At 54.1% G+C, this 57,671-nt stretch carries 51 protein-coding genes and 1 riboswitch (2 of these 52 cut by a window edge); of the genes, 37 read left to right on the plus strand and 14 right to left on the minus strand.

What is annotated here, in order from left to right; genetic code table 11:
• Positions 1 to 106, plus strand: partial view of an aspartyl-phosphate phosphatase Spo0E family protein gene (locus tag H7F31_RS04605; RefSeq protein WP_087569978.1) — the 3' portion only. It extends 92 nt beyond the left edge of the window; only the last 106 of its 198 coding nucleotides appear in the window; the start codon falls outside the window, past its left edge; its stop codon occupies positions 104 to 106.
• Between the two features lie 7 nt (positions 107 to 113).
• Here H7F31_RS04605 and tadA read toward each other — a convergent pair whose 3' ends face one another.
• On the minus strand, positions 114 to 578 hold the full coding sequence (gene tadA / locus H7F31_RS04610; RefSeq protein ID WP_187103220.1) for a tRNA adenosine(34) deaminase TadA: 465 nt from the start codon (positions 576 to 578) through the stop codon (positions 114 to 116).
• 262 nt (positions 579 to 840) lie between these two features.
• Here tadA and H7F31_RS04615 point away from each other — a divergent pair, with 262 nt between their 5' ends.
• From H7F31_RS04615 to rluF, 3 genes are read left to right on the plus strand one after another with little or no spacing between them, the layout of a single operon-like run.
• Positions 841 to 2,670 carry a PAS domain S-box protein gene (locus H7F31_RS04615; RefSeq protein ID WP_261800299.1) on the plus strand — a complete coding sequence of 610 codons (1,830 nt, stop codon included), beginning with the start codon at positions 841 to 843 and terminating at the stop codon, positions 2,668 to 2,670.
• A 39-nt stretch (positions 2,671 to 2,709) separates the two neighbouring features.
• The gene (locus H7F31_RS04620) at positions 2,710 to 3,384 is read left to right on the plus strand and encodes a Rossmann-fold NAD(P)-binding domain-containing protein (protein ID WP_187103221.1); all 675 of its coding nucleotides are present in this window, start codon (positions 2,710 to 2,712) and stop codon (positions 3,382 to 3,384) included.
• A gap of 41 nt (positions 3,385 to 3,425) precedes the next feature.
• Positions 3,426 to 4,127: a 23S rRNA pseudouridine(2604) synthase RluF gene (rluF, locus tag H7F31_RS04625; protein ID WP_187103222.1), complete on the plus strand. Its 702-nt coding sequence runs from the start codon at positions 3,426 to 3,428 to the stop codon at positions 4,125 to 4,127.
• Between the two features lie 130 nt (positions 4,128 to 4,257).
• Here rluF and H7F31_RS04630 read toward each other — a convergent pair whose 3' ends face one another.
• Together H7F31_RS04630 and motA are read right to left on the minus strand one after the other, a co-directional pair.
• Positions 4,258 to 5,109, minus strand: a complete 852-nt coding sequence (locus H7F31_RS04630; protein WP_187103223.1) for a flagellar motor protein MotB — start codon at positions 5,107 to 5,109, stop codon at positions 4,258 to 4,260.
• On the minus strand, positions 5,093 to 5,893 hold the full coding sequence (gene motA, locus H7F31_RS04635; protein WP_187103224.1) for a flagellar motor stator protein MotA: 801 nt from the start codon (positions 5,891 to 5,893) through the stop codon (positions 5,093 to 5,095). Before motA ends, H7F31_RS04630 begins: the two co-directional genes overlap by 17 nt.
• Positions 5,894 to 6,236: 343 nt before the next feature.
• Between motA and H7F31_RS04640 the strand changes: the two genes are divergently transcribed.
• Complete coding sequence (locus H7F31_RS04640) at positions 6,237 to 6,530, plus strand: hypothetical protein (RefSeq protein ID WP_187103225.1); 294 nt, start codon at positions 6,237 to 6,239, stop codon at positions 6,528 to 6,530.
• An 88-nt stretch (positions 6,531 to 6,618) separates the two neighbouring features.
• On the plus strand, positions 6,619 to 7,857 hold the full coding sequence (locus tag H7F31_RS04645) for an EAL domain-containing protein (RefSeq protein WP_187103226.1): 1,239 nt from the start codon (positions 6,619 to 6,621) through the stop codon (positions 7,855 to 7,857).
• A 36-nt stretch (positions 7,858 to 7,893) separates the two neighbouring features.
• On the opposite strand, the gene H7F31_RS04650 is transcribed toward H7F31_RS04645, so the two are convergent.
• Positions 7,894 to 8,430 carry a GNAT family N-acetyltransferase gene (locus H7F31_RS04650; RefSeq protein ID WP_261800300.1) on the minus strand — a complete coding sequence of 179 codons (537 nt, stop codon included), beginning with the start codon at positions 8,428 to 8,430 and terminating at the stop codon, positions 7,894 to 7,896.
• Between the two features lie 59 nt (positions 8,431 to 8,489).
• On the opposite strand from H7F31_RS04650, the gene H7F31_RS04655 reads away from it, so the two are divergent.
• Complete coding sequence (locus H7F31_RS04655; protein ID WP_187103227.1) at positions 8,490 to 9,788, plus strand: MFS transporter; 1,299 nt, start codon at positions 8,490 to 8,492, stop codon at positions 9,786 to 9,788.
• 184 nt (positions 9,789 to 9,972) lie between these two features.
• Here the strand turns inward: H7F31_RS04655 and H7F31_RS04660 are convergent, their stop codons facing one another.
• The gene (locus H7F31_RS04660; RefSeq protein WP_187103228.1) at positions 9,973 to 10,455 is read right to left on the minus strand and encodes a C40 family peptidase; all 483 of its coding nucleotides are present in this window, start codon (positions 10,453 to 10,455) and stop codon (positions 9,973 to 9,975) included.
• 4 nt (positions 10,456 to 10,459) lie between these two features.
• A riboswitch (cyclic di-AMP (ydaO/yuaA leader) is annotated at positions 10,460 to 10,611 on the minus strand.
• Between the two features lie 611 nt (positions 10,612 to 11,222).
• Here H7F31_RS04660 and H7F31_RS04665 point away from each other — a divergent pair.
• The 5 genes from H7F31_RS04665 (at position 11,223) to hisC (ending at position 16,672) form a co-directional block, all read left to right on the plus strand.
• The gene (locus tag H7F31_RS04665; protein ID WP_087569968.1) at positions 11,223 to 12,887 is read left to right on the plus strand and encodes a glutamine--tRNA ligase/YqeY domain fusion protein; all 1,665 of its coding nucleotides are present in this window, start codon (positions 11,223 to 11,225) and stop codon (positions 12,885 to 12,887) included.
• A gap of 839 nt (positions 12,888 to 13,726) precedes the next feature.
• Positions 13,727 to 14,479, plus strand: a complete 753-nt coding sequence (locus H7F31_RS04670) for a molybdenum cofactor guanylyltransferase (RefSeq protein ID WP_261800476.1) — start codon at positions 13,727 to 13,729, stop codon at positions 14,477 to 14,479.
• Positions 14,480 to 14,582: 103 nt separating this feature from the next.
• Positions 14,583 to 15,101, plus strand: coding sequence for a GNAT family N-acetyltransferase (locus H7F31_RS04675; RefSeq protein ID WP_187103230.1), 519 nt, complete (start codon positions 14,583 to 14,585; stop codon positions 15,099 to 15,101).
• Between the two features lie 51 nt (positions 15,102 to 15,152).
• Complete coding sequence (locus H7F31_RS04680) at positions 15,153 to 15,617, plus strand: VanZ family protein (protein WP_187103231.1); 465 nt, start codon at positions 15,153 to 15,155, stop codon at positions 15,615 to 15,617.
• Positions 15,614 to 16,672: a histidinol-phosphate transaminase gene (gene hisC, locus H7F31_RS04685; protein ID WP_187103232.1), complete on the plus strand. Its 1,059-nt coding sequence runs from the start codon at positions 15,614 to 15,616 to the stop codon at positions 16,670 to 16,672. The genes H7F31_RS04680 and hisC overlap by 4 nt, the downstream gene beginning before the upstream one ends.
• 1,272 nt (positions 16,673 to 17,944) lie before the next feature.
• On the opposite strand, the gene H7F31_RS04690 is transcribed toward hisC, so the two are convergent.
• Both H7F31_RS04690 and H7F31_RS04695 read right to left on the minus strand, forming a co-directional pair.
• Complete coding sequence (locus tag H7F31_RS04690) at positions 17,945 to 19,177, minus strand: nitrate/nitrite transporter (protein ID WP_187103233.1); 1,233 nt, start codon at positions 19,175 to 19,177, stop codon at positions 17,945 to 17,947.
• A gap of 241 nt (positions 19,178 to 19,418) precedes the next feature.
• Entirely contained in the window at positions 19,419 to 19,991 is a 573-nt protein-coding gene (locus tag H7F31_RS04695) for an ANTAR domain-containing response regulator (RefSeq protein ID WP_261800301.1), read from the minus strand.
• 480 nt (positions 19,992 to 20,471) lie between these two features.
• On the opposite strand from H7F31_RS04695, the gene nirB reads away from it, so the two are divergent.
• Genes nirB through H7F31_RS04710 form a run of 3 tightly spaced genes read left to right on the plus strand, consistent with a single transcriptional unit; the run spans position 20,472 to position 24,338 of the window.
• A complete protein-coding gene (nirB, locus tag H7F31_RS04700) occupies positions 20,472 to 22,922 on the plus strand; it encodes a nitrite reductase large subunit NirB (RefSeq protein ID WP_187103234.1) in 2,451 nt (816 codons plus the stop codon).
• A 25-nt stretch (positions 22,923 to 22,947) separates the two neighbouring features.
• Positions 22,948 to 23,280, plus strand: a complete 333-nt coding sequence (nirD, locus tag H7F31_RS04705) for a nitrite reductase small subunit NirD (protein WP_187103235.1) — start codon at positions 22,948 to 22,950, stop codon at positions 23,278 to 23,280.
• A gap of 29 nt (positions 23,281 to 23,309) precedes the next feature.
• Positions 23,310 to 24,338, plus strand: a complete 1,029-nt coding sequence (locus H7F31_RS04710; RefSeq protein ID WP_187103236.1) for a uroporphyrinogen-III synthase — start codon at positions 23,310 to 23,312, stop codon at positions 24,336 to 24,338.
• Between the two features lie 746 nt (positions 24,339 to 25,084).
• On the opposite strand, the gene H7F31_RS04715 is transcribed toward H7F31_RS04710, so the two are convergent.
• The 3 genes from H7F31_RS04715 to H7F31_RS04725 form a co-directional block, all read right to left on the minus strand.
• A complete protein-coding gene (locus tag H7F31_RS04715) occupies positions 25,085 to 26,281 on the minus strand; it encodes an acyltransferase (RefSeq protein ID WP_187103237.1) in 1,197 nt (398 codons plus the stop codon).
• Positions 26,282 to 26,715: 434 nt separating this feature from the next.
• Positions 26,716 to 28,470 (minus strand): cache domain-containing sensor histidine kinase, encoded by a 1,755-nt coding sequence (locus tag H7F31_RS04720; RefSeq protein WP_187103238.1) that lies wholly within the window; start codon positions 28,468 to 28,470, stop codon positions 26,716 to 26,718.
• Positions 28,467 to 29,219, minus strand: a complete 753-nt coding sequence (locus H7F31_RS04725) for a response regulator transcription factor (RefSeq protein WP_187103239.1) — start codon at positions 29,217 to 29,219, stop codon at positions 28,467 to 28,469. Before H7F31_RS04725 ends, H7F31_RS04720 begins: the two co-directional genes overlap by 4 nt.
• Before the next feature lie 258 nt (positions 29,220 to 29,477).
• On the opposite strand from H7F31_RS04725, the gene H7F31_RS04730 reads away from it, so the two are divergent.
• The 4 genes from H7F31_RS04730 to H7F31_RS04745 are packed head-to-tail and all read left to right on the plus strand — an operon-like array spanning position 29,478 to position 33,969.
• The gene (locus H7F31_RS04730) at positions 29,478 to 30,806 is read left to right on the plus strand and encodes an ABC transporter substrate-binding protein (protein ID WP_261800302.1); all 1,329 of its coding nucleotides are present in this window, start codon (positions 29,478 to 29,480) and stop codon (positions 30,804 to 30,806) included.
• A gap of 22 nt (positions 30,807 to 30,828) precedes the next feature.
• Positions 30,829 to 31,725, plus strand: a complete 897-nt coding sequence (locus tag H7F31_RS04735) for a carbohydrate ABC transporter permease (RefSeq protein ID WP_187103240.1) — start codon at positions 30,829 to 30,831, stop codon at positions 31,723 to 31,725.
• Positions 31,722 to 32,564, plus strand: a complete 843-nt coding sequence (locus H7F31_RS04740; protein ID WP_187103241.1) for a carbohydrate ABC transporter permease — start codon at positions 31,722 to 31,724, stop codon at positions 32,562 to 32,564. Before H7F31_RS04735 ends, H7F31_RS04740 begins: the two co-directional genes overlap by 4 nt.
• 13 nt (positions 32,565 to 32,577) lie before the next feature.
• Positions 32,578 to 33,969, plus strand: a complete 1,392-nt coding sequence (locus tag H7F31_RS04745) for a family 4 glycosyl hydrolase (RefSeq protein WP_187103242.1) — start codon at positions 32,578 to 32,580, stop codon at positions 33,967 to 33,969.
• 142 nt (positions 33,970 to 34,111) lie between these two features.
• On the opposite strand, the gene H7F31_RS04750 is transcribed toward H7F31_RS04745, so the two are convergent.
• A complete protein-coding gene (locus H7F31_RS04750) occupies positions 34,112 to 34,321 on the minus strand; it encodes a hypothetical protein (RefSeq protein WP_187103243.1) in 210 nt (69 codons plus the stop codon).
• Between the two features lie 268 nt (positions 34,322 to 34,589).
• Between H7F31_RS04750 and H7F31_RS04755 the strand changes: the two genes are divergently transcribed.
• From H7F31_RS04755 to H7F31_RS04785, 7 genes are all read left to right on the plus strand, one after another.
• The gene (locus H7F31_RS04755) at positions 34,590 to 35,009 is read left to right on the plus strand and encodes an RrF2 family transcriptional regulator (RefSeq protein WP_087569953.1); all 420 of its coding nucleotides are present in this window, start codon (positions 34,590 to 34,592) and stop codon (positions 35,007 to 35,009) included.
• 74 nt (positions 35,010 to 35,083) lie between these two features.
• Positions 35,084 to 35,395 carry a thioredoxin gene (gene trxA / locus H7F31_RS04760; RefSeq protein ID WP_087569952.1) on the plus strand — a complete coding sequence of 104 codons (312 nt, stop codon included), beginning with the start codon at positions 35,084 to 35,086 and terminating at the stop codon, positions 35,393 to 35,395.
• A gap of 191 nt (positions 35,396 to 35,586) precedes the next feature.
• Positions 35,587 to 37,644: a glycosyl hydrolase gene (locus H7F31_RS04765; protein ID WP_187103244.1), complete on the plus strand. Its 2,058-nt coding sequence runs from the start codon at positions 35,587 to 35,589 to the stop codon at positions 37,642 to 37,644.
• A 179-nt stretch (positions 37,645 to 37,823) separates the two neighbouring features.
• A complete protein-coding gene (locus H7F31_RS04770; RefSeq protein ID WP_187103245.1) occupies positions 37,824 to 40,220 on the plus strand; it encodes an S-layer homology domain-containing protein in 2,397 nt (798 codons plus the stop codon).
• A gap of 736 nt (positions 40,221 to 40,956) precedes the next feature.
• On the plus strand, positions 40,957 to 42,300 hold the full coding sequence (locus H7F31_RS04775) for an ABC transporter substrate-binding protein (protein ID WP_187103246.1): 1,344 nt from the start codon (positions 40,957 to 40,959) through the stop codon (positions 42,298 to 42,300).
• Positions 42,301 to 42,424: 124 nt separating this feature from the next.
• Positions 42,425 to 43,282: a carbohydrate ABC transporter permease gene (locus tag H7F31_RS04780; protein ID WP_087569946.1), complete on the plus strand. Its 858-nt coding sequence runs from the start codon at positions 42,425 to 42,427 to the stop codon at positions 43,280 to 43,282.
• A 23-nt stretch (positions 43,283 to 43,305) separates the two neighbouring features.
• Positions 43,306 to 44,184, plus strand: a complete 879-nt coding sequence (locus H7F31_RS04785; RefSeq protein WP_187103247.1) for a carbohydrate ABC transporter permease — start codon at positions 43,306 to 43,308, stop codon at positions 44,182 to 44,184.
• Positions 44,185 to 44,408: 224 nt separating this feature from the next.
• On the opposite strand, the gene H7F31_RS04790 is transcribed toward H7F31_RS04785, so the two are convergent.
• Positions 44,409 to 44,552: a hypothetical protein gene (locus H7F31_RS04790; RefSeq protein WP_179215721.1), complete on the minus strand. Its 144-nt coding sequence runs from the start codon at positions 44,550 to 44,552 to the stop codon at positions 44,409 to 44,411.
• A 676-nt stretch (positions 44,553 to 45,228) separates the two neighbouring features.
• Between H7F31_RS04790 and ychF the strand changes: the two genes are divergently transcribed.
• The 7 genes from ychF to H7F31_RS04825 all read left to right on the plus strand — a co-directional run bounded on the left by ychF (position 45,229) and on the right by H7F31_RS04825 (position 53,798).
• Positions 45,229 to 46,329 (plus strand): redox-regulated ATPase YchF, encoded by a 1,101-nt coding sequence (gene ychF, locus H7F31_RS04795; protein WP_187103248.1) that lies wholly within the window; start codon positions 45,229 to 45,231, stop codon positions 46,327 to 46,329.
• 187 nt (positions 46,330 to 46,516) lie between these two features.
• Positions 46,517 to 47,590 (plus strand): GNAT family N-acetyltransferase, encoded by a 1,074-nt coding sequence (locus H7F31_RS04800; RefSeq protein WP_187103249.1) that lies wholly within the window; start codon positions 46,517 to 46,519, stop codon positions 47,588 to 47,590.
• Between the two features lie 120 nt (positions 47,591 to 47,710).
• Positions 47,711 to 47,818: a hypothetical protein gene (locus H7F31_RS34130; protein WP_261800303.1), complete on the plus strand. Its 108-nt coding sequence runs from the start codon at positions 47,711 to 47,713 to the stop codon at positions 47,816 to 47,818.
• A gap of 487 nt (positions 47,819 to 48,305) precedes the next feature.
• Positions 48,306 to 49,382, plus strand: coding sequence for a peptide chain release factor 1 (prfA, locus tag H7F31_RS04810; RefSeq protein ID WP_108993210.1), 1,077 nt, complete (start codon positions 48,306 to 48,308; stop codon positions 49,380 to 49,382).
• A gap of 565 nt (positions 49,383 to 49,947) precedes the next feature.
• Positions 49,948 to 50,985 carry a N5-glutamine methyltransferase family protein gene (locus H7F31_RS04815; RefSeq protein ID WP_261800304.1) on the plus strand — a complete coding sequence of 346 codons (1,038 nt, stop codon included), beginning with the start codon at positions 49,948 to 49,950 and terminating at the stop codon, positions 50,983 to 50,985.
• A 1,364-nt stretch (positions 50,986 to 52,349) separates the two neighbouring features.
• On the plus strand, positions 52,350 to 52,892 hold the full coding sequence (locus H7F31_RS04820) for an AAA family ATPase (RefSeq protein ID WP_187103250.1): 543 nt from the start codon (positions 52,350 to 52,352) through the stop codon (positions 52,890 to 52,892).
• 390 nt (positions 52,893 to 53,282) lie between these two features.
• Positions 53,283 to 53,798 carry a GyrI-like domain-containing protein gene (locus H7F31_RS04825; protein ID WP_187103251.1) on the plus strand — a complete coding sequence of 172 codons (516 nt, stop codon included), beginning with the start codon at positions 53,283 to 53,285 and terminating at the stop codon, positions 53,796 to 53,798.
• 228 nt (positions 53,799 to 54,026) lie between these two features.
• On the opposite strand, the gene H7F31_RS04830 is transcribed toward H7F31_RS04825, so the two are convergent.
• Positions 54,027 to 54,467, minus strand: coding sequence for a carboxymuconolactone decarboxylase family protein (locus H7F31_RS04830; RefSeq protein WP_187103252.1), 441 nt, complete (start codon positions 54,465 to 54,467; stop codon positions 54,027 to 54,029).
• Between the two features lie 53 nt (positions 54,468 to 54,520).
• On the minus strand, positions 54,521 to 55,483 hold the full coding sequence (locus H7F31_RS04835; protein WP_187105212.1) for a sigma-70 family RNA polymerase sigma factor: 963 nt from the start codon (positions 55,481 to 55,483) through the stop codon (positions 54,521 to 54,523).
• 276 nt (positions 55,484 to 55,759) lie between these two features.
• Between H7F31_RS04835 and spoIIR the strand changes: the two genes are divergently transcribed.
• From spoIIR to H7F31_RS04850, 4 genes are all read left to right on the plus strand, one after another.
• Positions 55,760 to 56,413: a stage II sporulation protein R gene (gene spoIIR, locus H7F31_RS04840; RefSeq protein ID WP_261800305.1), complete on the plus strand. Its 654-nt coding sequence runs from the start codon at positions 55,760 to 55,762 to the stop codon at positions 56,411 to 56,413.
• The gene (locus H7F31_RS34550; RefSeq protein WP_397373879.1) at positions 56,365 to 56,544 is read left to right on the plus strand and encodes a hypothetical protein; all 180 of its coding nucleotides are present in this window, start codon (positions 56,365 to 56,367) and stop codon (positions 56,542 to 56,544) included. The genes spoIIR and H7F31_RS34550 overlap by 49 nt, the downstream gene beginning before the upstream one ends.
• Positions 56,545 to 56,751: 207 nt before the next feature.
• Positions 56,752 to 56,931 carry a hypothetical protein gene (locus H7F31_RS04845; protein ID WP_187103254.1) on the plus strand — a complete coding sequence of 60 codons (180 nt, stop codon included), beginning with the start codon at positions 56,752 to 56,754 and terminating at the stop codon, positions 56,929 to 56,931.
• Between the two features lie 699 nt (positions 56,932 to 57,630).
• Positions 57,631 to 57,671, plus strand: the 5' portion of a protein-coding gene (locus H7F31_RS04850) for an L-threonylcarbamoyladenylate synthase (RefSeq protein WP_187105213.1). 1,105 nt of this gene lie beyond the right edge of the window; 41 of the gene's 1,146 nt are visible here — the first part of the coding sequence; it begins with the start codon at positions 57,631 to 57,633; its stop codon lies off the right edge, out of view.

The raw sequence follows: 57,671 nt of genomic DNA on the forward strand, positions 1-57,671 counted from the left end.
GGTCCTTGCTATTAGCGAGGAAGCCGATCAGCTTATCGTCGCACTGCAGTATCTGCAGCGCGAAGAGGCCCAGCATTCGTCCGATCTAAGAGATATAAGAAAATAGATGCTTCTCAACGATTTCGTAACCTACGGAAAAACCGGGTAAGCAGCAAAGCGCATTCCGCTTGCAGGACGCCGCTTGTGAGCTCCGTTTCGTGATTGAAACGGGGCTCTTGTAGTAGGTTCATAAGCGTTCCGGCGCAGCCGGCCTTGGGATCGACCGTGCCGTAGACGACACGCTTTACGCGGGACTGGACAAGCGCTCCGGCGCACATGGGGCAAGGCTCCAGCGTGACATAGAGCGTGCAGTCTAGCAGCCGCCAGGCGCCAATGCGTTCGCATGCGTCGCGAATGGCGACCATCTCCGCATGGGCGGTCGGGTCATGCTTCGTCTCCCGGAGATTATGGCCGCGTCCAATGATTTCATTATCGCGAACGATGACCGCGCCGATGGGCACCTCTCCGATGGCTTCCGCCTTTTCGGCTTCGGCGATCGCTTCCATCATCCATTCACGATCCTCTTGCTCTCTTCTCATAGTCAGTCTCCTATTCCTGCGGGAATGATCGTATATCCAACGAACAAATATTCCGGTGTTAACAGGCAGTGGATAATTTTGTGGATAACTGAAAAATTATCAACAAAGTTGTGCACATTCCATCCACGATTGTGCATAACTATTGTGGGCAGTGTTAACGTAATGTGTATATCTGCTAAATTAGCAGGTTCAAAAAGTTCGGTTTCCAGTACCGCTTTTTATGTAAGTCTCCCGGATCATCTTGCGAAGGGTGGGTCACGCCTTGTCGATCAAGTCCAAGTTGACGGTGGCAATCTCGTTCATGTTGGTGTCCGTCGTCATTCTGTACCATCTGGTCAGCGAATATACCATGGTAAAAGGCTTCGAGCAATTAATGAGTGCGTCCATACGCCAATCTTCCGAACAGGCCAGCCTGGCCGTCAGAGATTACGAGAACCGCGGCAAGCCGCAAAATACAGCCGGCATCGATCGTTTGATTCAGCCGGATGGGATATTTCTCCGGATCCTCGAAATCAATCCTTTCATTAAGGAAATCACGGTGTTCGGCAACGATTCCGGTCAGGTCAACTACGGTACGTATACATATATTGATGCTAACAACGATCCGTTCATCGCGCAAGCTCGCCGGGACGAATCCTTACAATATACCACGTTCGATCACAACGGAGAATCTTATTATCGCAGCTTCCTGGCCAGCCCCGACGCGCGCGGGCTTGTGGTCAGCGTTGTCTACGACAAGTCCAGCATCGAGAGCATGCTTGGCTTGAAGAGGCATCATGCGCTTGTCTACACAGGCATATTCCTGCTATGTACGATGATATTGACCTATATTTTGATCGGCTTCATGATTCGCCCCCTCAAGGACATATTATGGAAGGTCAATGAAGTGTCGTCCGTCCGATTTCACAAGCCGATCCAGATCAAACGCAAGGATGAGTTCGGTCTGCTTGCGCTCAAGATTAATGCCATGTCGCAAAATCTCAGTATCTATATGGATAAGCTTCGAAAGGCTTTCGAAGAGAATCGGCGAATGAAAGAACATCTGGAGTCGTTCATTAATCATTCCAATGATGCTATTCATCTCATGGATCTGGAAGGCAAGGTGATTCAGATCAATCGGGCCTTCGAGCAGTTGTTCGGATATGAAGAGTCCGAAGTGCTCGGCATGAGGTTCCCGACCGTGCCGGACACTCACCGCATGGAGAAGCGCCAGATGATCGGCTTGCTCCTGACCGGCAAGAAGCTGCCGGCCCAAGAGACTGTACGCATGACGAAGTCGGGCGAGATCATTCCCGTCAGCGTCATGGTATCGCCGATCCGCGACTCGGACGGGACGATCCGCGCCTTCGCAAGCATCTGCCGGGATATGCGCAGCCGGAACCGGATGGAGGAGCTGCTTAGACGGTCGGAGAAGCTGACGACGGTCGGTCAGCTGGCTGCCGGAGTCGCTCACGAAATTCGTAACCCGCTAACTACGCTGCGGGGCTTCCTGCAACTGCAGCAGCAGAGCCAGAAGCTGTCTCTAAGCCATGTAAATCTGATGCTGTCGGAGCTGGACCGAATTAATCTGATCGTCGGAGAGTTCCTTATACTGGCGAAGCCGCAAGCCACGAAGTTCGTGACGAAGGATATACGCAACGTCCTCAATGATGTGCTCGTATTTCTGGATAGCGAAGCTCATCTTCATAATATCGTTTTCCGGACCGTCATTACCGAAGAGGAGTGCCGAATCTCGTGCGAGGAGAATCAGCTCAAGCAAGTTTTTATCAATCTGCTAAAAAACGCGATTGAAGCTATGCCGGGGGGAGGCTCCGTCCATATCTCTATCCAGCGCAAGGGCGACCGAATCGCAATATCGATAACGGATGAAGGGGTAGGCATTCCGGAGGAGATGATCTCGAAGATCGGCGATCCGTTTTTCACGGCGAAGGAGACGGGCACGGGGCTTGGCATTATGGTGAGCCAGCGCATCATTACCAGCCATCAAGGTACGATGGATATTCAGAGTCAGGTGAATGTTGGAACCTCCGTAAAGGTGACGCTGCCGGCACTGAAGAAAGAGCCCCAAGAAGATCTTCCTGCTGCGCAGTAAGAGAGGCTTCTCGAGAGAGAGAAAAGGAGAGGGTCGGCAATGGGAAGAAGGGCCATTATAGCAGGGGCAACCGGCCTGGTTGGGGGAGAGCTGGTAAAGCTTCTGCTGGGGATGAGGGAATATGAGGCGATTACCGTGCTGGTGCGCAGACGCATAAATGTTGCGCATCCCAGACTAACGCAGCTCGTGATCGACTACGAGAAGCTTGGAGAACTGCCGCCCGAGTTGTTTGCGGAAACCGACGTCTATTGCGCACTCGGCACAACCATGAAGAAGGCGGGTTCCAAGGAGAGCTTTGAGCGGGTGGATTATCATTATCCCATGGAGTTGGGGAAGCTCGCAAAGCGGGCTGGGGCAGCGAGTTACCTGCTCGTATCCTCGACGGGAGCAGACGCGAACTCCAAGTTTTTCTACACCAGGGTCAAAGGCAGATTGGAGCGGGATCTTCAGTCGCTGTCGCTGCGCTCGCTGCATCTCTTCCGCCCGTCGCTTATTCTGGGCGATAGAGGAGAGTTCCGGTTCGGGGAGAGCGTTGCAGCGAAATTATCGGCATGGATGCCGTTATTGTTCGCGGGCCCATTAGGCAAGTACAAGCCCGTACATGCGGAGGCAATCGCTGGAGCCATGGCGGCCGCAGCGCTGACGAAAGGGACGTTCGAAAGGATCATTCCCTCTAACCGGATAGGATCGATGGCGTCTTTGTTGCGCAAATAAGAAAGTTAGTGTAGCATACGCTACAGCGAGGTGAGGCAGCAGTGAGAATCAATAAATTTATAAGCGAGACCGGCTTCTGCTCCCGCCGGGAGGCGGATAAGCTGGTGGAGTCGGGCAAGGTAACGATTAATGGCGTGACCGCCGTTCTCGGGAGCCAGGCAGAGCAGGGCGACGATGTTCGGGTTAACGGCAGGCAAATTGGCGAGCAGCGCCGCCACGTCTATATCGCGCTTAATAAGCCGGTCGGTATTACAAGCACGTCAGAGAGCCATATTAAAGGTAATATCGTCGATTTCGTGGGACATTCCGAACGGATCTTCCCGATCGGGAGGCTCGATAAGGATTCGGAAGGACTTATTTTGCTTACGAACGACGGCGATGTGGTTAATCCCATTCTACGTTCGGAAGGGAAACACGAGAAAGAATATATCGTGACGGTGGACAGGCCCATTACGGAAGCTTTCGTCAAGGGGATGTCTACAGGGGTTAAAGTGCTGGGGAGTCTGACGTTGCCCTGCAAAGTGACGCGCGTCGCGGAGCGTACATTCCGTATCGTGCTGACGGAAGGACGCAATCGGCAAATTCGGCGCATGTGCGAGGCACTCGGTTTCCATGTCCGCAGACTAAAGAGAGTGCGGATTATGAACATTCATCTCGGCGAGTTGGCCGTAGGCAAGTGGCGCGACCTGACCGAAGATGAGCGCAGGGAGCTGTTTGATCTGCTGCAATATGAGACGCGGTAAGGTGAAACGGCTGACTCCGTCCTCTGGCGGGGCAGCGCGTTTCAAAAAAAGAAGCTTTCGTCTCCGCATGTCGGCGAAGATGAAAGCTTCTTTGTGTTCGGATAAGCTCCTGGGCTCTGTACGATTAGTCTCACTGTGAGGCGTTGTCGCTCACGGACAGGTTTTGTGTATTCTGCGTATTGACATAGGTGTGCAGAATGGAGACTTCGACGCGGCGATTCTTCGCTTTATTCGCGACCGAGTTGTTCTCTGCCACAGGATGGTTTTCACCATATCCGGTGGCGCTGAACCGTTTTTCATCGAGCGCTTTGTTCTCCAGCATAACATCCAGGAAGCGGACCGCGCGCATGACGCTCAGATCCCAGTTAGAGCGGAATTGCGAATTGTGGATCGGCGTATCGTCCGTATGGCCGGCAACGATCACATCGTAATTCGGATATTGCGTAAGCATGGTCGCTATCGCCCCGGCAAGCTCCCTGGATTCGGGCTTGACAGTAGCTTGTGCCGGCGCGAATAAGGCGTTGTCGCTGATGATGATGAGCAGCTGAGACATGTTCATCTTCGTCTCCAGATCGGAGGTGAGGCCGTTCTTGTCGATATAGGCGTCGATCTTCTTTTTAAGATCCTCCAGCTCCGCCTGCTCCTTCTTAATCAACTCTTCGAGGCTGGACTCGGACTGCTGCTCTTGTTGCTGCTGGCTCTCCGTTTTCTTGTCGTTATCCTTGTCGCCGCCCTGATTTTTTTTGGTCGTATCTTCGCCTTCTTTTACGATCGTGGGAAGGTCCAGAACGCCGCTGCCGTTGCTGAGCGCAATGCTAAACGCTTGAGACATCTCTTCGAACTTCTTTACATCAACGGAATTCATCGAATAGAGAACGATAAAGAGCGCAAGCAGCAAGGTGAGCAAGTCGGCATAAGGGATAAGCCAAGATTCATCTACGTGCTCCTCGTGATCGTCATGCTTCCTATGCTTTCTGCTCAACGGCCCCTTCCTCCTTCTCTTTCATCTTCAGCCGCTCCGTAGGAGTGAGGAATACGGAAAGCTTCTGGTGAATGGCGATCGTGGATACGCCGGACTGAATGGACAACAGTCCCTCCAGCATCATCAGTCTGATCTGGATCTCTTGCTTGGAGATCCGCTTAAGTCTATTGGCAATGGGATGCCACAGGACATAACCTGTAAAGATACCGAGCAGGGTTGCGATGAACGCGCCTGCGATGGCATGCGCAAGCTTGTCCATATCGCTCATCTCGGACAGGGCGGCGACGAGGCCGACGACCGCGCCGAGTACCCCGAGCGTTGGAGCGTAAGTGCCTGCCTGCGTGAAGATCAAAGCGCCAGCCTTATGGCGGTCCTCTGTGGCGGCGATATCCTCCAGGAGAACGTCGCGGACAAGATCCTGGTCATTGCCGTCAATAATCATGCGCATGCCGTTACGAAGAAATGTGTCCTCGATCTCGTCGACGCGAGCCTCAAGCGCTAGCAAACCTTCGCGGCGGGTGATGGATGCCCACTCCATGAAACGGCTGATCAATTCCTCGCGGGAGGTGAGCTTTTGCTCGGCGAATACGATCTTGAACAGTTTGCCGACTTTTTTGAGTTCGGACATTGGGAAGGCGACCATGACGGAGGCAACGGTGCCGAGAATAATAATCATAAAGGCTGCAGGATTCATAAGCGACGATAAGTGCGCGCCCTTAACCACCATCCCGCCCAGCACTGCGATTAGACCTAACACAAGACCGATAATTGTTGAGTTCTTCATCATACACCCCGTCCAGTATGTTCTATATTTGAGCCGTCTACTTCTATTTATATCGTCAAAAGGGTATTCTGAAATTATAGAGGTTGTTCAAAAAGTCCGCTTTCCATTACGAAGTACTCCCTGAGGCCTACTCGACATCGAATATTGAATGCAGCAGAACCTAAGCATATGCTTTCGAAGTATGTTTCCTCCGGAAACATTGCGGTTGCTCACGTAGCTCTGCTACGCTCCGCTACTCAGTTTCTAGCTGCTTCAATCTTCTCGGTACTGAAAACCGAACTTTTTGAACACGTACTTAATTGTAATACGTTTCAAACCATAATTTTAAGGAGATGTGTGAACGATGGGTGTACGGCACGCGCGCGAATATGCGGTTATATTGAAGGAATTAACTCAAGCGGTGGGGGATATCGAGGGCAGCTACTCCTTCTTCGAGATGGAGCCGGAAGAGTGGGCGGCGCTGCCGACATCTGATCGGCATGAGGTTATGGAAGCGTTGGCGGACGACGTCTTCTTCGGACTTGGCGAAGAACCCGTCATCAAGGTTGGACAGGGTGAGATTGTGTACAACAACAAGCATCATATTATAGAAGTGATGCAAGGAGATAATGTCATTCACATTATTCGCCTCATCTAATCTTTACAACGTTACAGCTCTCCATTAGAATAAAAGCAAATCACAATGGCATGATAGCTAACATGTACATTACATTGGAGAGAGCGACATGACTGGTTCTCATTCGGCGGGCTCGTTGCCGCCAAGTCTTCGACTGGACGGGGAAACGTTAGCAGCCTACTATCAACCTATTATTGCGCTCGATACGAGAAGGATTGAAGGCTACGAGGTGCTCGGGAGAGCCGTTGGCGAAAAGGGCCCGAGGAGTCTGGGGCCCTTCTTCGGCGATGATGCTATCCCGATGGAGGATCATCTTCTTGTTGACCGGCTGCTGAGAGAGCAGGCGATAGCCAAGCATGCATGCCAAGAAAATCCCCCGCTGCTTTTTCTGAACCTTAAGCCAGCCTGGATTTACCGGCAAGGAGAGAATGGCGAGCTGTATACGTTGGATCTGATCGCCAAGCATCATGCCGATCCGGCTCGTATCGTGATCGAAATAACGGAGGAAAGTTTCCATGGCTCCATGGATGTGTTGCGGGAGGTGGTCGACCGTTATCGCGCGGCCGGCTGTCTGATCGCTATCGATGATGTCGGGAGCGGCTTTAGCAGCGCCGATCGTATCGCCCAGATTCAACCCAACCTGCTCAAGATCGATATGCATATCGTCAAACGAAGCGGGACGCACAATGGCTACTATGGGGTGCTTCGTTCGTTCTCCGAGCTTGCCGAGCAGATTGGCGCCTCTTTGCTGTTCGAGGGTGTGGAGACGAGAGAGGATCTGGAGCGCGCCATCCAATCCGGAGCCAGGTACGTACAAGGTTTCTTGTTCGCGCGGGCGGGAGCCGACTTTATCGGTCCGGCAAGCTTTGCCGCCGTCATCGAGAACGAGCTGGAACGCAATCTTAGGCAGCTCGCTCATACCGAGAGGTGGTGGCAGCAGCAGGCAGAACGTCTGGCGGAGCACCTGCAGGCGATTATGCTTGGAGCGGTACTGCCGGAGAAGGCCGACGACTGGCTGGAGTTGCTTATCCCGCATTTAAAATCCTCTTGCACCAAGGTATACCTATGCAACGAGGAAGGCATTCAGCTGTCCGCGAATTTCAGCAGGGGGGAAGACGGAGTCTGGAAGCGGGAAGAAGAGTACCGGTATGCGAATTGGAGTTGGAGGCCGTATTTTGTCCCGAACCTGGTTCAACTGGGTGAGAGCCGAAGGGCGATAGTATCCCGCTCGTATACGGATCTGGATTCCAGAGCATGGATTCGTTCGGTCTCGGTGCTCGTCCGTCCCGGTCTGATCCTGTTTGCAGACAGCAAGGATGAGGTTAGTCCGTGGGAAGCCTCTTCATGAGGTGGCCGTCAGATCTTGGAAGCTGCAAACACGCGCTTAACGAGGCGCTTCGTACACCATGCAGTGGAACCACTCAGGCTCCCCGCCGCTGAAAGACGGGCGAAGATAGGTGTCGGTAATGCTGAAGCCGGCTTTCTCATAGGCGCGGATGGCCCGGACATTCCACACAAGCACTTCGAGGTCGATCTCGTTGCCCGGACATCGACGAAGAGCTTCCGCTGCCATGAGACCGACAACCGAAGAGCCCAACCCTTGGCCGCACAGGTCGGGATACAGTCCGAGGCCAAGTCTGGTCACGCTGCCCATGGGGAAGAATTGGGCATAGCCAATCAACCTTTGCCGTTCGTCGAGAATGGCTCCATATTGCTCTGCTCGCAGGACGGGATCACCGAATTCGATTCCGTCCTGTTGCATTTGATCCCAGGACGGCCAGTTGAAGCGCTCGTATGGTTCTTCGTACCTCCACGTACATAGCTGTTCCGCGTGGGAGACTTCCAGTGGTCCGATAGTCAGCGCCGATAGATTTGGTTTATAATAACTAAGGTTAGGTTCATGCTCTGCAGAATTCATCATAATTTGATTATATCAGATAGGCGCCGCGGCGCGTGTATGTAGTAAGGAGAATCGGCAACGTGAAGAAGCTGCTATGGATCGGATGTTTATCTTATCTCGTTATTGGTATCGCCCACGTGGTGGGAGGCTCGGTATTAGAACAGTTGATTGCCTATTATGGCGTCTCTTACAAGGATGGCGGCCAGTGGATAATGAATCAATTTCTGGGGTTTATGGTCGGCGTTCTGCTAGCCCCTACTCTGACGGCGGGCATAGGGAAACGCGGCGCCGTATTGCTGGCCATGGGTTTGCTCACCCTTAGCGAAGCGGCGTACAGCTTGCTGCTGCCTTGGGGATGGATGCTCGCCATCGCTCCCATCGCGGGGGTCGGCTTCGGGATGACGGAGGCAATCGTAGGGGCGGTCATCATCGACCTGGTAAAGGGAAAGGCGTCGGCCATGAGCCGTCTCGAAACGTTCTTTGGAATCGGGGCGCTCATCATTCCGGTGACTGTGGCCTACCTTATTCAAGAGCACATCTGGCAGCTGTCATTCCCGATTCTGTCCGCCATGGCGGGGATTACCTTTGTTTTATGGTTGACGATGTCCTTCGGTGAGCTGGACAGTCAGCTTGGGCTGGCGGCAAGGCCGGCAACGTCAGGTGCAAGGGAACGTGCAGCTTCGAGCCATGCTGATGCCAAGGCGGAAACAAATGTGGGTGCCGACGGCGGGGGTTCGCCGGAAGACGCAACCATGTCCAAACCTTCGGGAGGAGTCTTGCTAGGATATTCGGGTCGACTGTTGCCTTTCCTGATTCTCTGCGCGCTGTTCTTCCTGATGTACGTGGGGATGGAGATGAGTTTCTCCAACTACCTTCCGTCCATACTCATCACCCGTACGGAGATGGGAGAAGCTGGCGCGGCTGCTTCGCTTAGCTTGTTCTGGGGAACGATCGTACTGGGCAGGCTGTTCGCGGGAGTGATTGCGGAGAAGGTCGGCTATGGAAGGTACCTGACGATTTCTACCCTGGGGGCCGCGATCGTATTCCTGCTAATGACGATTACGACCAGCTTGAACGGGATGCTGCTATTGATTGCGCTTGGCGGACTGTTTTTCTCCGGCGTGTTCGGCATCGCATTGGTGTACGCCAACAGCTTGCTGCCGGGTATGACGGAGCGGACGACAAGTCTAATGGTAGCGTTTGGAGGTATCGGCGGCGCCTTGTTTCCGAGAATGACGGGTTGGCTGATGGATCGCTTCGAAGTGGAATATACGATTTTTTATCTTGCCGTACTGGTTGTCATCATGTTCGTCCTGCTTGGAGTGATCCTTCATCAAGGTCGTAGATTGGCGGGTCATATGGAGCGTCTGAGGTCGTAAGCGGCGGATTCTACACTGAGAAAACCAAACGGCTGTCGCCAAGGCGAAACGGCTACGCCGTCCTTTGGCGGCGGGGCGCGTTTCGTTCCGAGAATTATAGAGAAAGTACGACGAAATCATATACTTTCCTATAATTCCAAAAAGAACAGCCTCCCCGTTGCCGGGGAGGCTGTTGCCTTGTCCATTATTTAGCTGCGACTGCGAACGTCTCGAATTGCTTGGCGTCCATGACGCTGCGCGCCGTTACAAAGCGGGACTTATAATAGGAGCTGTTAAGATCGTCGATGATAACGCCGCGGCTTGTAGAAGCGTGGGCAAATTTGCCGTCGCCTACGTAGATGCCTACGTGCGTGATTCCGCCGTTTACCTTGCCGCTTGTGTCGAAGAAGACAAGATCGCCTGGCTGCAGATCAGCCTTAGCGACTTTGGTTCCGACCGTAGCTTGGTCTACCGATCTACGAGGAAGATCAATGTCCATCTTCTTGAAGATGTAGCTGGTAAATCCGGAGCAGTCAAAACCCTTTGTGGTGGATCCGCCGTAAGAATAAGGCGAGCCGATCGTACCCTCGATAATGTTGTCCATCTCCGAGCTTGCGAAAGCGCTTCCTGCTTGGAAAGCTAGCAGAAGCACAAGCCCTAGTAATACAGAGCTAATCTTCTTCTTCAACTTGTGGTTCTCCTTCCGGTGCCGACGAGGTTAGCTGTGGGGTTCGGTTGAAGGTTCCCTATGACTTCTCAGGCGCTGTAGAACACCAGACGTCGAAGTCAATTCACCCAAAGTGGTTCCCCCGTTTCCCGATTGGGAATTAGGCAATGTCATCCAAAGTTATTTTCTAAGGATTATAATAATGGCAAAATGTAGATTCGTGTTGAATATGAGAAGATATTAATATTAGATTTATAAATAATCCGTTTCAAATTCAAAAACCATGGGTAGAAGGCGCTTCCAAAGCGTGTAATTTAGCTAAATTTTGTGTATCATAAGGAGATACAATGAATCGGCTGTCGTTATTGAAAGCGGCGAGGCGCGATAAGGCGAAGGGTGTTGTCCCGTGTCGGACAATCCTTTATAAGTTCGAGTTCAAAAAGTTCGGTTTTCAGCACATGAGCTTATGCTTCCGATGCTGCGTTTTTTCAAAAACGCTGTAGAAGATTGAATGAAAGTAGAAACTGAGGAGCGGAGCGTAGTGGAAGCTACGTGAGCACCTACAATGTTTCCGGAGGAAACATACTTCGAAAGCATATGCTTAGTTTTCGCTTGCATTCAAGATTCGATATCGAGTAGGCTTCATGGCATACTTCGTGATCAAAAGCGGACTTTTTGAACGTCCTCTATAAGCAACGTTAGAATCGACGTGAAGGCCTGGGGAATGCGAGACAGTCCCCGGATGGGCGCACGAGTGGAAAAGGGGTAGGTCGCTAGTGGAAAACACAATGGAGAACAAGTCGTCATCCTCCAATTTCATCAAAAATATTGTCGTGGAAGATTTAAAGAGTGGCCGCGTGCAAGAAGTCGTTACGCGCTTCCCGCCGGAGCCGAACGGCTATCTGCATATCGGACATGCGAAGTCGATCTGTCTGAACTTCGAGCTCGCGGATGAGTTCAAAGGAAAGACGAATCTGCGCTTCGATGATACGAATCCCGTCAAGGAGGACACGGAGTACGTTGAGGCCATCCAGGAGGACGTGCGCTGGCTGGGCTTCGATTGGGATGAGCTGCGGTTCGCTTCGGATTACTTCGAAGAGTTATATAATCGAGCGGTGCTTCTTATTAAGAAGGGGAAGGCCTACGTCTGCGATTTGACGGCGGACGAGATGCGCGAGATGAGAGGGACGCTTACGGAGCCGGGCAAGGAAAGTCCCGGCCGGAATCGCAGTGTGGAGGAAAATCTGGATCTGTTCGCCCGGATGCGCGCGGGAGAATTCAAGGATGGCGAGCGAGTCCTGCGGGCGAAGATCGACATGGGTTCGCCAAATATCACGATGCGCGATCCCGTTCTCTATCGGATCTCCCATTCGCATCATCATCGGACAGGCGACGCTTGGTGCATCTATCCCATGTACGATTACGCCCACCCGCTCAGCGACGCGATCGAAGGGATCTCCCACTCCGTTTGTACGCTGGAGTTCGAGGACCATCGTCCGCTATACGACTGGGCCATCGCGGAGTGCGAGATGGAGAGCACTCCCCGCCAGTACGAATTCGCTCGGCTCAACATCACCAACACGGTGATGAGCAAACGTTATTTGAAGCAGCTCGTAGACGAAGGCGTTGTAGACGGCTGGGACGACCCGAGGATGCCGACGATCAGTGGCATGCGCCGGCGCGGCTACACGCCGGAGGCGATTCGCGCATTCTGCCGCGAGATCGGCGTTGCCAAAAGCAACAGCGTCGTGGACGAGCGGAACCTGGAGCACTTCATCCGCGAGGACCTGAAGCTGAAGGCGCTTCGGACGATGGCGGTGCTGCGGCCGCTTAAGGTTGTCATCACCAACTATCCGGAAGGACAGACGGAGCTGCTGGAAGCGGAGAACAATGCGGAGAACGAAGAAATGGGCATCCGCCAAATTCCGTTTTCGCGCGAAATTTATATCGAACGCGACGACTTTATGGAGAATCCGCCGAGCAAGTATTTCCGCTTGTTCCCCGGCAACGAGGTGAGGCTGAAGCATGCTTACTTCATTACTTGCCAAGAGGCCGTGAAGGACGAGAACGGCGAAGTCGTAGAGCTTCGCTGCACGTACGATCCGAAGACGAAAAGCGGGAGCGGATTTAGCGAGCGCAAGGTGAAGGGGACGATCCATTGGGTTGAAGCGTCGCAGGCGGTACCGGCGGACTTCCGTTTATACGAGCCGCTTATTTTGGACGAGGCGTCGCAAGGCTCCGATAAGTCGTTCCTGGAACGCATCAATCCGAATTCGCTGCAAGTCGAGCAAGGTTACGTGGAGCCGAACATGAAGGACGCTGTCGGAGGCGACAAGTTCCAATTCTTCCGCCACGGCTACTTCAGCGTCGACTCCAAGGATTCGGGCGGCGGCAAGCTGGCCTTTAACCGAATCGTGTCGCTCAAGAGCTCGTTCGACCCGACCAAGGCTTAGGGAGCGGGAGGGCCTGAGATCGGTGAGAGTTGGAGGTCTAGGATCAGCGATGGCGCGGGGGCTAGAGATTAGCAGGAGCTCGAGGGCCAGAGATCAGCGAGCTGGAGTGCCAGAGGACAGCGAGAGTGCGGGTGCCAGGGAGGGGCGAGAGCTGTAGGCCTAGAGATCAGCGGAGTTGGAGGTCCAGGGATCAGCGAGGGCGCTGGGGTCAGGGAAAGGCGAGAGCGGGTCGACCTCGTCAGGTGCGTGCCGACTGGCGGGCGCGGACTCGCCCAGACTGATGAGTTCGCTCGATCTGGGGGATTAGCTCGAACTTACGGATGTGCTTGGCTCCGTGGAGCGCCGCGCCGGTCCAGCCTCACGGCTTGGCCGGCGTTTTTGGAATGGCGGCAGAATGCAGGTAGCGGGCTAAATGAATGGAGCGAGTTGGCAGACGGTAGGGATTTAGCAGACAAGTGTGGGCTAACGGACATGCGAGACGTTATTGGTGCGAAAACGGATATGGAGCGATTCTAAGGGACATAGAAGACGCTATATAGCTCCGTACGAGCCAGTTGGCTGTTGTTGAGTGGTTATAGCGTCGCTGGTGTCCGATAAAATTCGGAAATGCGTCGAAATGGGCAAATAGCGTCGTTGTTGTCTGTTAGAATTGGAGTAACCGCGGGTTGTATGTGAGAGCGTAACGGTTGGTGAAGGAGCGTCAACGAGGAACGCCGACAAAATGGGCAAAAAGCGCCGCAGATGTTCGTAAGAAGTTGAGTAACTAGGCGCGAGGGGGCGGGACAATGACGGTAACCGAATCAGGGGCGAACCCGCCAAACTCGCCGAACCCATCGGACATGTCGAATCCGCCGGACCCGCCGGAACTACTGAACCTACCAAACCTACCAAACCTACCAAACCTACCAAACCTACCAAACCCACCAAGCCAACCGAACCTACCGGACCTGTCGAATACGCTAAAAGCGCGGCTCATTCCGATCTGCCACGGGGTGATTTTGGCTGGAGGGCGAAGCTCGCGCATGGGGCGGGACAAGGCATTGCTGCCCGTGGGAGGACGACCGCTGCTGGCGCGACTCATCGGCGAGCTGCGCGAGGCGGTGACGGGCGAGATCGTTGTGGCGGTTAGCTCGCCAGAGCGGGAAGTCGCCTATCGGAGCTTGCTAGGCCCGTTGCCTGGCGGAGTCTCATTCCTCCTCGACCGGCAGCAGGACGCGGGGCCGGTTGCCGGTCTCGCGGCGGGACTTGCCGCGCTGCCGGATGGCTATGCGTATGCGACCGCCTGCGATACGCCGGAGCTGTCGCGACAATGGCTCATGCGTCTGCTGCGCGAAGCGGAAGCGAGCGGCGCCCCGGCAGTCGCCGCCCAAAACGAGCCGCTTCACGCGCTGTACCACACGGGGCTCGCGCGGCTCGCGGAGCGGGCGTTAGCCGACGGCGATTACCGTCTGATGTCCTTGCTGCGCCGCGCCGGAGCCGTCGAGCTGACACTGACCGAGCAGGAGAAGGCGGCATACGGACTCTATAATCTGAATACGCCGGAGCAATACGAGACGTATTTGGCGAACAAGCCTCATAAGATAGAAGAATGAGTGAGTACAATAAATAAGAGAAGCGGGACGACGATGGCCGCAACAGACAGCAAGAGCAGCTGGAGCAGTCGGCAGAGGATGACGGAAGGCAGGGACATCGTAGATGACTGACATCAATCAGACGTATGAAATAAGGGACGCAGCCAAGCGGGATTTGGATCGCATCGTGGAGATATACAATTCTACTATTGCAGGGCGGGTCGTGACAGCGGATCTCGAGCCGGTATCGGTAGAGAGCAAACGGGCCTGGTTCAACGACCATTCGCCGGAGGAAAGACCCATCTGGGTTGTTCGCAGGCGGGAAGACGGCGAAATCGCGGCTTGGCTGAGCTTCCAATCGTTCTATGGCAGAGCCGCTTACAAGGCGACGGCGGAGATCAGTATCTATATTGCGGAGGAATACCGTTCGCAAGGACTGGGCTCCTACCTGATCGAAAAGGCGATAGAGGCATGTCCGCGGCTGGGTCTGACGACGCTTGTCGGCTTCGTCTTCGGTCATAACGGGCCGAGCCTGGCGTTGCTCGAGAAGTTTGGATTCCAGCGTTGGGGCTTGCTGCCGAGAGTGGCTGTATTGGACGGCGTGGAGCGGGATCTGGTCATTGCGGGTCTTCGAGTAACGTAACTTCACGCAATACTCGGCTCCCTTCCAGCAAGGGGCGGTTAGGAGGTGGCGGTGGTCAAGCTGTTTCGGAACGCCTACAGTAAGAACATCTTTTTTAACGGCTTCTTGTTAATTTGCGCATTGGTCTATACCGCTATTATGTTATACTTGCTATTCTATCGGAATCGCTATTTCTATACCGGTTATGCGTACAATTTGGTGCCGTTCGATACGATAGAGCGATATATCGTGCATCGGGACCACTTCAACTTCGACACCTGGTTCAAAAATTTATTCGGAAACGTCGTCCTCTTCATCCCCATCGGTATGTTCCTACCGTTGTTTAACAAGCGGTTCAGGTCCGGCTTCCGGATGGTGACGGCTTGCGTGACGATAATTACGTGCGTGGAGCTGGCGCAGATGTTGCTTCGCGTTGGCAGCTTCGATATTGACGACATACTGCTGAACACGGCGGGCGCCTGGATCGGTCTGATGCTGGTGCGGCCGTTCATGACAGAAGGGAGATTGAACAAGTGAGCAAGTTCTGGAGTCCGCTTGCAGCTTCGCTCGTGCCATACGTGCCCGGTGAGCAGCCCAAGGACAAGACCTATGTAAAGCTGAATACCAACGAAAATCCATACCCGCCTTCCCCTGCCGCGCTGAAAGCGATGGAGGACGCGGTTAATGACGACCTGCGTCTTTACCCCGATCCTACCTGCGACGAGCTCGTTCAGGCAGCGTCGAATTATTACGGCTTGTCGCCTGAGCAGACCTTTGTCGGCAATGGCTCGGACGAAGTGCTGGCGTTTGCTTTCGCGGCGTTCTTCGATCCCGCGAAGCCGCTGTTGTTCCCGGATATTACATATAGCTTTTACAAAGTTTACGCCAAGCTGTATGGACTGTCGCCCAAGCTGATTCCGTTGGACGAGGAGTTCAACATCCCCATGGAGCAGTTCCAGGGCGAACACGGCGGCATCATCATGCCGAATCCCAACGCGCCGACGGCGCAACTCATTCCGCTGTCCGAGATTCGCTCCCTGCTGGAGCGCAATCCTGACAACGTCGTCATCATCGACGAAGCATATATCGACTTCGGCGGACAATCAGCGGTAACCCTGGTGCCGCAATTCCCGAATCTGCTCGTCGTGCAGACGTTGTCGAAGTCTCGTTCGCTAGCGGGACTTCGCGTCGGCTTCGCATTCGGCTCGGAGGAATTGATCGACGGACTTAATCGGATTAAAAACTCGTTCAACTCCTACACGATGGATCGTGTCGCTCTTCGCGGCGCGGTAGCCTCGCTTGCGGACGAAGCTTATTTCCGCGAAACGACGGATAAGGTGGTTGCGACCCGTGATCGCGTGGCTCAGCAAGTGAAGGAGCTTGGCTTCCGTTCGACGGACTCCAAGGCGAACTTCCTGTTCATCAAGCATCCTGCTATTCCGGCAAGCAAGCTGTTCGCGGAACTTCGGGAGCGGGGCGTGCTGGTGCGCTATTTCAATTCCCCGCGCATCGACAACTACTTGCGGGTCTCCATCGGCACCGACGAGGAGATGAATACGTTCGTCGGGGCTCTGAGGGAGATCGTGGAGTAGCGGGAAAACGGTCCGCGGCAATGGCGCGGTATACTGCGCTAACCGGTCTAACTATCCACACTGAGCAGTGATGCCCATACCGAGTTGGCTGCTAAGGCCGAGATACGTTGCGCAGGCTGAGTTGCGCAGCTCATCCCGACCTGCGTTGCTAAGGCCAATCTGCGCTGCCTAGACCGAGTTGCGTTGCCCATACCGTTGGCCCCCGCCGCAAAGAAAACCTCTGTTAGGGTTTTCTCAGGCCGAACGGATTTCAATGGCGCGGAACAGAGCCAATTCATAAATAATCGCCAAACAAAACAACAGCCATGACAGGCACCCGGATGGGACGGGACCTTGCATGGCTGTTGTTTTTGGTTAGTGGCGGGCGCCTGCGGCGCATGATCGCCGGAGAGTCGGAAGTCTCCGGCGAAGTCTGCCGCGCGCGAGGCGCCCGCATTGCGAGCCAGCACTCCCGTGCTCCGACGGCTTAATGGCGGGTGCTATAGGAAGCACGGAAGCGGTCGCGGTGAAGCCGTCTGAGGAGGACGGCCTCCGTCCGGCCCGCGGATTGAAGTTGTGCAGACGTGCTCAAACAAACTTTATCACTTGCCTAGTGGTGCGAAATTGCTCAAACAAACTGCTGCAATGTGTCTAGTGGTGCTGAATTGCTCAAACAAACTGTTGCAACGTGCCTAGTGGTGCTGAAGTGCTCAAACAAACTGCTGCAATGTGTCTAGTGGTGCGGAAGTGCTCAAGCAAACTGTTGCTACTTGTCTAGTGGTGCAGAAGTGCCTAAACCTACTCCTGTTACCTACTGCCAATTGTGCATTTATGCTCAAATTAATGTCTGTAACCTGCCTAATCTGCTGGAATTGTTCAAATATACACAAATGTGGAGCCTGTTAAGGTTGAATCGGCTTTTCTGATCCTCGATTTGTACATATTTGATCAATTTGGCTTTCAGCGGCCATTTTTCGTCGAGTAATTATGTATATATGCACAATTACTCTCGAAGCATCCCTCCCCCCTCAAAGCACCACCCGCAGCATCCATCAAAGCTCCCCTTACAGCATCCTTCGCAACATCCACCACAGAGTAAATAAAGAGCACCACGCGCCTTTCTTTGCAGAGTAAAAAATGAAGAATGCCACGCCCGCCCTCCCAAACAAAGGAGGCTTGCCAACGAATGGAGCCGAGCAAACGCTGCTGCGATGCCCGCGACTCTTCCCATTTACAACCGCCTCGCCTTGGAAACGTACCGCCGGACAACCGGGCGGCAAGGTTCAGCCGCCGCTACTGAGCCATCGTCGAATCCTCGACGCGGGCACGGCCGCCTTGGGCAATCCATGTCCGCTTCCAGCTGCCTTGCACCAGGGCGATAAGCGCGATACAAGCCAAGGCAATAACGCTGAGGATAAGGAAGCCGGATGTGTAGGAGCCCGTCGTCAGCTTCAGGTTGCCCAGAATCTTTGGCAGGAAGAAACCGCCTACTCCGCCTGCTGCGCCGACGATGCCCGTCACGATGCCGATCTCCTTCTGGAATCGCTGCGGCACCAGTTGGAATACGGCGCCATTGCCCATGCCGAGCGCCATCATCGCTATAAACAGCAGGATGATCATCGCGGTAAGAGGGGGCAGCGACGAGACGCTGGCCAGCATGATGCCGACGACGCCGTAGAGAACGAACAGCATTCGCACGCCGCCGAAGCGGTCGGACAACCATCCGCCGATGGGACGGAAGAAGCTGCCCGCGATGACGCACACGGTCGTGAAGTCCGCTGCGCGGATCGGGTCCAGGCCGTATTGCGTGTTGAAGAAGATGGTCAAGTAATTCGACAAGCCGACGAATCCGCCGAAAGTAACGCTGTACATGATGCAGAACATCCATGCGTCGCGCTGCTTCAGAATCGCTCCGTAGTCGCGGAGCTTCTTGGGAGCGGGCTGATCAGGGCTGTCCTTGGCGATCATGCTGAACACGATGAACACGATCACGATCGGAATCAGCGCCAGGCCGAATACCGCCTGCCAGCTGCCGTAATGCTCCGCGATCCGGTTGGCGAACAAGGTGGCGAATACCGTGCCGCTGTTGCCTGCGCCGGCGATACCCATTGCCAGTCCCTGATATTGCGGCGGGTACCACCGGCTGGCCAGCGGCAGAGCTACGGCGAAGGATGCGCCCGCGACGCCGAGCAGCATAGCGACGACGTACAGCTCGGATAACGAGCTAACGAATTGCCAGCCGTAGACGAGAGGGATCATCGTGATGATCATGCCGAGCTGTCCCGAACGCTTCTGCCCGATGCGATCAGCCAGGTAGCCGAAAACAAGCCTGAGGATGGAGCCGCCAAGAATCGGCAGGGCGACCAGATTGGCTTTTTGCGCCGCGTTCATCTCGTAGTCGCCCATGATAATAACGGACAACGGCCCAAGGAGGACCCAGATCATAAAGCTGACATCGAAATACAGGAACGAGCTGAACAAGGAAGGACTGTGGCCGCTCTTAAGAAATCCGTTGCGTTGAATCATCGTGAAGCATCTCCTCTCCAATATAGGACGATCTGTAAACATCAAAAGCCGCACGCAATCCCGAAGGACTGTTGTGCGGCTTCATTGCCATGGCGGCACGACATTGTGCTCGCTCGATATGATTAAGGGGAGTTCCCTTCCGTGACGGGACCTCATCATTGAAGTTCGTCACGAAGGCTCACTTGCATACTTGCATTATAGAGTGTGGGTTATGTTGATGTCAATATACCTTACATAAAAATTATCCGTGGATGAGTTGATATACTTTCACGATATTGGCGGCAACTTCACCGATCCTTTTCCGTTCATTCATAGCTTGCTTGCGCAGGAAATCGTAGGCCTCGTTCTCCGAGATGCCTTTGATCTCGCTAAGAACCGCCTTGGCTTGATCGATCCACTTGCGTTCCTCCAAGCGGAGCGACAGGCTCGCTTTCTCTTCTGCCCAGCGTTTGCGCTGCTTCCAGCCGTGGATGCCGAAGCTCAGCGCATAGCCCATCTCGGTGGGACACATGGTGGGGAACAGCAGGCCGTCAAGCGCAAATCCCCAGTCTTCCTGCTCCGGCTTCGCGTCTTTGTCCAGGAAGCTGTTCAGCCAAAAAATCGGCAGTTTCCTGGTTCCGGTCAACGCGTGCTGCAGCTTCAGCATCTCCGGAGCGGGCGCGTGGATGACGGCAACGTCGGCGATCATGACAAGTCCAAGCGCGTCGGCCTCGCTTTTGACGCAATGCAGCTTTTTGCAGTTCCGGCGGAGATTGTCCGTCGCCGTGTCTGCCCCGGTTGTTCTGGGCTCGATGAACAGAATGATTTTCAGCATGTTTGACTCCACCTCTTATCGTCCGATTCGTCGCTCTTGGGAAATTTGTAAGTAAATATAACACAGCGCTTGATCTCTGTCGATGGTAGGAATGGGCTGTTTGAGGACCTGTTAGTGAGAAAAGAAATGAATTCGGGTTGCTTTACCACATGAACTAGGTAAAAATGCGGTTTTTTCGGAAAATTGCAATTCGTATTGGCTAAAACAACCGCTTCTAATCGCGTTCGCTTGTCATGGCAGTACTTCCTTAAAAAAATATATGTTAGCTTATGTTTCTTGGATGCTAAAATCAACACTTCAGCCCAAAACATGTTAGATATATTGACATAACTGTTGAAAGGCAGGTATACTTGCAATAATTATACCAAGTCGGCACAACGGCGTGTCGCATCCTGGTTGGCAAAGAGGCCTACTTCCTTCATGCATGGCGCATGTCGGGGGTAGGCTTTTCATGTTTTACGAACGCAGGAGGGGACCACGATGAAGAAACTGGTGATGGTTGGCAACGGCATGGCGGGAGTGTCCTTTATCGAACAGCTGCTTAAGCTTAATCCCAACAGATACGAGATTACGATTATCGGCGCCGAGCCGCATCCGAACTACAATCGGATCATGTTATCGTCCGTGCTCGCCGGCGATGCCGACATGAAAGATATTGTATTAAACGACTGGAGCTGGTACGAGGACAACGGCATTAAGCTCCATACCGGACACACGGTGACGAGCATGGATGCGGAAGCGCGCAAGGTCGAGACCGATGGAGGTCTCGTCATCCCTTACGACGAGCTGGTGCTGGCGACGGGATCGTTGCCGTTTATGTTGCCGCTCCCGGGAGCGGATAAGGAAGGCGTCATCGCCTTCCGGGACATGAAGGACTGCGAGACGATGATCGAGACGGCCAAAACTTACCGCAAAGCGGTCGTGATCGGCGGTGGCTTGCTGGGGTTGGAGGCCGCGCGCGGCCTGCTGAATCTGGACATGGAGGTCAGCGTTGTACATGTTACGCCTTACCTGATGAACCGGCAGCTGGATGCGACCGCGTCCGTTATGCTCCGGGAGGAGCTGGAACGCCAGGGCATGCATTTCCTTCTGAACAAGCAGTCGGAGCGGATAATTGGGGGCGATCGCGTATCCGGGCTGAAGTTCAAGGACGGTACGGAGGCGGAAGCCGACCTGATCGTCATGGCGGTAGGCATCGTGCCGAACGCGGAGCTTGCAAAGCGCGGCGGGATCAGTGTGGGTCGAGGCATTCTGGTCGATGATTATATGGGCACGAACGTACCGAACATCTATGCCGTAGGCGAATGCGCCGAGCATCGCGGCATCTCCTACGGGCTGGTGGCTCCGCTCTACGAGCAGGGAGCCGTGCTGGCCAAGCGGCTGGCGGGCGTCGATAGCGACGGCTACCACGGAACGGTGCTGTCCGCGAAGCTGAAGGTTTCGGGCGTGAACGTATTCTCCGCCGGCATCTTCCTGGACGAACCGGGCACGAAAGCTCTTCGGGTTCAGGACGATCTGGACGGAATCTATAAGAAGGTCGTTTTCAAGGACGGCAAAGTCATCGGTACCGTTCTCTTCGGCGACACGGCGGACAGCTCGCGCATTTTCTCCTACATTAGAAGCGGCGAAGATTTCTCCGGCAGGGAGAAGGAGGTTCTGTTCGGCGCGGCGGGCGGCGGGAAAGGAACGAGCCATACGGATCTGGTGTCGGCCATGAGCGGCGACGAGATCGTCTGCGGCTGCAACGGCGTAACGAAGGATACCGTCGTGGAGGCGATCACGGAGAAGGGCTGCGTCAGCATCGGCGAGATTAAGGCGTGTACCAAGGCGTCCGGCTCCTGCGGCGGCTGCAAGCCTTTAATCGAAGCGATTCTCGAAGCGACGGTCGGGGCGGACAATATCACCGCGGCCAAGGAAGGCATATGCGGCTGCACGACCCGCTCGCGGGAAGAGGTAGTGGAAGCCATTAAAAGCATGCGGATGACGAACACCAAGGAAGTCATGCATGTGCTGGGTTGGCATAACCCGGAAGGCTGCACGAAGTGCCGCCCCGCAATCAATTATTATCTCGGCATGATCTGGCCGGAGGATCACGAGGATGAGCCGGAATCGCGGTTCGTCAACGAACGGAACCATGCCAACATTCAGAAGGATGGCACCTTCTCCGTCGTGCCCCGCATCTATGGCGGCGTGACGACGCCCAAGGATCTGAAGCGCATTGCGGACGTGGCGCAGAAGTATGACGTGCCTCTGGTGAAAATCACGGGCGGTCAGCGGATCGACTTGCTTGGCGTGAAAAAAGAAGACCTGCCGAACATGTGGAAGGATCTCGACATGCCATCGGGTTACGCGTACGGCAAAACGCTGCGCACAGTTAAAACCTGCGTGGGCAATACGTTCTGCCGCTTTGGTACGCAGGACGCGATGAAAATGGGCATTGAGCTGGAGAAAAAATTCGAGAGATTGAGCACTCCGCACAAGTTTAAGTTGGCCGTATCCGGTTGTCCGCGCAACTGTGCGGAGGCGACGATAAAGGACCTGGGCGTTGTAGCGATCGATGGAGGCTGGGAGCTGTACGTGGCCGGCAACGGAGGCACGAAGGTGCGTGTCGCGGATCTGCTCGTGAAGGTAAAGACGGAGCAAGAGGTTTTGGACTGGACGGCGGCTTACATGCAGTATTACCGCGAAACGGGGGAATGGGGCGAGCGGACGAGCGAGTGGTGCAACCGTGTAGGTCTCGATACGATTAAGGAAGCGTTGGCCGGCAAGGAAGACCGGGATGCTCTTATTTCGCGGATCGACAAGGCGCTAAGCTTGATGCAGGAGGATCCTTGGAAACAAATTATCGAGAACGACGGCTTGCGCAAGGCGTTCGACGCGCTTACCGGACCGACTAGTCCCGAAGCTGCTGCGGCCGGCGAGTCCAAATGAGAGAATAGGCAGGGGGAATGTAACCATGACGGAACTGATTGTCGCCCATGTGTCGGAATTTCAGGAACGCAGAAGCCGCGTATTGAAGCTGGAAGGAATTGAGATCGCCGTATTCAAGCTGTCGGACGGCAGCCTGAAGGCCATCGAGAATAGCTGCCCGCACAAGCAGGGGAAGCTGTCGGAAGGAATGGTATGCGATCATCACGTCTACTGTCCGCTGCATGATTGGAAGATCGATCTGAAAGATGGCAAGGTACAGGCGCCGGACGACGGCTGCGTGACGGCATTCCCGATCCGAGTCGACGAGCTTGGCAACGTGCATCTGTCCGTTAATCTGCCTGATATGCGAGCTTCATAAGAACGCGGATGGAATGGAGGGTTGGAAAGATGGGAGCAGCTCGGATGGCAGGCGTCACGGTTGCGGTCACAGGACCGCGCAAGGCGGAGGAGATCGGGCGCATGATCGCCAAGTTCGGAGGCGAGACGGTCGTGCGGCCTGCGCAAGGAACGGTATTCCTGGATGACAGCATTATCGAGGAGCAGCTGAGGGAACTGATACGGCATCCCGCGGATTGGCTGCTTCTGACAACGGGGGTCGGGACGGAGGCGCTTCTGCAGACGGCGGAGCGGCACGGGCTGACGGCCCCCTTTCTGGCAGCGCTCGGCAAAATGAACATAGGGGCACGCGGCTACAAAACGGTCAACGTGCTGCGGAAGATCGGCATAACGCCCGTCATCCGCGACAACGACGGCACGACGGCCGGCATGCTGGCGGAAATGGGCGACGTCGGTCTGCACGGCAAGCGAGTCGTTCTCCAGCTGTACGGAGATCCAGCGCCCAAGATTACCGGCAAGCTGCGCGAACTCGGCGCCGTTTGCGAGGAGCTGCTGCCGTATCGGCATGTTCCGCCGGAAGGCGACTCCGTCGAGGTGCTGATCGACGAGGTGCTTCGGAGCGCCGTACAGGCGGTTGCTTTTACGAGTACGGTGCAGGTGCGGTGCGTTATGCATATCGCTGAATCGCTTGGCAAGCGGGAGGCGCTGCTTCGGGCATTCGGCGATGGCGTGCTGGCGGTAGCCGTGGGGAAGGTGACGGCCGAGGCGCTGACGGAAGAAGGCGTGGAGCGGGTGCTCTATCCGGATGAGGAGCGGATGGGCAGCATGGTCGTAGCGATCTCCAAGTATTACGGCAGCCAATCGGCGAGCGGCGGCGAGGAAGGCGGGAAGGACAAGGAAGACGAGGAAGGCAAGAGGGGCGAAGCGGACGAGGAAAGCGAGGAAGGCATGAAGGGCAAGAGTGGCAAGGACAGCAAGGAAGGTAAGGAGGGCAAGAATGGCAAGAAGAGCGAGGCGGACGAGTTTGCCGCCGTTGCCGGTATTGCCGGCGATTGCGCGGCCTCGGATATGAAAGTGTGAAGGGAGATGGCAATGATGGTGAGTTGCTAAGGTTCGTCAATTTGCCGGGCAGGTCCGGGAGTTGACTAGCCCTGTCGCCATCGTCAACGGCCCGGTTGTGAACTTGCGCGAGAGCCTCGCATGGCGGGAAGCCGTCGCGGCGTTGAGCGTGTAGGTGAGCTATTCGCTTCGCGACTTGACGGCATTGATGCCACGCGAATTTTAGGTGCGGGCGCAGGGGGCTTAGTGCTCGAGTAGTTGAAGTGCATAATGCGGCGCGGCTAGCAAAAGCCCGAGAAAATCGGGATACAGAGATAGCCGGAGCAATTTTCGGAGCTGTAGCCCAAGAAAATCGGGTTACAAAGTTAGTGGGAGTAACTTTCGGAGCTGTAGGCCGATTAAATCGGGTTACAGAGCTAGCCGGAGCAATTTTCGGAGCTGTAGCCCGAGAAAATCGGGTTACAGAGCTAGTCGGAGCAACTTTTGGAGCTGTAGCCCGAGAAAATCGGGTTACAGAGATAGTTGGAGTAACTTTTGGAGCTGTAGCCGAGAAAATCGGGTTACAGAGTTAGTCGAAGTAACTTTCGGAGCTGTAGCACGAGAAAATCGGGTTACAGGGATAGTCGGAGTAACATTCGAAGCTGTAAGCCAAGAAAAAGGCGGTGCCAGGATTCCCCCCAGGCACCGCCTTTGTTATTGGCAATTCGTCCAAGTCCCGTCAGACTTGACCAATGTCTGCGAATAATGCCGTGTCGCGGCGGCGGCGTCTAGCCCGCAACGGTCCGCTTACCGGCAGGAACCGAAGCCTCCGCTCCGCTCCGCTGAAGCTTCTGTGCCGCAGGCACTTTGCCGAATAAAATCCAGGCGAAAGGCACGAAGCGAGAGATTAGCGACACGGTCAGCCAAGATGCGGCCAACATGATGACCCAGCTTGCCAGATAGTAGAGATGAAGGGCGCTGGCCGAGGTCGGAGCCGGCAATAATCTCTCGAACCAGGCTTGGTAAAGCAGATGCACCAGATAAATGCCGAATGACAGCTGCCCGAGCCGATAGAGCATGGCAGATAGCCCTGCAGGCAGATGGCGATAGATAAAAAATGCCGCATGCAAGAGGACGAGCGCCGCCAGGACGGCTTGCGCATTCCACAAGATTTCATAGAGCTCGGCGGGATAGATCGTGCCATACAGCCGCGCTTTGTACCAGACGGTCACGTGCACGACGGATGCCGCGATCCAGGCTCCCCAGACAAGAAGCCACATAACAGCGCGGCCAACATTCAGGTTGTCGCGAGTCATGGCCAGCCAGCCTTTGATCTTCGGATAGTAGATGCCAAGCGTCGCACCCAGGAAGAAAAGCGAGAAGTAGGTCGGCGCCCAGCTTCCTTTGTTGGGCAGCTGCCAATAATGCAAATTCAATAGCACGAATGTCCACTGAAGAACGAAGCCAAGCGGCACGAACCAGAGGGCAAGGTTCTTCCATCGCTTCGCGGCCCATAACACAATCGGGAACAGTAGATAGAACTGGATGCTAATGAAGACGAAATACAGATGAGCGTACACCTCGCCCATTAACAGCTTGCTCATAAATTCGCCAAGCGACTCCAGACTCCAGATCGGAACGCCGGTTAAGTCCTTTACATAAGCGAAGTAGATCGCCGAGAAGAAGACATAGGGGATGAGAATGTACAATAGCCGCTTCTTGTAGAAGCCAGCAATAAGCTTGCCGTTCAAAGGTCTGGAGTAATAGCTGTAAAATAGGACAAAGCTGCTGAGCAAAATGAAGGTCGGGGTGCCGAAGCGCATGACGGTATTAATTAAATTGTAGAAATAATAATAAGCGGATTCCTTCATGGTGATGGTGGCGGTTGCGCTGGCATGCACGGTCAGCACGCCAAGGATGGCAAGCGCTCGTACGAGTTGCAGCTCCGGGATATGCGTCCGTTCCGGTTGTGCGGGTTGGGTCATGTTCCTGGGTCCTCCATTTATAATTAATTTTTATTTCTGCATGATACATATACAATTCATGTTAACACTATAATCAACGCCAATTCAAGGCAGTTCGTTGCGGTTTACAATATCAATAAATGGAACATTAAAATATTTTAATTTAACTTTTGTCATTCATTTACAAGATATTCACAATAGGTCATGAATCGTCATGTAAATACAAAGTATGACAAAATAACGAGGGCCATCCCAAATCGTCGATCATGACGCGGGATAGCCCTGACTTCTTTTATGGCGGTATAGCTCGTTCAAGAAGGCCGATCCCGCAGCGGCAACCGGATCGACACGACGGTGCCTGTAAATACAAAGTATGACAAAATAACGAGGGCCATCCCAAATCGTCGATCATGACGCGGGATAGCCCTGACTTCTTTTATGGCGGTATAGCTCGTTCAAGAAGGCCGATCCCGCAGCGGCAACCGGATCGACACGACGGTGCCCAGCCCCTCCTTGCTCCAAAGCCGAAGCTCGTAGCCGGCATCGTACATGAGGCGGAGTCTTCGGTGCGTGTTAATCAGTCCGATATGGCGAGAAGGCTCCCTTTCATCGGACAAGGCCTGGCGGAGATAGGCAAGACGTTCTCCCGAAATGCCAATGCCGTTGTCGACAACCCTCAGGCGAAGCTCCTCGCCGGCCCGCGTAATCCGAATCCGGATCAGCCCGCGGCCGTTCTTCTCCTTGATGCCGTGGTACAGGCTGTTCTCCACCAGCGGCTGCAACAGCAGCTTCAGCGTGTAGTAGGGCAGCACATCTTCCTCGTATTGAAATTCGACATCGAACTGCTCTTTGTAGCGCTGTTTTTGAATGTGGATGTAGCTGGCGGTGTTCGCAATCTCTTCCTCCCACGTCACCTCATTGGCAGGATTGCTGAACGAATAAGACAACATGTCGGAAAGGTGCTCGATCATGGTGCTTGCCTTGTTCGGTTTGCCTGTCAGCCCGACGGTCTCCCAATAGATCGAATTCAGCGTATTGTACAGAAAATGCGGGTTGATTTGCGATTGCAGCGCCAGCAGTTCCATGAATTGAAGCTTGTACTTCTTCTCCGACAGCTGCGTCTGGACGTACCGGTGCTCGATGAAGTGCTGCACCATGTTCTGCATGATATACGTGTATTCGTCCTTTACCCGTTTGGGCGATTGAAGCTGCGACTTATTGTTCTCCGCGGATCGGATCAGCGAGGTAATGGCGAGCAGCTGCCGGTAATTGCGGCGGGTCAGGTACAAGGTTAACAGCAGGCCGAGCGCGAAGGAGACGCAAGCGAACAAAACGGTGTAGTTCAGAATGCGGGAGGGCGTCTCGTACAGCGAAGCATGCGGAATGACCGAGACGTACTTCCAGCCGTAACGCCCCGATTCGATCTTCGTGACGCCGGCTTCGCCGCCGGGCAAATCCATATCGAAGGACGCTTCTTCGCGTGAGGCGATGGCCGCGAGTTCGGCTTCGGCGATGTCGTATTGCGGACGGTTCGCGAACAATACGCGGTTTCCTTCGTCCAGCACGAGAAAGAGCTGGCCTTCGTAGTTCGTTATATCCCGCAGCAGCCGTTCGATATATGCGGTACGGATGTTGAGGAAGATGCCGATTTTCTCTTCCGCAAGCACATGGTAGATGGTGACGACGTCGGTCGTCTGCTGCAAATCGTAGGCGGCTACCTTGCGACGCTCCGTCCATTCGGCGGGCGGTCCCTTATAGTTCATGAAGTTGATGAACCAGCTTGTGTCCCGGAAGTAATCCAGCGAGGATATGCCGTCCGCGGACGAAACAAAGCGCCGGTATGGATTGTCGCTATAGAAGTAAAAGGAGTCGATATAAGGTTTGGAGCTTGTCATCGCATTAATAAAGCTGAAGGCGAGCTGGTACGACTTGGAGCTCTCGTAAGAGAACTCGGGCTGCTGCAGAATGGCCGACAGCTCGTTGAAAACCCGGGAGTTCTGGAAGAGAGCCAGCTTTAGCGTATCGATCTCGCGCAGAATAAGCTCAAGCTGATTCTGCGACTGCGTCAGCAGAAAGTGGCTGTTCCGGTTAATGTCCTTCTTCATATCATGCTGGGTCGTAAAAAACGAAAGCGAGCCCAGAATGAGCAGCGGGAAGAGGAGCGGAATGAGGAACGTCGCCAGATGTTTGGCAAAATAACGTCGTTTCATGGCGTCGCATGCAGCCCGTTCCGGTATTCGCTGGGCGTCTTGCCGTAGAACGATTTGAAGGTCCGCGTGAAGTTTTTGGCGTTGGCGTAGCCGACCATCTCGCTAATTTCGTACGTCTTGTAGCGCATATCGCGAAGCAGCTTAAGGGCGACCTCCATCTTTACCCGAATCAGATAGTCGGAGAAATTTTGGCCGGTCTTCTGCTTGAACAGGAAGCTGAGATAATTCGCGTTCAGATGGACCTGCTGGGCGGCATGATCCAGCGTGGCGTCCCTGTATTCGCTGCGGACATACGCTTTGATGCGCGCGATCAGCAGCCCTTCTTCGCTAGCGCCTTCGTCATCGCGAGCCGGGCGCTCCCTGCGTTGCTCATCCAGTTCTACCCGCAGATGGCCGAACACGTCGAGCAGCATCTGATACTTCGCCGGTTTGACGATATAATTTTTGACCCTGTATTTGAGCGCCTTCTGCGCATACTCGAACTCTCTGTAGCTGCTCAGGAAGATGACCTGGGCGTCGTGCTTGCGCTCGTAGACCGCCTCCGCCAGCTCGATGCCGGACATGACGGGCATCTTGATGTCGGTCAGGATGACGTCGATGGGAGGATCGTTCTTAAGAAGAAACTCGAGCGCTTCCTTGCCGTTTCCGGCTTGTCCGGCGATTCGGAATCCCACTTCGTTCCATGGGAAATAATTAGACAGCGCTTCTCTAGCGTCAGCCTCGTCGTCGACCAGTAGCAGGTTATACATAAGCTCACCTCTTGCGTTCTGAAGTCGTTGGAGCCTTGGGTTCTTTCTCTCTCCATTGTATATGATTTAGAATGAAAGTGCTTTCGAAAGCGCATTCTCGGGAAAAATGACACCTTATCCAAGATGATGATACTAAGATGCCATTCTGCTGAAAAAGTGATACTGAAATCCAAGATTGGATGCCTTAAAGACGTTGCCCGGTAGGTTTATACTTCGGGTAAGCGATTTCAAATACACACTAGAAGGGGAGAATACACGATGAACAAAAGAAACAAATGGAAATCCGGCATACTCGCCGCTACGGCCATGGTCGTTTTGCTGGCAGGCTGCTCGTCAGGAACGAACGGCAACAATAGCGGTAATGGAGGCGGCGGCGACAAAGCCGTTACGCTGCGATTCAGCTGGTGGGGCGGCCAGGAGCGCCACGAGGCTACGCTTGCGGCGATCGAAGCCTACAAGGCCGTCGCGCCGAACGTCACGATCGAAGCGGAGTATCAAGGCTTCGACGGCTACGAGCAGAAGGTGAAGACGCAGCTCGCTGGCGGCACTTCGGCCGACATCATGCAGTTGGACGTGCCTTGGATGAACGAGCTCTCCCGCAGTGACAGCTTCTTGGAGCTGAAGGATCTGCCTGGCCTGCCGCTCGATGGCTTCGATTCCGCATTCCTCGACAACTTCGGCACCTATAACGACAAGCTGGTGGCGCTGCCGACGGGCGTCAATGCATACGCCTTGGTCATCAACAAGACGGCGGCCGACAGCTTGGGCGTCCCGACCGACATCCGGTGGGATTGGGAGCGCCTCTACGAAGAAGGCAAGAAGCTTCATGAGAAGGACAGCTCCAAGTACTTGCTGCTGGCGGATCACGGTCATCTTATGGGTGACTTCACCAATATGCTCAAGCAGAGAATCGGCGATCAATGGATCAAAGACGATTATACGCTGGGCTTCGCCAAAGAAGATGCTGTTGCCGTACTTACTTGGATGGACAAGGCGATAAAAGCGGGTGTCTACCAGCCGCTGGGCGAGGCGGATTTGTTCTACGGCAAGACGGAGCAAAACCCGAAGTGGATCAACGGCGATATCGTGATGATCTCCTCGATGAGCAGCACGCTTCTGTCGCTGCGCAATGTTCTGTCCGAGGGGACGGAAGTGACGACGTCGCTGCCGGCTACGGCTCTCGACGCCAAAGCCTCGTCGGTCGTGGTTCGCCCTTCCCAACTGATCGCGATCAGCAAGAAAAGCAAGCATCCCGAAGAGGCGACCGCCTTCCTGAACTGGTTCATGAATGATCCGGAAGCCGCAGCAATCCTGGGCGACGTTCGTTCGGTCCCTTCATCGTCGAAGGCGCAGCAAGCGGCGGTAGAAGCAGGCAAGATCGATCCCGCCATCACGAAGGCGGTGGAGGAAGGCCTCGCGAACGCGGGCATCGTCGAAAATTCCATTTCGACCAATTCCGAGATTTCCGCTATCCTGCAGGACACGATCGAGAAGGTCGCATACGGACGGAATACGCCGGAGCAAGGCGCGGACGAGCTGATCGAAGGTCTGGAGAAGAAGCTAAGCGAGCTGCAAGGAAGAAAGTAGAAGGAAAGGAGCCGATGAGACCGTGTCCCTGAAGAAAAGAAACTACCAATATGTCGGCTTGCTTTACGTGCTCCCTTGGGTCGTCGGCCTGCTCGTCTTTCAGTTCTATCCGTTTCTCTCTTCGTTCTATTATTCGTTTACCGATTTCAATATGGTCAGCGCTCCGACGTTCGTGGGATTAGACAACTATAAGAAGATATTGACGGACGATCCCGGATTTCTCCAGGCCCTAAAGGTGACGACGATCTACGTGCTGATGGCGGTACCGGTCAAGCTTGCGTTCGCCTTGTTCATCGCCCTGATCCTAAGCGCCAAGCTGCGCGGCATCAACTTCTTCCGGACGATGTATTACTTGCCGTCCATCCTTGGGGGTTCCGTGGCAATATCCGTCCTCTGGAGATTCCTTTTCATGAAGGACGGAGTCGTCAACGGCATGACGGGCGCGCTTGGTCTCCCGGCTGTAGACTGGCTTGGCGATCCCGATATCGCGTTGTACACGCTGGGCATGCTGTCGGTATGGCAATTCGGCTCGTCCATGGTTCTGTTCCTGGCGGGATTGAAGCAGATTCCCGGCGACTTATATGAAGCGGGAGCCATCGACGGGGCGTCGAAGACGCGCTTGTTCTTCACCATTACGGTGCCCCTGCTGACGCCGATCGTTTTGTTCAACTTGATCATGCAGATGGTCAACGCGTTCCAGGAATTCACCGGCGCCTTCGTCATTACGAACGGGGGACCGATGAAATCGACTTATCTGTACGCGCTAAAGCTGTATGAAGAAGCGTTTACCTTCTTCAAGATGGGCTACGCATCGGCCTTGTCCTGGGTGCTGTTCGTTATCATCATGATCGTGACCGCGATTATATTCAAGAGCTCAACGTACTGGGTGCACTACGAGGATGGGGGGAAAGGCAAATGACGGATGCCCGAAGCGGGAACAAGCTGCTGTCATACGTATTACTCGTCGTGCTGGGCTTCGCCATGGTCTATCCGCTCATCTGGCTGGTCGTATCGTCGTTTAAGACAAATGCGGACATCTTCGGCTCCAGCAGCCTGTTCGCGGGAAGCTACGTGACGGATTCGTACGCGAAGGGATGGGCAGGCACGGGCCAGTACGGCTTCAAGGACTTCTTCCTTAATACGTTCGTGCTGGTCGTTCCGACCGTTATCTTCACCATTGTCTCCAGCGTCGTCGTCGCTTACGGCTTCGCCCGATTCCGATTCCCGCTGCAGACGATTCTGTTCTCGCTCATGATGGCGACGCTGATGCTGCCGGATTCGACGATTATGATTCCGCGCTACATTTTGTTCAACAAGATGGGCTGGCTGGACACGTACCTGCCGTTTATCGTGCCCGCGGCGTTTGCGACATCGGCGTTTTTCGTCTACATGCTGATCCAGTTCTTCCGCGGCTTGCCGCGGGAGCTAGACGAATCGGCGAAGATCGACGGCTGCAACTCGTTCACGATATTAATACGGATTCTGCTGCCGCTTTGCAAGCCCGCAATCTTCTCCGTCGGCATCTTCCAGTTCATCTGGACGTGGAACGACTTTTTCAATTCCATCATCTATATCAGCAGCGTGAAGAAGTTTACGGTATCGCTCGGTCTTCGCATGACGCTGGACGCATCTTCGGCGGTGTCGTGGAACCAGGTGCTGGCCATGTCCGTCGTCAGCATCGTGCCGTGCATCATTTTGTTCTTCATGGCTCAGAAGTATTTCGTGGAAGGCATCTCGACTACAGGGTTAAAAGGATAAGGGAGGAAGATTCATGAGCTTCGAAGGGGAAACAAGGAGCGATCTGACGATTGCCTACATCGGAGGAGGCTCCAGAGGCTGGGCATGGGGATTGATGAGCGATCTGGCGATGGAGCCGGCGCTCGGCGGCACGGTCAGACTGTACGACATTAACCGGGATGCCGCGGAACAGAACGCGGTGATCGGCAATCGATTGTCGGAGCGGGAGGATGTGCAGGGCAAGTGGCGCTACGAGACGTCGGGGACGCTGCAAGAAGCGCTGAGCGGCGCGGACTTCGTCATCATCTCCATTTTGCCGGGCACGTTCTGGGAGATGGCGTCCGACGTGCATCTGCCGGAGGAATACGGCATTTACCAAGCCGTTGGCGACACGGTAGGACCGGGCGGGTTGGTACGGGCGCTTCGGACGATCCCTCTTTATGTCGAGATCGCGGAGGCGCTTCGCGATTACGCTCCGGACGCGTGGGTCATCAACTACACGAATCCGATGACGTTATGCACGCGCACTTTGTACGAGACATTCCCCGGGGTGAAGGCGATCGGCTGCTGCCACGAGGTGTTCGGCACGCAGCATCTGCTGGCTCAAATGGTCGAGCGGAAGCTGGGAGCGGGACCCGTTTCCCGTCATGACATACGGGTCAACGTGCTGGGCATTAACCATTTCACGTGGATCGATTCAGCCTCCTACAAAGGGATCGACCTGCTGCCGCTGTACCGGGAGTTTGCCGAGGAGCATCATGCCGAAGGTTTCGAGGGCGCCAAGAAGGGCCACTGGCTAAATGACCACTTTGCTTCGGCGCAGCGCGTCAAGCTGGATCTGTTCCTCAAATTCGGCGTCATTGCCGCCGCCGGAGACCGCCATCTGGCGGAATTCATGCCGGGCGATAAGTATTTAAAGAATCCCGAGACGGTAAGGGAGTGGAAGTTCAGCTTGACGACGGTGGAGTGGCGGGAGAACAACAGGCAGAGCCTGCTGGAGAAGGGCAGCCGTCTTGCTGCCGGCGAAGAGCCGTTCATCGTCAAGACGACGGGTGAGGAAGGCATCGACATGATCAAGTCGCTGCTTGGCATGGGCGATCTGGTCACCAACGTCAACTTGCCGAATCGCGGACAGATGGAGGGACTGCCTCTTGGCGCGGTCGTAGAGACAAACGCCGTATTCCGCAGAGGCGAGGTGCGTCCCGTCTTCGCGGGCAAGCTGCCGGACGCGGTTCATGACCGGGTGGCGCGCCATGTTTGGAACCAGGAGCTTACCTTAAAAGCCGCGCTTGCGAAGGATGCAACGTTAGCCCTGCAGGCATTCGAAAGCGACCCGCTCGTCCGAATTCCCCATGACAAGGCGGAGGAGCTTTTCCGGCGGATGCTCAAGAACACCTCTGATTATTTGCCGGGCTGGAGGATCTGAACGGGAGCTTTCCCATTAATAAACGAATGGACCTCAAATGCCACTTCGAAGTGGCATTTGAGGTCCATTTTCTTGAAGAAATTCGTTTCCCGAAACCCTATTTTTGGTTTATTCCACTTGAACGGGCTTGAAGTACATTCCATCAAATTTCCTGTTCAAAAACGTCAATCAGCTCCTTCGCGCGTTCAACATCTTTGGTTGTGACTTGAATTTTTTTCAGATGGCTGCCTTCCATCACGATCTTCGACTTCAGCCCATTGCTCTTGAACACGGCTTGCAGTCTGTCGATGTCGTCCGCCTTGGAGCCACTCTCCGTTCGGACCGTCACCCATCGCCTTCCAAACAATCCCATCATCACCACCTCCTCAAGGCTCGCCGCCGAGCGCATGGATTGGAGACTCGCCGCTCCTTCGACTCGGAGCAGGTATTTCATTGTATTCGGGAACCTGTTGCCATCATGACTGCCGAACGCAAAAAAATGTCTCGAGCTCGAATGGCGCTGCATAACCAGCGGTCATGCTTCGCATGCTATCTAGCAGGGTGAAAAAGATGTGCTGCCTCTTGACAAGACTAACTGTAACGGATATTATTACAGTAACAAGCAAGGAGGCTCGCTTACCGTGAACAGTGAATTTACAATTGCCGTGCACAGTCTGGTATACTTGGCTTACTTGCCGGAGAAGATGGCGAGCAGCGACATGATTGCCGAGAACGTAGGCACGCATTCCGCCCGCGTTCGCAAGGTAATGAGCGCTCTGCGCAAAAGCGGTTATGTCGAGACGCGCGAGGGCTCGGGAGGCGGCTACCGCTTAACGATTGATCCCGAATCCGTTACGCTGGCCGATATTTACCGGGTGATGGCCCAAGGTTCGCTGATCCCAAGCTGGTGCTCCGGCGATCCGGATATGGATTGCAAGGTAGGCTCGAACATGACGCAGGTCATGTACGGCATCTTCTGCAAGGCGGAGAAGCAGCTGGAGGAGCATTTCCTCGGCATTACGATCGGCAATGTGCTCAAGCAGATTCACGCGTGCGATTAGCGGGTAAAGAAGTGATGGTGATACGGGTTATTCCCCTTAATCATATAGAATTGGATAAGAGAGGATGATTAACAATGGCAGTAGCACTGACAAAAGATAACTTCACGCAAAGCGTGGAAAGCGGCGTATCCCTGGTTGACTTCTGGGCACCATGGTGCGGACCTTGCAAGATGCAGCTTCCAATCGTAGAGGAGCTGGCTACAGAACTGGAAGGCCAAGCGACGATCGCGAAGATCAACGTGGACGAACAGCCCGAGCTCGCTTCCCAATTCGGAGTAATGAGCATCCCGACGCTGATCCTGTTCAAAGACGGTCAACCGGTTGACAAGATGGTCGGCCTGCAGAGCAAAGACGCTCTGAAAGCCAAGATCGCTAACCAAATGTAATAGGTCATTGTCGCGACCCGCGACAATCGCATGCCCGCCGGAGCAGCAAATAGCTGCAGCCGGCGGTTTTTTGTTTAAATAGGCCTTTCGATGTTGATCTCGGAGGATCGGGAGGAGGAATTTCCCAGTTCATTAGCGAATATAGCAATGGAAACATGACTATTCGACTAGGAAACTGGAGGCAGAGAAGATTGAATCGTAGGGCTGGAAGCATGGTAAGAGTCAAATTTTTACTCATTCTCGCAACGGTAATTTCGTTGTTTATTTTGGAGGTTAAGCCGGTTGCGGCGGCCAATGTGTGGCAGTTGTACCAGCAGGCGGAAGAGGATAGGGCGGCGGGCAAGCACGAGCCGGCTATCGAGGGTTATAAAGCCAGTATCAGGCTGTTTGCGGAGAGCGGAGAAGTAACGAATGTGGCGTTAATGTACAACAAGATGGCGGAATCCCAGATTGCGCTGGCCAAGTACGACGATGCGGTCAAAAGCTGGGAGAGCGAGGCGGCTTATTGGGCCAAAGGCGGCAAGACGCAAGAATCCATCGCCGCCAATCGGAAGGCCGATTGGGTGCGCAGCCGCATAGAGCTGTTCGTTACGCAGGAGGCGGGCGAGACGCCGAATACGATCTACCACGGCGCGCCGTATGAGCCAAAGACGGGGGCCTACATAGGCGCTTATGCCGAAGCGGACAAGAAAGTGCATGATTCTACGGACGGCAATCCTCATTATATTAGCGCCTTTCCGGAGTTGACGGGCAAAAAACATGCCATGTATCTGCTGTACACGAGCTGGGGGAAACCGTTTTTTAGCCAATACAGCGGGCATATCGAGCGCGCCAAAGCTGCTGGCGTCGGCCTTCAGGTTGCGTTGCAGCCCATAAATGGATTGGATGAAGTGCAGGACGGAGATTATTTGCGTTCGCTGGCCCGCTCCGCCAAGGATGTCGGCATCCCCATCTTCCTCCGATTCGCGAACGAGATGAACGGCAGCTGGATCGAGTGGTACGAGACGAATCCGCAGGACTATATCGACAAGTTCAGAATCGTGGCCAAGGTGTTCCGCGAGGAAGCGCCGAATGTCGCGATGGTCTGGGCGCCGGCGTACTTCCCAATCGACAACATCGAAGATTATTACCCTGGAGACGAATACGTCGACTGGGTCGGCGTCAGTATGTATCAGGCACACAACGGAACGCTTGATCCGCTTAAGAAAGGCGTGGACCGGTCCAGCTTTATCGAGAAATTCGATAATATCTACAAGCTGTACGGCAAAAAGAAGCCGGTATTTATTTCCGAGGGCGGCATCTCCTATTCGGATCCCGTTCATCATACCGACAAGACGGATTGGGCGGTCTATCAGATCGAGCAGTTCTATGCCAACCTGCCCATGCTTTATCCCGGAGTCAAGGGCGTCTTCTGGTTCGATACGACGAGGACGGCAGACGGGAGACTTAATTCGTATAGCTTATCGGATAACGAGAAGGTGCTGGCCGCATTCAAGGCTGCGGTCGCCAATCCATTTTATCTGTCGACGATTGGCGGGGAGTCGAAGGTTTCTTACAAGCCGCTGGGTACAACCGTTGCGCCGAAGCCTGTCGAGCTTAGCGCGTTTATCCGAACGGTTGAACCGATTTTGTCCAAAGTGGTTTACTCCATCGGCGGCAAGACGATCGCGACGGCGACGAAGGCGCCCTGGTCGTTCAAGTACGACTTTGCTCCGCACAACAATAAGACGGTAGGGCTTAAGGTAACCGCCTATGCCGCAAACGGCAAGCCGGTATCGGAGAAGACCGTATCCATCGCAGTGAAGCAGCCGACGGCATCGGCGGCGCCAAGCGCGTCCGATGTACTTGTCAATGGCAGCAAGGTGTCGTTTGACGCGTACAAAATCGCAGGCAGCAATTACTTTAAGCTGCGGGATCTCGCCATGGCGTTGGACGGCACGGAAGGGGCGTTCCAGGTAGGCTGGGACAATGCAAAGAAAGCCATTAGCCTGGCGGTCGGCGAGGCTTACACCCCTGTCGGGGGAGAACTTGCCGCCGGAAACTTGGCCGCGAAGAACAAGACGGCGCTGCAGACGGGCTCCAAGCTGTACGTGGACGGCCTCGAGGTGCCGTTGATCGCTTACAACATCGACGGCAATAACTACTTTAAGCTGCGCGACATTGCAAAGCTGATTGACTTCGGCGTCACCTGGGACCCGCAGCGCAGCTTGGTCGGTATCGATACTTCGATTGCTTATAGCGAAAATTAAAAGCCGAATGCCCGGTTGCTTCGCTGTTGCGGCGACCGGGCATTCTTTTGGACCGCTTAAAGAAATCCTTACTATTGGTGACGGATGCGAATTCATAATTTTACAAGGGAAACGCAACCATTCCCATTAAAAGATCGTCTTTAATATGAATAAATTTACAAGTGGAAAGGGGAATGAATTTGAGTAACTGGAAGGGGAATGGGAAAAGAAAGGCGGCTGCGGCGATTGCGCTGGCCATGCTGACGACGGCTTGGGCTGTCCCGGTATCGGCAGACACTTCGGCCGCGGGCGGAAGCTTGCCGGCGAAGGTCGAGTCGGGAGAAGGCGCGGCTAATCCAGGTACAGGGGCAGCCTCGGGTGCCAATGTCAAGACAGCGATCAGCAAGTCCAAGGCGGAGAGCCTGCTACGGCAATATGTCAGCATCCCGAAGGAATACACGCTGCAGGGAGCCAGCAGCGGCACGTCGAAGCTGGCTGATGGATCGCGGAGTTATTGGACGCTCAACTTCATCAAACGCGTCAATGGCAAGCAACGGGGCAGCATCTACGCCTCGCTTGACGCCAATACCGGTCAATTGTTGAACTTCCGTGTCTACTCGGACGAACCGAGCGCGCCGCCGGTCTATCCGCTGAAGGTAGATCGGGAGGATGCCAAGGCGCTTGCCAAAACTTTTATCGGCCAGGTCGCGGGCACTTACTTGGGGGAGCTGAGGCTCAATGAGTCGTTCGGCGTTAGCCTGCTGCCGCCGCTGACGGGAGCGGTTATTCATACGCTTAGATATGAGCGTGTTGTAAACGGAATTTTCTTCCCTGCCAATTACATACAAGTGGAGCTGGACAGCGACGGTCACGTGCAGTCGTTCGAAATGAATTGGGATGAGACAATCGTCTTCCCCAAGGAGAGCGACATACTGTCCGATGCGGAGGCGGAGGACGCGATTCGTAAGGCGGCTGCTCCGCAGCTGCGATACATCGTTCCTTACAATGCGGGCGGCAAGCTGGAGCCTGCGCTCAGCTACGCCTTGCCTGCTTTCGCTGTCGATGCGGTGACGGGGGAGCGGAGCGAAGTGTTCCAATACTATGGGGGCTTGCGGGGAGGCAAGGTGTCCGAGAAGCCGCTCAGCGACAAGCCGCTCGGAACGAAGCCGCGTGCGGGCAAGCAGAGTGAAGACGCCGCGCGGGAAGCCGTCGAGAAGGCGTTCTCCTTGCCTGGCGCCGCTGTGTTCCAGCAAGCGACGTACAACGAATATGTGGACGAAGCGACGGGCAAGACGCGTTCGTATTGGGATCTTAACTGGACGATCGAGAAAGACGGTCGCGAGAACGGCGGCGCTTGGGCTAGCGTAGACAGCCAGAGCGGGGTGATCCGCAGCTTCTATCAATATGGTCCAAACGAAGCTGGCAGTGCCGCATCCTCGCCATCTATCACGTTGGAGTCTGCGGTTAAGAAGGCGGAGGATACCGTGCGCAAGCAACTGCCATGGCTGGCGCATGAGCTGCATGTTGTCGTACCGGAAGCCGAGCAATACAAGGATCGGAAGCCCGAGGAGATCGGGAACTACTCCATTTCCTTCGAGCATCGGATACATGGAGCTGTCGTGGAATACGATCGGGTGTATGTCTCGATCGACGCCCGTAGCGGAAATATCCAATCCTTCGAAGCGTCTATCGCCGATTATGTCTATCCGGCCCAAAAGCCGGCCGTGTTGTCGGCCGACGAGGCGATCGATCGCTGGATGGACTTCTACGACACGAAGCTGCAGTATCGGATGAACACGCAATATTGGTGGGATGGCGAACCGATGCCGATCGAGAAAGTAAACGTCATGATTGCGGCAGGGGAAATCAGTGAGGATCTGAAGCAGAAGACGACTGTGGAATTGGTCTACCAGCTGACATCGAAGCAGGTGCACGAGAGCGTCTACCTGGACGCGGTTACCGGGGACTGGAAAAGCATGGAGACGGGCGAAAAGACGGCGCTTGAGCTCCCGCGGGCAACGGATGCGGAAGGCCATTGGGCCGAGCAATCGCTGCAGTTGATGGTTGCCTACAAGGCGCTGGATCTGGAGGACGGCAAGGTGCGTCCCAACGAAGCGATCACCAGAGGCGAGCTGATCAAGATGCTTGTGCTGGCGAGCAGCGGCGGACGACACGTCGCTTACGAAGGATTGTCTTCCAGCGATCAATCGAAAGCAATGTTCAACGACGTCGCGGCCGACTCCGCCTATTTCTCCTATGTGCAGGCAGCCGCCGCAAGCAACCTGATCGACGTGGGAGACGGCTCCTTCAATCCCGACGGGAAGGTAAGCCGAGACGAGATGGCCGAGCTGATCGTTCGGGCGCTGGGATACAATTCTCTTGCGAACAACGATCATCTGTTCAAAGTATCCTTTAAGGACGAGGCCGACATCGATAACAAGGGGCAGTCTGCAATCGTGGTGGGACTCGGCATTATGAGCTTGTCGGACGGCCGGTTCCAGCCGGATAAGCAAGTGACGAGAGCGGAGGCGTCCATCGCGTTCTACCGTTACTTGCAGAAGCGGGCCGAGCTGCAGGAAAATTCGCTTAGAATGTAGGGAGCAGAAGTGGGTAGGGACCAGAAGCAGGAACCAGAAGAAAGAAGCGCGATAGTGTGAAAGGGAGGGCAGTCCGCCATGGCGGACTGCTCTTTTTTGAGCACATAGAGGGAAAAGCATCCTTTGATCTGGAAAAATTGGAATATCGGCTCCGCTTAGAGACAAACCTCCCTTTAAACGCCGTTGCTTTTTTCTGGTTCTAGCACAGAGCTTGTCGGAAAGTGAAGTTCTTATTGGCGATAAAAGATACCTTTGAACGCGGTAGGCAGATGCTGGTGCCAGTGCTGATGTGCGCCCTTGGATATTTTCACAAACAGTACAACAATTGTACGAAAATACACAATTACGATGGGGTAAGAGCCGTTTATTCGTACATTTGTACATATATACACAAATTTTGGCTCAGAGAGGTCGCGAACGACGATGTGAAGCGAGAATTTGTGTATTTTTGTACAATTTGCTGTGCAGGGGCCCCATTTGGTTAAGAAATTGGGGAGAAATGCACAAATGTGCAGAGAGGCCGCTGTTCTGGACATGCCAGATGAAAGCCCGGTCGGCAATAGAAATGTCCCCCTGATCTCGCGATAAATGTCCCCCCGCCCATCAGATGAATGTCACCCTTCGCGCCGTAGAAAGTATCCCTCGAATTGCCCTAACATGAGTTTGTAAGGCAATCGCGTTTCGGTCGTCCTGACCGGACGGCGGTGGGCCTAATAATCTTGAGGGGGATTTTCAGGTGAAAAAATCGGCATTGTCCATCCTTAGCGTATTGCTCGTTATGACGATGTTCATAGCGGCTTGCGGCAACAACAGCGGCGGCGGCAACAAGGTGAATACCAATACAGGCGGCAACGCCTCTCCGACTGATGCGGCTGTGGAGACCGAGAAGCCGGCCGAGAAAGTGGAGCTTCGCGTATTCTCCACATTCGGCGGAACGGATGCCGCGAAGGAAGCCTTCCAAGCCGTCATCGACGAATTTACGACAGCCAACCCGAACGTGAAAGTCGTTAACGACGTGATGTCCGCGAACGACGACGGCTTCCGTACGAAAGTCAACACCGACATGACAAGCGGCAACGAGCCGGATCTGCTGTTCTACTTCGTGGGCGCTGATGCCAACGAGATCATCAAAGCCGGCAAAGTGGTGGCGATGGACGAGATCCTGGACGGCGACGCGGCTTGGAAGGGCGGATTCGCGCCTGCGGCTCTGGACTTCGTAAAGAACGCTTCCCCTGACGGGAAAACGTACGCGATTCCTCTGACGGGCTTTTTCGAAGGTCTGATGGTAAACAAAAAGCTGTTCGAAGAGAACGGCGTCGACCTTCCAACCGACTGGGATAAAATGAAAGCAGCGGTTAGCGCGTTCGCGAAGAAAGGCATCATTCCTTTGTCCGGACCATTCGACCAATCCCACTACCTGATCGAGCACTTCGTACTGGCCGCTGCCGGTTCCGAGGGTCAGAACAAAGGTCTGAAAGACGGCATCGATCCGAACTGGGAAAAAGGTTTCGCGGCTATGAAAGAACTGTATGACCTTGGCGCATTCCCGCAGGACGCGGCGACGATTGACCTCGGCATGGCGGGGAACTACTACTCCGAAGGTCTGGCCGCTATGATTCTGGAAGGTTCGTGGGCGATCGGCGGCTTCTCCGACGACGTGAAGGCGAATACGACGGTTCTTCCTTTCCCTGCGATTCCAGGCGGAGCGGGCACAGGCAAAGATGTAGTAGGCGGCTTCGGCACCGGTTTCTACATGTCGCAAGCGGCTTACGACAACGCGGCTAAAAAAGACGCAACCATCGCACTCTTGAAACATCTGACATCCGCGGCAAGCATCAAAACGATCGCAACGGCGAACGGCGGCACTCCGGCAGCTGCCGGCGTACAGCCGGAAGGTGTGGCGCAAGCCGTGCTCGACGGTTTCGCGATGGTATCCGAAGCCACTTCCGTTAACGGACCGATCGACTCCAAGGTGAAGCCGGAGACATTTACCGAGCTGCGCAAAGTACAACCGATGCTGAAAGGCGAAAAAACGCCAGCTCAGCTTCTGGAAGCGGCGAAAGCCATCGAGGTGCAGTAATCGCAATCAGCGAGAACCATTCGAACGCATGAACGCATAGCCGCCGCCGCTCTACATGACAGGGAGCGGCGGCGTTATTCTACGGCCATCATGCGCCAGAAAATAAACATCAAAGGTGATAAGGATGAAGGGCGATCGTAAGTATATCTTCTTATTTCTGCTGCCGGCAGCAGTCTTTATGTCGATATTCCTGTACTACCCGTTCTTTAAGAGCATGTACTTAAGCTTCTTCCGGACGAGTGGTTTCTTTAGCAAGACGTTTGTCGGATTCGACAACTACGCTCGGATGTTTTCCGACGAGCTATTAGGGGCTGCCACGCTGCACACGCTGGAATTGATGTTATACGTTATCGTATTCCAAGTCGGCATCGCCCTTATTCTGGCCGTATTGGTCGACAATGTAACCTGGGGCAAAGGCTTCTTCCGGATGGTATTTTTCTTCCCGGTCGTAATCTCCGGAACGGCCATCGCTCTGCTGTTCGTCCTGTTCTACAATTTCCAGTTCGGACTGCTTAACAACATTCTTCAGAATCTCGGTTTCGATAAAATATTATGGCTTAGCGAAAGCAACGCGCTCAAGGCGGTTGCGGTTCCGACCGTGTGGCATTATGTCGGCTTCTATTTCGTGCTGTTCCTGACGGCGATGTCCAAGATTCCCGCGGATTTTTACGAGGCGGCCAAGCTCGAGGGTATTACCGGCGTCAAAAAGACGTTCCTGCTTACGATTCCTCTCATTATGAGCGATATCAAAGTCGTGATTACGCTGGCGATCACGGGTACGCTGAAAGTATTCGAATTCATATTCGTTCTCACCCGCGGCCAAAGCGGCACTGAGGTGCTCGGAACTTATATGTACAAGAAAGCACTCGTGGATCAGAACTTTGGCTACGGCTCGACGATCGCGATCTATATCGTGGTATTCGGCGTCTTGCTGTCGCTGCTCGCCAACCGTCTGCTGAAGAGAGACGAAATCACATACTAAGCTGGCAATAGGGGTGTACGACGATGCAACAATCTATCAAAAGAGAGCTTGGGCCTAGAAGCGTCACGATGAAGAGGCGCAGCTTCCCGCTGGGTACGATTCTAATGTACGCCGTCTTATTCGGCTGGTCGCTCACAACCATCTACGCGTTGTTCTGGATCGTGAACAATTCGTTCAAAGTATCCCGGGAAGTCATGAACAACTCGTTTAAACTCGCATTGGATCCAGTCATGGTTAACTATACAAACGCGTTCGACCGCATCAATATCGGCAAGGGTTATCTAAACAGCCTCATTATGTCCGGCAGCACCGTGCTGTTGGTGCTTCTGTTCGGCGGCTTGGCCGCATACGTGTTGTCCCGGTTCCAATTCCGCGGCAGGAAGGTCATCTTCTCGATCTTGTACGCCAGTCTGCTTATTCCCGCTTTCGCGACGGTCGTTCCCGTCTACGAGCTGCTCATTCATTGGAAGCTGGCCAACACGTACGGCGGTCTTATCTTCCCGCAGACGGCTGGCAACCTGACGTTCGCCATTCTCGTTCTGGCGGGTTACCTGTCCACCATTCCGAAGGAGCTGGAGGAAGCGGCGTTCATCGATGGCTGCAACCGCTGGACGATGTTCATAAAGATCTTCCTGCCGATCGGCCGGCCGGCATTTGCCTCCGCGAGCATCTTCGTTTTCCTGTGGTCGTACAACGACCTGTTCTCCGCCCTGATCTTCGTCAGCAAGGAGAACGTCCGCCCGATCGTGCTGCTCCTTAGCGAGATCAGCTCGCAATACGGCACGGACTTTGGCCTTATGGCTACCGCCGTATCCTTGACGGTCGTACCGGTACTCATTATCTATCTGTTCATCCAGAAGTATATCGAGAAGGGACTGACGGAGGGCGCGGTTAAGGGGTGAGGGCTCGATGAGGGCCAGATTGCGCAGATACGACTTCGACTCCGCAAGATGTACATGAACCACGCACCAGCCGATCGTGATCGGCTGGTGCGTGGCTGGTTGGCGTTGAGCGGGGGGCGCATCAGACGCGATCCTGACGAAATCTCGACCAAACCAATGCGATTCGTGCTCCTGCGCTTCATGAAGCTGCGCCGTGATCGTGATAGGGTAATCCAAGAAACTGTCTAGTCGGTTTTCTTTTTCTTGGACGAGAAATTGGTCACGGACTTGGCGTCTTCGATCGTGTCATTGACGAAGGCCATATCCTGATTCTTTGCTTTCATATGCGTAGTGCCTTTGTAATTGCCCTTGCGGGATTGATTTTCCATGCGGAGTCACCTCCTCCTGACGGTAGTATTGCCGGGATGCAGCTGGCGTCATTCGGATGGGGAGCGGAAGGAGGGGGGCAGCGACTGGTTGGTGCGCTCGCCGCATGGCGACTTTGGAAGCTGAAAAAACCGATTTCTCGGGTTACAGCTTCCAAAGTCGAGCTGCCGCAGCCTGTAACCTGAAAATCGAGACTGTGCATAAGTTAAATTGTAGGCATGTGTCCGGTAAGAAATGAACGGGAGCAACCGTAACGGAACTGAAAGGCTTTATTTCATCAAAAAGCGCCATTTCTCAATTCTAACGGAACTGATAGCCCTTAAGAGGGGGAAAAGTTCGCGGTTTGCCTAGATTTTCCACGAATAACGTCGCCCAGATCCGTTAGATTCAACTATCACGCCAAATGATCAAAATAAGGCTTCTCAGTTCCTTTACAGGTTGTCGATGATCGATTATAGCTTCATTTCCAACTTTGCACACAATGAATCGACAGTCTCATATCCCGGGTTGCAGCTCCCAAAGTCGCTCCGCCAGGGCCTGCAACCCGAAATTCTCGGGTTGCAGGTTATAACCGTTTTGGAATAGCTCGGCGATTGGCCGTAGTACTTTCAAAGTAGGGAGAGCTAGGGTATAATGACGGAAGCTGTTAACTTTACGGATTATAGGGAGTGTCTATACATGGCTTTGAAAGCTGGTATCGTCGGTCTGCCGAACGTCGGCAAATCGACTCTGTTTAACGCGATTACGCAGGCGGGCGCGGAGTCCGCAAACTATCCGTTCTGTACGATTGATCCGAACGTCGGCGTTGTTGAAGTACCGGACGAACGTCTGAACAAGCTGGTGGAGCTGGTTGTGCCAAAGAGCATCGTACCGACGGCGTTCGAATTTGTTGATATTGCCGGACTGGTCGCAGGCGCGAGCAAAGGCGAAGGACTTGGCAACAAGTTCCTGGCTCATATTCGCGAGGTGGATGCGATTGTTCACGTCGTTCGCTGCTTCCAGGATGAGAACATTACGCACGTAGCTGGCAAAGTAGATCCCATCAGCGACATTACAACGATCAATCTGGAGCTTATTTTGGCGGACCTGGATTCCGTCGAGAAAAAGATTGAGCGTTCCCGCAAAAACCTCAAGTCCGGCGACAAAAAGGTCGCTCAAGAGGTTGAGGTGTTGGAGCGTATAAAGGAAACTCTTTACAACGACAAGCCTGTCCGCAGCATGGAGTTGACGGACGACGAGAAGCTGCTGGTGCGCGATCTTCATCTGCTCACGATGAAGCCGGTGCTTTACGCGACAAACGTCAGCGAAGAAGAAGCGGCTGACACGGACGGCAACGAGTATGTGCAGATCGTTCGCAAATACGCTGCTGAAGAAGGCGCGGAAGTCGTGCCGATCAGCGCGAAGGTAGAGTCCGAGATCGCCGAGCTGGAAGGCGACGACAAGGCGATGTTCCTGGAAGAGCTCGGCATGGCGGAATCCGGTCTTAATCGTCTCATTAGCGCGGCATACAAGCTGCTGGGTCTCTACACGTACTTCACTGCCGGCGTGCAGGAAGTGCGCGCATGGACAATCCGTCAAGGAACCAAAGCGCCTCAGGCAGCCGGTGTTATCCATACCGACTTCGAACGCGGATTTATCCGTGCGGAAGTTGTGTCCTTCGAGGATCTCGCCGCGGCGGGTTCCATGGGAGCGGTTCGCGAGAAGGGCCAGCTTCGCCTGGAAGGCAAGGAATACGTCGTGCGCGACGGCGATGTCATGCATTTCCGTTTCAACGTATAAATCCATCTAAATAAACGTCCGTAACGGCTGCAGAACCGGCTACGGACGTTTTTATTTTTCTCCGTCATGTGATGCAGGCTGGAAAATGTCTAGCAAATTGTGCTTATAGAAATCGATTGCTATTAGGATCCAGCTGTTGATATAATCGAGGAACAAACTTGAGCAATTGAGAAGGATGGGGAGTACGATGGCAAATATTCGATTATTGCAAGAAAATGAATTCGATGCTGCGATACGTCTGGCTGACAGCATCTTTCGCGATGATGAACATAGATCGATGCGGGATGCATACCCGTTCGTATTTTCGCCAAGTCTGAGGCAATCCTATGGCGTATTTGTAAATAATGAGCTCGTGGCTTTCATGGGATTCGTACCAGCCATCATTCAGGTTGGAGAAGCCAGGCTGCATATATACTCCATCGGTGCGGTTTGCACGCATCCGGATGCAAGAGGCAAAGGTTACGCGAGCCAATTATTATCGTCGGTATTCGCGCACGCCGATGCCGCGGGCGCTTCCCTTATATTAGTGTCGGGTAAACGTTCATTATATGCAAGAGCGGGGTGTTATCCGTTTGGCAGAATGAAGAAGTACACACTGAATCAAGACAATATTAGGCAAATTCGATCGTTCTCTGGAGATATCGGGATTCGCATAAGAGAATGGCGCGCGACAGATCTGTTCAAGCTTGTCGGGCTTATGCGGACTAGAACCGCCTATTTTGAGCAGAGCGTGAACGATTTCGCAGAGCTTATTCGTGCCGAAGCATTCGCCAGCAATGTGAAGATGAAGCACACGCTGCTTGTAGCTGAAAGACAAGGCGAACCTGTCGCATTCGTGATTATGGCGACAACGGGTGACATGGCGTCTGCGCGCACTCCGTTTATCATAGAGTGGGCTGGCGAGCCAGAGGCGACTGCGGCAATTCTGGGCCATGCCATTCGTGCGTATGAGCTTCCCAATCTTGACATTCATGTGAACTGGTTTGAAACCGGCTTAAATGAAGTGCTGGAGTCGATTCCCGCCCTGTCGGAACGGAATTCAGGCACTGTCCATATTGTAAATATGGAACATTTGTACAATCAACTTGGGCCGTATTGGCGCGCTCGATCAACAGCGGGCTCTGACCTGGCAACGATGCTCCGGGATATGGACGACGAGGGCCGCATCGCCGTATTATTCGATCCGACTGTCGGAGAAGACGGCCCTCATTCCGCATTGCCGATTCCTTTCCCGTATACGGTTGGGTTAAACTATGTATAGCAGGTGTCCTAATTGCAATAATCATAATAACGACAGTTCGGGGAATAAAGATGGAAGCCGACAACGATACATGATATAGCCAAAGCAGCCCAAGTTTCGTCAGCTACAGTCTCCAGAGTAATGAGCAACAGCGGCTACCCGGTCAGCAAGCAGACCAAGGAGAAAATTTTAAAGGTCGCCAAGGATTTGAATTCCGAACCTGATCGGCAAGCAGCTGAAGGAAAATAAAAGCCGGCCGTATTGCGATCCGGGAGACGGTCGTGGCCGGGCAAACGGTGTATCAATCGGATAACGAATAAAACCATTGGATCGATGACGTATTTACGTTATCGATCTTTTTTTACCACAAGTCGCTCATCACTGAAAGGCCTCGATTAGAGGATTTCTCATATCGGAATGAAGCTGTCGCGTGTTGCTTGATGACGGACGGCGAAAATCAATTATCCAAAAAATCGCAAAATTCTGTTCAAAAGTAGCTGCAAAAGCGGCAAATTTCCTGGATGTGGACAAGATGTGCACATACTGTGCACACGCTGTGGATAAATTGCCGTTAAAATGTGGATAAACAATCATGTTTTGTGTGCAATCTGTGCATAACTTTATAATGCTTCCAAGAGATTGGGATGGATGACAAAGTAAACCACATATCGATCAGGCGGGCACGATATGGTATACTAAAGAATAATCTAAAGGAAATTAAACCGAGGTGACGAACGTGTTTGACCGTTTACAAGCACTGGCCGACCGATATGAGAAGCTGAGCGAGCTGCTGTGCGATCCGGATGTATCCAGCGATCCCAAGCGGCTGAGGGAGCTGTCAAAAGAACAGTCGGATTTACAAGAAGCGTATGAAACTTATACGGAATATAAGCAGGTCTCGGAACAATTGGAGGATGCCAAGCAGATGCTGGGCGAAAAGCTCGATGACGAGATGCGCGAGATGGTTAAAATGGAGATCGATGAATTGACTCCGCGCAAAGAAGAGCTGGAGGAGAAAATGCGTATCGTCCTGCTGCCAAAGGATCCGAACGATGACAAAAACGTTATCGTCGAGATTCGCGGCGCGGCCGGCGGCGACGAAGCTGCGTTGTTCGCGTATGATCTTTATCGTATGTACACGAAGTTTGCGGATACCCAGGGCTGGCGTACGGAACTGATGGATTTCAGCGAAAACGATCTGGGCGGATTCAAAGAGGTTATCTTCATGATCAATGGCAAAGGCGCGTACAGCAAGATGAAGTACGAAAGCGGCGCGCATCGTGTTCAGCGCATCCCGGTAACGGAATCCGGCGGACGCATCCATACATCGACGTCGACGGTTGCGGTTATGCCGGAAGTAGAGGATGTCGAGATCGAGATCCTCGACAAGGACATTCGAATCGACACCTTCTGCTCCAGCGGCGCCGGCGGGCAGTCCGTCAACACTACGAAGTCGGCTGTGCGAGTGCTTCACGTGCCGACAGGCATTATGGCGACATGTCAGGACGGCAAGTCCCAGAACGACAACAAGGCGAAGGCGCTGCAAGTTTTGCGCGCGCGGATTTATGATATTAAGCGCCAAGAGGAAGAAGCAAAGTATGCCGGCGAGCGCAAGAGCAAGGTCGGCACTGGCGACCGGAGCGAACGGATTCGCACGTACAACTTCCCGCAAAGCCGCGTAACGGACCACCGTATCAACTTGACGCTTCACAAGCTGGATTCCGTCATGAACGGCGACATGAGCGAAATTATTTCGTCGCTGACGATCGCGGAGCAAGCCGAGCTGTTGGAGCGCGAGACGATGGGCATCTAATCGCCCAGGACAATACGAGGCAACGACAAGCCGGATGAACGCCGCCAGAAGCAAGTAGCTGTCGCGGCGTTCATCTTTTTTGTGTTGGGAGTTTGCGGGCTGCGGACTCGAGCGACCTTATTTCGGCGGAAATGAGACTTTCTCATTTCTAACGGACCTGAGAGACGCTGTAATTATGCAAAGTTGAAATTGCGGGCAAGTGTCCGGTAAGAAATGAACGAAAGCAACTGTAACGGAAATCAAAGGCGTTATTTCAGCAAAAAGCAGCATTTCGCAAATCTAATGGAACTGACAGCCCTTATAATGGTCAAAAGTCCGCGGTTTGCCTGGATTTCTCGCCATTAACGTCGCAGAGTTCCGTTAGATTTTAAAATCACGTCAAACGATCCATATAAGGACCCTCATTTCCGTAATCAGGTTGGCGATGATTGATTGCAGCTTCATTGCCAGTTTTGCGCACAATGAATCGACGGCCTCCTGAGAGACGCTATTGAGACAAAATTCTCGGGTATGGACGCAGTGCGGAATGCGGCGGTACGTGATAAAGGGAAGGGGAGTGGCGGCAATGGGGCAAGAGACGAAGGCGGACGAACGGTGGTACGAGCTGCCGATGACGCTCAGGCAGGCTTGCGTGAAGGCGGGAGCTTGGCTTAAAGCGAACGGTGTCGAGGATGGACGCAGCCATGCGGAGCGACTGCTCCTGCATGTGCTGGAGATGGACCGCGCGGCGCTACTGCTCGCCTGGAACGAATTCCTCCCCCCGGGCAAGGGGGAGGAGTGGCAGGCGCTGGTATGCCGCCGCGCGACGGGCGAGCCGCTCCAGTACGTGATCGGCGAAGAGTGGTTCTACAGCCGGCCGTTCGCGGTGACGCCGGCCGTGCTGATCCCTCGCCCCGAGACGGAGCTACTCGTCGAGGGCGTGCTGGCGGCCGCCGAGCGGTTGTGGCCGGCGGCGCTGGTCGGCGGGCTGCCCGAGTCTGCGGGCAGCAACGGAGCGCAAGGGCTACCCGAGTCTGCGGGCAGCCCAGAGGCTGGCGAGTTGCCGGGTCCCATCGGCAACTCCGGGGCGCGCGCTGCGGCGCCGACGGTCGTCGACGTCGGCACCGGCAGCGGAGCCATCGCCGTGACGCTGGCTGCGCAGCGGCACGACTGGCGCGTGAGCGCGTCCGACCTGTCGCCGGACGCGTTGGAGGTCGCCCGCGCTAACGCGGCCCGCCATGGAGCGGCGGACCGCGTTACGTTCGTGCAGGGCGACCTGCTGGCTCCCTTTATCGCGTCGGGGAGCCGCATCGACGTGCTCGTGTCCAATCCGCCGTATATACCGGCGGCGGATATGGACGGGCTGCAGCGCGAGGTGCGGGATTATGAGCCGCATCTCGCGCTGGTCGGCGGTATGGATGGGCTGGATCCATACCGCCGCATGCTGGAGCAGCTGGCACTGCTCCCGGCGATGCCTCGTATCGTCGCGTTCGAGCTCGGCATCCATCAGCCGCGCATTGTAGCGGGACTCATGCGAAAGATGGGCGCATGGGACGATGTTTCCATCATCACCGATTACAACGGCATCGAGCGTCATATCGTGGCTGTAAACACAGGCGGATAAGGCAATCACCTGTGTCGCGGAGACACGATCTTAGAGCGTGATTTGGCTATTGTAATCATGATGTGATTGGCTCGACCATACGCATCTCTTTGAACACTATCCCATCCTCTCAGTGAACAAGTGACCTCGACCTGGGAGTGCTTGCACGAATATATAACTGATATCATCCACCTGCTAACGTTTTCCCTTCCGATCAGAAAGTGGAAGCAGGTGAGAACGAACGCATGAGAGTCCCCATAACAATAGCAGAAGCGTCCCGCCAAACCAGCCCATTTGGAGTTGTTGGCATGGGCGCTTTTTCAAATATAGGAAAGCAATAGTTTTCTTTGTGCTTATCCCCTGTTTCTCGGAAAGAAAAATAACTGCATCGCCAAAGATCGATGGCAGGCCGGTTCACTTTGTGGACTTGAAGTCCTCCGCTGAACACTTGTTTGGAAAAAAGAAAAATTGCATCCTCTGAACGGTCCAGCGAACGTTATCCCGCCAACTCAGGAAATCCCCAACAAAGCTCGTACATAGCTCGGAGCGATCCTCCCACTCCCCTCTGAACGTTATCCCGCCAACTCAGGAAATCCCCAACAAGCTCGTACATATCTAGGAGCGATCGTCCCACTCCCCCTCTGAACGTTATCCCGCCAACTCAGGAAATCCCCAACAAAGCTCGTACATAGCTCGGAGCGATCCTCCCACTCCCCTCTGAACGTTATCCCGCCAACTCAGGAAATCCCCAACAAAGCTCGTACATATCTAGGAGCGATCGTCCCACTCCCCCTCTGAACGTTATCCCGCCAACTCAGGAAATCCCCAACAAAGCTCGTACATAGCCAGGAGCGATCCTCCACTCCCCTCTGAACGTTATCCCGCCAACTCAGGAAATCCCCAACAAAGCTCGTACATAGCTCGGAGTGATCGTCCCACTCCCCTCTGAACGTTATCCCGCCAACTCAGGAAATCCCCTCAAACGTTGTAAAATCGGGAAATAGGGCAAGGTGCCACTTCATTCTGAGAAGTGGGGATAGTGAAAAAAGCATCCACAAAACGTGTGAAGCGGCAGAAGCCACTAATGCTCTGATAGCCAATTTGCTCGTCCTGAACAGAGGGGATACCCATCAAAGGTGATCATTGTTTGGTTAATTCTGTATCCAACCTCCTGAGTAGTAGGGATATTGATCCAAACATGTTAAGCGCGAGATTGTCGGCGGAACGCAACGGGGCTTTATGGCGGATTATCCTCTATATTTGGAGGAGTAGGCACGCTGAACCATACCATAGATGAGGGCAAGTTTTTTTATAGGAGTGTTTGCCCTTTCAACTTGATCCAACGAATGAGATTATATTCAAAAAGTACAAGGTAGGGGAATCAAATGCTTATAAATGAACCGGCAATTATATTGATTACTGGGATTATGGCTAGTGGCAAATCGACAGTCGCGCAATTGCTTGCCCAACGATTTGATAAATCGGTTCACCTCAGAGGAGATATTTATCGGAAAATGATCGTGAATAACCGAAAGGAAGTATCCCCTAAGGGCAATGACGACGAACTTGAGCAACTGCGGCTTCGGTATCGGCTCGCTGCCAACGCTGCTGACACCTATTTTAAGGAAGGTTTTACTGTCGTTGTACAGGATGTTGTTGTTGGCCGCATGTTGAACGATTTTGTTTCGTTTATTCAAAATCGCCCCTTCTATGTGGCGGTGCTCTGTCCCAATACTGAGGTTGTGGCGGAGAGGGAGGCCATTCGCATTAAAAAAGGTTATGGAATATGGACCGTATCCGATCTAGACAAAGTCTTGCGACAGGAAACTCCCCGAATCGGCATGTGGTTAGATTCAACGGATTTAACCCCGGAAGAAACGGTAACAGAAATATTAAAACGAGCAGGGCATGAAGCGCTCATAACATAAACCAGAAGTGTCCCATCGAACAACCCCTTACGGGTTATTGGATGGGACACTTTGCATTGGTTATAGAGCGAGGCGGGTGATACGGGCCATTACAGACAGCGCGGTGAATCGTACCGCAAGCAACGGCAAGTTTTTTCGGGAAATCCCGTTGCGGGCTTGGAAAGGCGCTTTGCCGGGCGTGGGTTTGGGATTGCCCGCTCTCGGCGGGTAAGACGACGCCAACAACCTTCTGCGAGCGTTTTGGGGTTAGAGAATGATACGGCGGCATCTCTGGAGGGGGACTTTTTGATGGTTTTATGATAAAGGATTTTTGTGGAAAAAATTGAATAAGGATAACAGGATCTCGACAGCGTGGTAAATCATGAATCATATGGAAGAGGAGAGGGTACCTTGCAGGAAACGATAGCGATTGATTTGGTGGAAGTGGCGCCTTTCAAGGCATTGGCCGTAAGAACGGGAATGACGCCCGACAAGAGCGGGACGCGGCTGGCTTGGAGCAAGCTTACAGCGCAGGTCCCGCTTGACGATGCTCGACTTGCGGATGGGCCGTCAGCATATGTGTTCATTCCACAGGACCAATGGAGCAAGAACGTCGATACGCTTTGGGTCGGACTTGCGGTTCGCGAGTTTGGGGATGTACCGGATGGCATCGAGTCATTGGAGGTAAGCGGAGGGCTTTGTGTGAGCGCTCATGTCGACGGGGATGAGGCTCATATGTGGCGAGTATATGAGACTATATTTGCATGGCTCGAGCAGTCGCCTGATTATGAAATGGATCGGCGCGAAGGCGTACTCGGGATGGAGACGGTTCCGTTTGAACCGTTAAATGCTCTCACAATCCCTTATTCTGAAATCGAAACATTTAACTTTACAATGTTGTACCCGGTTCGCAAGAAGTCGTCATAGAGTTATTGCCCGTATCGCCTGCCTCGTTCCATAACCAAAGCAAAGTGTCCCATCCAATAACCCGTAAGGGGTTGTTCGATGGGACGCTTCAGGTTTATGGGGCGAATGATGTCAGACCAGGATTCGCAAGCCTCGCTTATCGTCGACCTGAATATCGGGGATAGCGGGCAAAGTATCTTGGTATCTTGATCAAACAGCAACCTAAGTGCCGATCGCCACGCTTTCCGGTTACGCCGGAGGCATCATGCCTGTCGTAATGGCGATGCGGTTCCAGGCGTTGATCGTAACGATCGCCATGAGCAGCTCGCTAAGCTGCTTTTGGTCGAAGTGTTCCGCAGCCTCCGCGTAGACGTCGTCCGGTACATGGTTGCCGGCTACCAAGGTGACGGCTTCCGTCAGCGCCAGCGCCGCGCGCTCGGCAGGCGTGAAGTAAGACGTCTCGCGCCATGCGTTAAGCGTATAGATCCGAATTTCCGTTTCGCCGTTGCGGCGGGCGTCGGTTGCGTGCATATGGAGACAGAAGGCGCAGCCGTTGATTTGCGAAGCGCGAATTTTGACGAGTTCCTTCAGCGTCTTATCCAGACTGGAGCCGGCCAAAAACTTTTCAAGACCGGTCATCGCTGCATAAGCCGCCGGGTTAACCTCGTTTAATACCATTCTTTGTTCCATGCCAATCACTCCTTAGATGGTGTGGCCGACCTGCTTGCATCGGCTTCTGCTATCTAAGACAAGGCAGCATTCCCGTTTGTGACAAAAGACAGCTTATCCGGATTCATAATCATAAAAATCTTCGAAATCCTGCTCTCCCCGTCCCAGCCGAATACCATGACTTTGACCGGAATCCCCTCTCGAATAAGGACGACGCCCGGCTGTCCGCTGACATCCACCGGCAACAGTTCCCCCTCGAGCGCTTGCTTGCGGGCAATGCCCAGAAAGAAGGAAGCGACGCGTTCGGCGCCCTCGATAGGATTGATGGCCGCCCGGACTTTGCCCCCGCCGTCGGACACCAGCATGGCGTCATGCGCAAGCATGTTTACAAGCGTGGACGAATTGCCCGTTTCGGCCGCCTGGATAAACGCTTTGGCGAACGCCCAGGCCTGCTCCTCACGAACGTTAAGGTCTCCCCGCGCGGATTGTTCGTCGCTGTCGGCCTTTGCTCCCTGGAGCTTTTCTTTTGCCCGGCTAAAAATTTTGCGGCAGTTGGCCGCGGACTTCTGCACGATGCTTGCGATCTCGTCGTAATCGAAGTCCAGCGTCTCGCGCAGCAGGAAGACGGCGCGCTCGACCGCGGACAGCCGCTCCAGCATGACGAGCATGACATAGGTAATGCTCTCTTGCCGCTCGATATAGTCGGCGGGATTGCCGCCGCTGACGGAATCCCTTTGTCCAAGCAGGGCAGGAGCGCCCGAACCGCCGGCAAATCGTACAGCGGGCTCAGGGAGCCATTGCCCGACATACAATTCGCGGCGCTTGCGCGCCGATTGCTTGAGATTCAGGCACCGATTGGTCACCATTTTGACCAAATAAGCCTTCTCGTGTTCTATTTCGCCGCGGCTTGTCGAGAGCGAGTAATCGGCAAGCGCATCCTGCACGATGTCCTCCGCCTCGCCGAGCGATCCCAGCATCCGGTACGCCAGCGTTATCAGCAACGGACGGTACGAAAGGGCTGTCGTCGTATCCAACATCACATACTCAACTCCTTGCGTCAATTGGAATTACATCATTCAAACTGCCCAAGCCCTTTGACGAAGCAGGCAAGTCTATCATTTTTTCGGAATAATAGGTTTATAGAGGGGCAGGTCCGGACATAATGACGGATAGAGACGTTCCGGAACGCAAGCAGACGCACCGGCGGGTGCGCGAGAGGAGCTTGTGTGATGTCCCACTATTATTCTTCATCCTTCCATTATTCCGCTAAACCTTATCGTTTTCCATACCACAAATCGTACGGATTCATTCTTATGGCAATTATTGTGCTCATTATGAGCTGGGAATCTCAAAAAATGGACGCTGCTCTCGCTACCGGCGACATTCCGACGGAAGCCATCCGTCTTCGCATATTAGCTAATTCCGACAGCGCCGCCGATCAGATGGTCAAGCGCATCGTGCGCGATGAGATCGTCAAAGCGATGAACGGCTGGGCAACAGGCCCGCAAAATATCGAAGAAGCGCGCCGCACGATCCAGTCTAAGCTTCCCGAGCTGGAAACGATCGTAGCAAGCGTTCTTAAGAGCAGAGGCTTCGAATACGATTCTTCGGCCGAGCTCGGACTGGTCGAGTTCCCTACGAAAATGTATGGCAACAAAGTATATCCTGCCGGACAATACGAAGCGCTGCTCGTTACGATCGGCGAAGGGAAAGGTCAAAACTGGTGGTGCGTGCTGTTCCCGCCGCTCTGCTTCGTGGATGCGGCAACAGGCGAAGCGTCCGCGGCAGCTGAGGTTGACGCGGACGTTACGGCGGAGGCGAACGCGGAAGCCGCGACGAACGTAAAAGCGGCGTCGGCCACAGATGCCGGTGAAGTCGGGTCCGATACTCCGAAAGCGCCGAAAGCAAAGTTTTTCTTGTGGGAAATGATACAGAAGTTCATCGACTGGATCAAGTCCTTGTTCTAGGGAAGAACAGCCAATCAAAAGTCCAAACGCCTACCGTGCTTGTGCCGTATTATGCCTGGGAAAACAGAGAAGCGGGATATATGCAGGTGTGGCTGCGTACGGCGGAGGATCGCAGACTGTACTCCGTATAAGGGGGAGCGGTCGGCGAGGCTGAAGCAAGGCGTTCGCAACTGCATGTCTCCTTCGGCGAATCTTTTAAAGGTTGTCAAAAGTCCGCTTTTAATTACACAGTATGCAACGAAACTTACTCGACATCCAATATTTCCAACTACTCGAGCGCGTAGGTAAATCCGCAGCAAGACGCCGCCGTCGCCACCAGCGCTGAGCATCATGGCGGCGTGTTGCAAATTCCCGTTACGGACGAGTGGCGCAGCATCGTCTACCATCGCCGACCACTATCAGAAACCGACCCGAATCGCCGGGTCGTCTGCATCGACCGGATGACGTTCGCGGCGGAGGGGGCGATCGAGCCGCTTCGGATCACATTCGATGGCGTTGCTGCTCGTAACCTGGGATAAGGTAATAGACGGGCGGTTCGATAATAAAAGCGCAAGTTCGTGGGATCCGTTTCCCTGGAACTTGTGCTTTTTCGCCGTACAGGAATCTTGCCAAAACTGATGTCCGGTTGGCGCTCTGGAGGTAAGCTCCGACAGTGGCTCCGCGACACTCTGTAGCCCGATTTTTTCGGGTTACAGCTCCAAAAGTAACTCCTCGTCGCCTTGTAACCCGATTTTTTCGGGTTATAGCTCCAAAAGTAGCTCCGCGTCGCCTTGTAACCCGATTTTTTCGGGTTACAGCTCCGAAAGTAGCTCCACTCGCCCTGTAACCCGATTTTTTCGGGTTATAGCTCCAAAAGTAACTCCGCAGCGCCTTGTAACCCGATTTTTTCGGGTTACAGCTCCGGAAGTAGCTCCGCGACTGGGCCGGGAGGAGACTAAATGCCGCTCCGATAAGCGAATAAGGTCGTGTGTCTGTTACAGTAAACATACATATTCATATTGGAGAATAACGTCTTACCCGTCCTTTAGGAGGAAGGAGCGGATTTTTGAACTCGCACTTATTCTGCGTGTCAGTCTAATCCTTTTCTTGTGCTATAATAACGGTGCAACGGTTATTTTAAATATAGCAAGGATTGAATCATACAGATGATCGAGACTATAGTTTGGCAATCAGGCCCTTCGAGCTATGCGACTGGCGGCAACGCACCGGGCAGCGTGATGGGCGGCGATGCGCTCAGAGGGAAAGCGCAGGCAACGGG

This window comes from Paenibacillus sp. PAMC21692 (genome assembly GCF_014303795.1).
GTDB classification, from domain to species: Bacteria; Bacillota; Bacilli; order Paenibacillales; family Paenibacillaceae; genus Pristimantibacillus; species Pristimantibacillus agaridevorans.

Excerpts from the sequence above, each read along its gene's own strand:
- H7F31_RS04710 (WP_187103236.1), top strand. The coding sequence starts at position 23,310 with ATGGGAGCAGCTCGGATGGCAGGCGTCACGGTTGCGGTCACAGGACCG.
- spoIIR (WP_261800305.1), top strand. The coding sequence starts at position 55,760 with ATGGCAATTATTGTGCTCATTATGAGCTGGGAATCTCAAAAAATGGAC.
- H7F31_RS04790 (WP_179215721.1), bottom strand. The coding sequence starts at position 44,552 with ATGGAAAATCAATCCCGCAAGGGCAATTACAAAGGCACTACGCATATG.
- H7F31_RS04815 (WP_261800304.1), top strand. The coding sequence starts at position 49,948 with ATGGGGCAAGAGACGAAGGCGGACGAACGGTGGTACGAGCTGCCGATG.
- H7F31_RS04725 (WP_187103239.1), bottom strand. The coding sequence starts at position 29,219 with ATGTATAACCTGCTACTGGTCGACGACGAGGCTGACGCTAGAGAAGCG.
- H7F31_RS04800 (WP_187103249.1), top strand. The coding sequence starts at position 46,517 with ATGGCAAATATTCGATTATTGCAAGAAAATGAATTCGATGCTGCGATA.
- H7F31_RS04745 (WP_187103242.1), top strand. The coding sequence starts at position 32,578 with ATGAGCTTCGAAGGGGAAACAAGGAGCGATCTGACGATTGCCTACATC.
- H7F31_RS34130 (WP_261800303.1), top strand. The coding sequence starts at position 47,711 with ATGAGCAACAGCGGCTACCCGGTCAGCAAGCAGACCAAGGAGAAAATT.
- H7F31_RS04830 (WP_187103252.1), bottom strand. The coding sequence starts at position 54,467 with ATGGAACAAAGAATGGTATTAAACGAGGTTAACCCGGCGGCTTATGCA.
- H7F31_RS04785 (WP_187103247.1), top strand. The coding sequence starts at position 43,306 with ATGCAACAATCTATCAAAAGAGAGCTTGGGCCTAGAAGCGTCACGATG.
- nirD (WP_187103235.1), top strand. The coding sequence starts at position 22,948 with ATGACGGAACTGATTGTCGCCCATGTGTCGGAATTTCAGGAACGCAGA.
- H7F31_RS04730 (WP_261800302.1), top strand. The coding sequence starts at position 29,478 with ATGAACAAAAGAAACAAATGGAAATCCGGCATACTCGCCGCTACGGCC.
- H7F31_RS04780 (WP_087569946.1), top strand. The coding sequence starts at position 42,425 with ATGAAGGGCGATCGTAAGTATATCTTCTTATTTCTGCTGCCGGCAGCA.
- H7F31_RS04670 (WP_261800476.1), top strand. The coding sequence starts at position 13,727 with ATGTCGAATCCGCCGGACCCGCCGGAACTACTGAACCTACCAAACCTA.
- H7F31_RS04820 (WP_187103250.1), top strand. The coding sequence starts at position 52,350 with ATGCTTATAAATGAACCGGCAATTATATTGATTACTGGGATTATGGCT.
- H7F31_RS04750 (WP_187103243.1), bottom strand. The coding sequence starts at position 34,321 with ATGGGATTGTTTGGAAGGCGATGGGTGACGGTCCGAACGGAGAGTGGC.
- ychF (WP_187103248.1), top strand. The coding sequence starts at position 45,229 with ATGGCTTTGAAAGCTGGTATCGTCGGTCTGCCGAACGTCGGCAAATCG.
- H7F31_RS04720 (WP_187103238.1), bottom strand. The coding sequence starts at position 28,470 with ATGAAACGACGTTATTTTGCCAAACATCTGGCGACGTTCCTCATTCCG.
- H7F31_RS04675 (WP_187103230.1), top strand. The coding sequence starts at position 14,583 with ATGACTGACATCAATCAGACGTATGAAATAAGGGACGCAGCCAAGCGG.
- H7F31_RS04640 (WP_187103225.1), top strand. The coding sequence starts at position 6,237 with ATGGGTGTACGGCACGCGCGCGAATATGCGGTTATATTGAAGGAATTA.
- trxA (WP_087569952.1), top strand. The coding sequence starts at position 35,084 with ATGGCAGTAGCACTGACAAAAGATAACTTCACGCAAAGCGTGGAAAGC.
- H7F31_RS04665 (WP_087569968.1), top strand. The coding sequence starts at position 11,223 with ATGGAGAACAAGTCGTCATCCTCCAATTTCATCAAAAATATTGTCGTG.
- H7F31_RS04715 (WP_187103237.1), bottom strand. The coding sequence starts at position 26,281 with ATGACCCAACCCGCACAACCGGAACGGACGCATATCCCGGAGCTGCAA.
- H7F31_RS04740 (WP_187103241.1), top strand. The coding sequence starts at position 31,722 with ATGACGGATGCCCGAAGCGGGAACAAGCTGCTGTCATACGTATTACTC.
- motA (WP_187103224.1), bottom strand. The coding sequence starts at position 5,893 with ATGAAGAACTCAACAATTATCGGTCTTGTGTTAGGTCTAATCGCAGTG.
- tadA (WP_187103220.1), bottom strand. The coding sequence starts at position 578 with ATGAGAAGAGAGCAAGAGGATCGTGAATGGATGATGGAAGCGATCGCC.
- H7F31_RS04690 (WP_187103233.1), bottom strand. The coding sequence starts at position 19,177 with ATGATTCAACGCAACGGATTTCTTAAGAGCGGCCACAGTCCTTCCTTG.
- nirB (WP_187103234.1), top strand. The coding sequence starts at position 20,472 with ATGAAGAAACTGGTGATGGTTGGCAACGGCATGGCGGGAGTGTCCTTT.
- H7F31_RS04645 (WP_187103226.1), top strand. The coding sequence starts at position 6,619 with ATGACTGGTTCTCATTCGGCGGGCTCGTTGCCGCCAAGTCTTCGACTG.
- H7F31_RS04695 (WP_261800301.1), bottom strand. The coding sequence starts at position 19,991 with ATGCTGAAAATCATTCTGTTCATCGAGCCCAGAACAACCGGGGCAGAC.
- H7F31_RS04620 (WP_187103221.1), top strand. The coding sequence starts at position 2,710 with ATGGGAAGAAGGGCCATTATAGCAGGGGCAACCGGCCTGGTTGGGGGA.
- H7F31_RS04835 (WP_187105212.1), bottom strand. The coding sequence starts at position 55,483 with ATGTTGGATACGACGACAGCCCTTTCGTACCGTCCGTTGCTGATAACG.
- H7F31_RS04650 (WP_261800300.1), bottom strand. The coding sequence starts at position 8,430 with ATGATGAATTCTGCAGAGCATGAACCTAACCTTAGTTATTATAAACCA.